Source organism: Nostoc sp. FACHB-892 (genome assembly GCF_014698795.1).
In the GTDB taxonomy this organism is placed as follows: domain Bacteria; phylum Cyanobacteriota; class Cyanobacteriia; order Cyanobacteriales; family Nostocaceae; genus Nostoc.
The window spans coordinates 57672-115342 of the sequence record NZ_JACJTR010000003.1; the positions used below are offsets into that span (position 1 = coordinate 57672).

Annotated in this window: 54 protein-coding genes and 1 pseudogene (2 of these 55 cut by a window edge); 32 read left to right on the forward strand and 23 right to left on the reverse strand. The window is 40.7% G+C overall.

Translation table 11 applies throughout. The annotated features are described in order from the left end of the window. The 4 genes from H6G96_RS05080 to H6G96_RS05095 all read right to left on the reverse strand — a co-directional run. Positions 1–137 carry the 5' end (the start) of a type II toxin-antitoxin system VapC family toxin gene (locus H6G96_RS05080; RefSeq protein WP_242063174.1) on the reverse strand. It extends 259 nt beyond the left edge of the window, so 137 of the gene's 396 nt are visible here — the first part of the coding sequence; the start codon lies at positions 135–137; its stop codon lies beyond the left edge, outside the window. After that, the gene (locus H6G96_RS05085) at positions 134–334 is read right to left on the reverse strand and encodes a hypothetical protein (RefSeq protein ID WP_190910429.1); all 201 of its coding nucleotides are present in this window, start codon (positions 332–334) and stop codon (positions 134–136) included. The genes H6G96_RS05080 and H6G96_RS05085 overlap by 4 nt, the downstream gene beginning before the upstream one ends. Before the next feature lie 144 nt (positions 335–478). Beyond that, a complete protein-coding gene (locus H6G96_RS05090) occupies positions 479–1759 on the reverse strand; it encodes a VWA domain-containing protein (RefSeq protein WP_190910430.1) in 1281 nt (426 codons plus the stop codon). Between the two features lie 12 nt (positions 1760–1771). Then, positions 1772–3028 carry a VWA domain-containing protein gene (locus tag H6G96_RS05095; RefSeq protein WP_190910431.1) on the reverse strand — a complete coding sequence of 419 codons (1257 nt, stop codon included), beginning with the start codon at positions 3026–3028 and terminating at the stop codon, positions 1772–1774. A gap of 238 nt (positions 3029–3266) precedes the next feature. Here H6G96_RS05095 and H6G96_RS05100 point away from each other — a divergent pair, with 238 nt between their 5' ends. The 3 genes from H6G96_RS05100 to H6G96_RS05110 all read left to right on the forward strand — a co-directional run bounded on the left by H6G96_RS05100 (position 3267) and on the right by H6G96_RS05110 (position 5534). Further along, entirely contained in the window at positions 3267–3929 is a 663-nt protein-coding gene (locus H6G96_RS05100) for an ATP-dependent Clp protease proteolytic subunit (protein ID WP_190910432.1), read from the forward strand. 125 nt (positions 3930–4054) lie between these two features. Next, positions 4055–4666, forward strand: coding sequence for an ATP-dependent Clp protease proteolytic subunit (locus H6G96_RS05105; protein ID WP_190910433.1), 612 nt, complete (start codon positions 4055–4057; stop codon positions 4664–4666). Positions 4667–4907: 241 nt separating this feature from the next. Continuing rightward, entirely contained in the window at positions 4908–5534 is a 627-nt protein-coding gene (locus tag H6G96_RS05110; RefSeq protein WP_190910434.1) for a J domain-containing protein, read from the forward strand. 138 nt (positions 5535–5672) lie between these two features. Here the strand turns inward: H6G96_RS05110 and H6G96_RS05115 are convergent, their stop codons facing one another. Then, positions 5673–6872 (reverse strand): PLP-dependent aminotransferase family protein, encoded by a 1200-nt coding sequence (locus H6G96_RS05115; RefSeq protein WP_190910435.1) that lies wholly within the window; start codon positions 6870–6872, stop codon positions 5673–5675. 225 nt (positions 6873–7097) lie between these two features. Between H6G96_RS05115 and H6G96_RS05120 the strand changes: the two genes are divergently transcribed. The 3 genes from H6G96_RS05120 to H6G96_RS05130 all read left to right on the forward strand — a co-directional run bounded on the left by H6G96_RS05120 (position 7098) and on the right by H6G96_RS05130 (position 11633). Beyond that, a complete protein-coding gene (locus H6G96_RS05120; protein ID WP_347242181.1) occupies positions 7098–8003 on the forward strand; it encodes a basic amino acid ABC transporter substrate-binding protein in 906 nt (301 codons plus the stop codon). A 181-nt stretch (positions 8004–8184) separates the two neighbouring features. Then, complete coding sequence (locus tag H6G96_RS05125) at positions 8185–10170, forward strand: serine/threonine phosphatase (RefSeq protein ID WP_190910436.1); 1986 nt, start codon at positions 8185–8187, stop codon at positions 10168–10170. A 188-nt stretch (positions 10171–10358) separates the two neighbouring features. Beyond that, positions 10359–11633, forward strand: coding sequence for a protein kinase (locus H6G96_RS05130; protein ID WP_190910723.1), 1275 nt, complete (start codon positions 10359–10361; stop codon positions 11631–11633). A 224-nt stretch (positions 11634–11857) separates the two neighbouring features. Here the strand turns inward: H6G96_RS05130 and H6G96_RS05135 are convergent, their stop codons facing one another. Next, positions 11858–12076 carry a DUF4327 family protein gene (locus H6G96_RS05135; RefSeq protein ID WP_012407469.1) on the reverse strand — a complete coding sequence of 73 codons (219 nt, stop codon included), beginning with the start codon at positions 12074–12076 and terminating at the stop codon, positions 11858–11860. 749 nt (positions 12077–12825) lie between these two features. Beyond that, positions 12826–14085 (reverse strand): RNA-guided endonuclease TnpB family protein, encoded by a 1260-nt coding sequence (locus H6G96_RS05140; RefSeq protein WP_190910437.1) that lies wholly within the window; start codon positions 14083–14085, stop codon positions 12826–12828. 36 nt (positions 14086–14121) lie between these two features. Between H6G96_RS05140 and H6G96_RS05145 the strand changes: the two genes are divergently transcribed. The 10 genes from H6G96_RS05145 (at position 14122) to H6G96_RS05190 (ending at position 23998) form a co-directional block, all read left to right on the forward strand. Next, entirely contained in the window at positions 14122–14262 is a 141-nt protein-coding gene (locus H6G96_RS05145; protein WP_190910438.1) for a ribbon-helix-helix protein, CopG family, read from the forward strand. 279 nt (positions 14263–14541) lie between these two features. Beyond that, the gene (locus H6G96_RS05150; RefSeq protein WP_190910439.1) at positions 14542–14931 is read left to right on the forward strand and encodes a tetratricopeptide repeat protein; all 390 of its coding nucleotides are present in this window, start codon (positions 14542–14544) and stop codon (positions 14929–14931) included. A 146-nt stretch (positions 14932–15077) separates the two neighbouring features. Next, positions 15078–16058, forward strand: a complete 981-nt coding sequence (locus H6G96_RS05155; protein ID WP_190910440.1) for a hypothetical protein — start codon at positions 15078–15080, stop codon at positions 16056–16058. A gap of 13 nt (positions 16059–16071) precedes the next feature. Further along, positions 16072–16815, forward strand: coding sequence for a methyltransferase domain-containing protein (locus H6G96_RS05160; RefSeq protein WP_190910441.1), 744 nt, complete (start codon positions 16072–16074; stop codon positions 16813–16815). Further along, positions 16815–18230 (forward strand): FAD/NAD(P)-binding protein, encoded by a 1416-nt coding sequence (locus tag H6G96_RS05165; protein WP_190910442.1) that lies wholly within the window; start codon positions 16815–16817, stop codon positions 18228–18230. The genes H6G96_RS05160 and H6G96_RS05165 overlap by 1 nt, the downstream gene beginning before the upstream one ends. A gap of 3 nt (positions 18231–18233) precedes the next feature. After that, positions 18234–18971 (forward strand): class I SAM-dependent methyltransferase, encoded by a 738-nt coding sequence (locus H6G96_RS05170; RefSeq protein WP_190910443.1) that lies wholly within the window; start codon positions 18234–18236, stop codon positions 18969–18971. Between the two features lie 286 nt (positions 18972–19257). Next, the gene (locus tag H6G96_RS05175; RefSeq protein ID WP_190910444.1) at positions 19258–19689 is read left to right on the forward strand and encodes an FdtA/QdtA family cupin domain-containing protein; all 432 of its coding nucleotides are present in this window, start codon (positions 19258–19260) and stop codon (positions 19687–19689) included. 248 nt (positions 19690–19937) lie between these two features. Beyond that, complete coding sequence (locus H6G96_RS05180) at positions 19938–23177, forward strand: glycosyltransferase (RefSeq protein ID WP_190910445.1); 3240 nt, start codon at positions 19938–19940, stop codon at positions 23175–23177. Positions 23178–23300: 123 nt separating this feature from the next. After that, the gene (locus H6G96_RS05185) at positions 23301–23672 is read left to right on the forward strand and encodes a type II toxin-antitoxin system RelE/ParE family toxin (protein ID WP_190910446.1); all 372 of its coding nucleotides are present in this window, start codon (positions 23301–23303) and stop codon (positions 23670–23672) included. Then, positions 23672–23998, forward strand: coding sequence for an XRE family transcriptional regulator (locus H6G96_RS05190; protein ID WP_190910447.1), 327 nt, complete (start codon positions 23672–23674; stop codon positions 23996–23998). Before H6G96_RS05185 ends, H6G96_RS05190 begins: the two co-directional genes overlap by 1 nt. 206 nt (positions 23999–24204) lie before the next feature. On the opposite strand, the gene H6G96_RS05195 is transcribed toward H6G96_RS05190, so the two are convergent. The 3 genes and pseudogenes from H6G96_RS05195 to H6G96_RS05205 form a co-directional block, all read right to left on the reverse strand. After that, the gene (locus H6G96_RS05195; protein WP_242063175.1) at positions 24205–26397 is read right to left on the reverse strand and encodes a hypothetical protein; all 2193 of its coding nucleotides are present in this window, start codon (positions 26395–26397) and stop codon (positions 24205–24207) included. Between the two features lie 188 nt (positions 26398–26585). Further along, positions 26586–27107, reverse strand: coding sequence for a type IV pilin-like G/H family protein (locus H6G96_RS05200; protein WP_190910448.1), 522 nt, complete (start codon positions 27105–27107; stop codon positions 26586–26588). Between the two features lie 187 nt (positions 27108–27294). Further along, a pseudogene (locus tag H6G96_RS05205) lies at positions 27295–27879 on the reverse strand (Uma2 family endonuclease). 110 nt (positions 27880–27989) lie between these two features. Between H6G96_RS05205 and H6G96_RS05210 the strand changes: the two are divergent. Beyond that, on the forward strand, positions 27990–28787 hold the full coding sequence (locus tag H6G96_RS05210; RefSeq protein ID WP_190910449.1) for an Rpn family recombination-promoting nuclease/putative transposase: 798 nt from the start codon (positions 27990–27992) through the stop codon (positions 28785–28787). A 154-nt stretch (positions 28788–28941) separates the two neighbouring features. Beyond that, positions 28942–30312 (forward strand): thioredoxin-disulfide reductase, encoded by a 1371-nt coding sequence (trxB, locus tag H6G96_RS05215; RefSeq protein ID WP_190910450.1) that lies wholly within the window; start codon positions 28942–28944, stop codon positions 30310–30312. A 63-nt stretch (positions 30313–30375) separates the two neighbouring features. On the opposite strand, the gene H6G96_RS05220 is transcribed toward trxB, so the two are convergent. Both H6G96_RS05220 and H6G96_RS05225 read right to left on the reverse strand, forming a co-directional pair. Beyond that, positions 30376–30789, reverse strand: a complete 414-nt coding sequence (locus H6G96_RS05220; RefSeq protein WP_190910451.1) for a putative toxin-antitoxin system toxin component, PIN family — start codon at positions 30787–30789, stop codon at positions 30376–30378. Next, a complete protein-coding gene (locus H6G96_RS05225; protein WP_190910452.1) occupies positions 30786–31025 on the reverse strand; it encodes a hypothetical protein in 240 nt (79 codons plus the stop codon). Before H6G96_RS05225 ends, H6G96_RS05220 begins: the two co-directional genes overlap by 4 nt. 227 nt (positions 31026–31252) lie before the next feature. On the opposite strand from H6G96_RS05225, the gene H6G96_RS05230 reads away from it, so the two are divergent. The 4 genes from H6G96_RS05230 to H6G96_RS05245 all read left to right on the forward strand — a co-directional run bounded on the left by H6G96_RS05230 (position 31253) and on the right by H6G96_RS05245 (position 34093). Further along, positions 31253–32149, forward strand: coding sequence for an ABC transporter permease (locus H6G96_RS05230; RefSeq protein WP_190910453.1), 897 nt, complete (start codon positions 31253–31255; stop codon positions 32147–32149). 84 nt (positions 32150–32233) lie between these two features. Beyond that, on the forward strand, positions 32234–32443 hold the full coding sequence (locus H6G96_RS05235) for a hypothetical protein (RefSeq protein ID WP_190910454.1): 210 nt from the start codon (positions 32234–32236) through the stop codon (positions 32441–32443). Positions 32444–32542: 99 nt separating this feature from the next. Then, complete coding sequence (locus tag H6G96_RS05240) at positions 32543–33445, forward strand: ROK family protein (RefSeq protein ID WP_190910455.1); 903 nt, start codon at positions 32543–32545, stop codon at positions 33443–33445. Between the two features lie 144 nt (positions 33446–33589). Then, positions 33590–34093: a type I restriction endonuclease subunit R gene (locus H6G96_RS05245; protein ID WP_347242182.1), complete on the forward strand. Its 504-nt coding sequence runs from the start codon at positions 33590–33592 to the stop codon at positions 34091–34093. A gap of 9 nt (positions 34094–34102) precedes the next feature. Here the strand turns inward: H6G96_RS05245 and H6G96_RS05250 are convergent, their stop codons facing one another. After that, complete coding sequence (locus H6G96_RS05250) at positions 34103–34525, reverse strand: hypothetical protein (RefSeq protein ID WP_190910456.1); 423 nt, start codon at positions 34523–34525, stop codon at positions 34103–34105. 139 nt (positions 34526–34664) lie between these two features. Continuing rightward, complete coding sequence (locus H6G96_RS05255; protein ID WP_190910457.1) at positions 34665–36299, reverse strand: CTP synthase; 1635 nt, start codon at positions 36297–36299, stop codon at positions 34665–34667. Between the two features lie 86 nt (positions 36300–36385). Here H6G96_RS05255 and H6G96_RS05260 point away from each other — a divergent pair, with 86 nt between their 5' ends. Then, the gene (locus H6G96_RS05260) at positions 36386–38215 is read left to right on the forward strand and encodes an N-acetylmuramoyl-L-alanine amidase (protein WP_190910458.1); all 1830 of its coding nucleotides are present in this window, start codon (positions 36386–36388) and stop codon (positions 38213–38215) included. Positions 38216–38389: 174 nt separating this feature from the next. Here H6G96_RS05260 and H6G96_RS05265 read toward each other — a convergent pair whose 3' ends face one another. After that, entirely contained in the window at positions 38390–38548 is a 159-nt protein-coding gene (locus H6G96_RS05265; protein WP_190910459.1) for a hypothetical protein, read from the reverse strand. Next, positions 38542–38760 carry a hypothetical protein gene (locus H6G96_RS05270; RefSeq protein ID WP_190910460.1) on the reverse strand — a complete coding sequence of 73 codons (219 nt, stop codon included), beginning with the start codon at positions 38758–38760 and terminating at the stop codon, positions 38542–38544. The genes H6G96_RS05265 and H6G96_RS05270 overlap by 7 nt, the downstream gene beginning before the upstream one ends. A gap of 128 nt (positions 38761–38888) precedes the next feature. Here H6G96_RS05270 and H6G96_RS05275 point away from each other — a divergent pair, with 128 nt between their 5' ends. Further along, positions 38889–39266, forward strand: a complete 378-nt coding sequence (locus tag H6G96_RS05275) for a hypothetical protein (RefSeq protein WP_190910461.1) — start codon at positions 38889–38891, stop codon at positions 39264–39266. Positions 39267–39364: 98 nt separating this feature from the next. On the opposite strand, the gene H6G96_RS05280 is transcribed toward H6G96_RS05275, so the two are convergent. Next, positions 39365–39961 carry a pentapeptide repeat-containing protein gene (locus tag H6G96_RS05280; RefSeq protein ID WP_190910462.1) on the reverse strand — a complete coding sequence of 199 codons (597 nt, stop codon included), beginning with the start codon at positions 39959–39961 and terminating at the stop codon, positions 39365–39367. 23 nt (positions 39962–39984) lie between these two features. Here H6G96_RS05280 and H6G96_RS05285 point away from each other — a divergent pair, with 23 nt between their 5' ends. Then, positions 39985–40521, forward strand: coding sequence for a YraN family protein (locus H6G96_RS05285; RefSeq protein WP_190910463.1), 537 nt, complete (start codon positions 39985–39987; stop codon positions 40519–40521). Positions 40522–40792: 271 nt separating this feature from the next. Here the strand turns inward: H6G96_RS05285 and H6G96_RS05290 are convergent, their stop codons facing one another. Beyond that, positions 40793–41182 carry a hypothetical protein gene (locus H6G96_RS05290; protein ID WP_069068139.1) on the reverse strand — a complete coding sequence of 130 codons (390 nt, stop codon included), beginning with the start codon at positions 41180–41182 and terminating at the stop codon, positions 40793–40795. Positions 41183–41427: 245 nt separating this feature from the next. Between H6G96_RS05290 and queA the strand changes: the two genes are divergently transcribed. Together queA and H6G96_RS05300 are read left to right on the forward strand one after the other, a co-directional pair. Continuing rightward, entirely contained in the window at positions 41428–42654 is a 1227-nt protein-coding gene (gene queA / locus H6G96_RS05295) for a tRNA preQ1(34) S-adenosylmethionine ribosyltransferase-isomerase QueA (RefSeq protein ID WP_190910725.1), read from the forward strand. A 96-nt stretch (positions 42655–42750) separates the two neighbouring features. Beyond that, positions 42751–43860 carry a tetratricopeptide repeat protein gene (locus H6G96_RS05300; RefSeq protein ID WP_190910464.1) on the forward strand — a complete coding sequence of 370 codons (1110 nt, stop codon included), beginning with the start codon at positions 42751–42753 and terminating at the stop codon, positions 43858–43860. 236 nt (positions 43861–44096) lie between these two features. Here H6G96_RS05300 and H6G96_RS05305 read toward each other — a convergent pair whose 3' ends face one another. After that, positions 44097–44792, reverse strand: coding sequence for a TrkA family potassium uptake protein (locus tag H6G96_RS05305; RefSeq protein WP_190910465.1), 696 nt, complete (start codon positions 44790–44792; stop codon positions 44097–44099). A 198-nt stretch (positions 44793–44990) separates the two neighbouring features. After that, positions 44991–46328, reverse strand: coding sequence for a TrkH family potassium uptake protein (locus H6G96_RS05310; RefSeq protein ID WP_190910466.1), 1338 nt, complete (start codon positions 46326–46328; stop codon positions 44991–44993). Positions 46329–46566: 238 nt separating this feature from the next. On the opposite strand from H6G96_RS05310, the gene H6G96_RS05315 reads away from it, so the two are divergent. Both H6G96_RS05315 and H6G96_RS05320 read left to right on the forward strand, forming a co-directional pair. Then, positions 46567–47409 carry a methyltransferase domain-containing protein gene (locus tag H6G96_RS05315; RefSeq protein ID WP_190910467.1) on the forward strand — a complete coding sequence of 281 codons (843 nt, stop codon included), beginning with the start codon at positions 46567–46569 and terminating at the stop codon, positions 47407–47409. 647 nt (positions 47410–48056) lie between these two features. Beyond that, positions 48057–48839: an ABC transporter ATP-binding protein gene (locus H6G96_RS05320; RefSeq protein WP_190910468.1), complete on the forward strand. Its 783-nt coding sequence runs from the start codon at positions 48057–48059 to the stop codon at positions 48837–48839. A 93-nt stretch (positions 48840–48932) separates the two neighbouring features. Here H6G96_RS05320 and H6G96_RS05325 read toward each other — a convergent pair whose 3' ends face one another. Beyond that, complete coding sequence (locus tag H6G96_RS05325; RefSeq protein WP_190910469.1) at positions 48933–49592, reverse strand: DUF1003 domain-containing protein; 660 nt, start codon at positions 49590–49592, stop codon at positions 48933–48935. Positions 49593–49860: 268 nt separating this feature from the next. Here H6G96_RS05325 and H6G96_RS05330 point away from each other — a divergent pair, with 268 nt between their 5' ends. Further along, the gene (locus H6G96_RS05330; RefSeq protein WP_190910470.1) at positions 49861–50700 is read left to right on the forward strand and encodes a GNAT family N-acetyltransferase; all 840 of its coding nucleotides are present in this window, start codon (positions 49861–49863) and stop codon (positions 50698–50700) included. A gap of 150 nt (positions 50701–50850) precedes the next feature. On the opposite strand, the gene H6G96_RS05335 is transcribed toward H6G96_RS05330, so the two are convergent. Then, positions 50851–51513 carry a GIY-YIG nuclease family protein gene (locus H6G96_RS05335; RefSeq protein WP_190910471.1) on the reverse strand — a complete coding sequence of 221 codons (663 nt, stop codon included), beginning with the start codon at positions 51511–51513 and terminating at the stop codon, positions 50851–50853. A gap of 122 nt (positions 51514–51635) precedes the next feature. Between H6G96_RS05335 and H6G96_RS05340 the strand changes: the two genes are divergently transcribed. Together H6G96_RS05340 and H6G96_RS05345 are read left to right on the forward strand one after the other, a co-directional pair. Next, positions 51636–52565 carry a sugar ABC transporter permease gene (locus H6G96_RS05340; protein WP_190910472.1) on the forward strand — a complete coding sequence of 310 codons (930 nt, stop codon included), beginning with the start codon at positions 51636–51638 and terminating at the stop codon, positions 52563–52565. Between the two features lie 44 nt (positions 52566–52609). Then, positions 52610–53401, forward strand: coding sequence for an Rpn family recombination-promoting nuclease/putative transposase (locus H6G96_RS05345; protein ID WP_190910473.1), 792 nt, complete (start codon positions 52610–52612; stop codon positions 53399–53401). Between the two features lie 21 nt (positions 53402–53422). Here H6G96_RS05345 and H6G96_RS05350 read toward each other — a convergent pair whose 3' ends face one another. Beyond that, positions 53423–57671: the 3' portion of a translocation/assembly module TamB gene (locus H6G96_RS05350; protein WP_190910474.1), read on the reverse strand. It continues 1664 nt past the right edge of the window; 4249 of the gene's 5913 nt are visible here — the last part of the coding sequence; the start codon falls outside the window, past its right edge; the stop codon is at positions 53423–53425.

Below are 57671 nucleotides of genomic sequence, written 5' to 3' on the forward strand. Positions count from 1 at the left end.
GCGATTTCCCAAGCAGAAGCACTGCTGACAATAATGCGATGATCTGGGTTGCGAATGATGTCTCGGCAGTCAGTGTGGAGTTTTGGGTCGTCAAAGAGCCACCACAGCAGAATATGGGTGTCGATGAGGTAGCTCATTCCCATTGCTGGAGTTCATCTTCTGGCAGTGGTTCAAAGAAAGCATCGCCGAGTTTTCCTTTCAATAAACCAGGGGTGCGGGGTTGTGTACGTTCTTGACTTAAACCTAGCCGAAAGTAGTGAATTAGGTCATAAATTTCTGCTAGTTTGTCTTCAGGAATATCTTGCAATTCTTGGACAATCTTCTGGATCAGCATAAGTCAAACTCTTCGCTGGTTGTTAATCAATAAGTTAAGAATATGCCACTACTTTGTTGCTCAATTGAGGAATAGAATATTTTTTATCGCTTTGCGCCTTGGCACGAAACTTTCATCCCGTCAATCAGCAACGCTGAATTTTTACTATTCTTGTAAAACAGTTTTTGATACAATCCTAGTTTTCTTAAGGTCTGCTTCGGAAAGTTCTTCGCCAGCTTGCAGGCGGGTAGCGGAGGTTTGCAACACTGTCGCTGCACCTTTATCTCCTATTTGTAAAGCGGTTTTAGCTGCTGTTTGTAGCATTGTAGCTGCACCAGTGCGATCGCCTTGTTGCAATTTCGCCTCGGCTAACTGGGTTTGGCGATATTTCGCTAATGCTAAAATAGACTGTTGTACCTGGGGATTAGACGCTGGTTGATATGCCCGCACTACATCTGCATACACCGACATCAAGGGCGAAAGCAAGCCTTGTTCGTTAACCAACGGGTCATCATAACGGATTTGCAGATGAGCGATCGCCTGTTTACCCTCTGGCAATTGTCCCAGATAAATGTTCGCCAAAACTACCCGTTCTACATCCTGCATCAAATCTCCCAAACGTACAGCAAAGCTACCATCAGCTTCGGGTTCCACTGGTAACTCGATTGTGTCTGGCGCAACTTGGGCAATGGGTTTAAGTTCTGCTAATCGCACATTGGGCACTAGAGATAACAGCAAATAGGCATTAGTTAGCCCAATAGACTGAATCCGTCCAAACAGTCGGCTAAATTGCTCCACAGCTTGTTCAGGGCGTTCAATATGAGTTAACGTCCCACCGCCAACATCGGCAATTTTTTCTAGCAAATCCTGATTCCAGTTATTGCCAAATCCGAAAGTGTTGATAGTTAGATTTAGCTTGACAGCCTTTTGCGCCAGTTTGAGACAGCGCTTGTTGTCATCTCGCCCGATATCCCACTTCCAAACCCGTAAACCGCTTTCACCATGCCCATCCGTCAGCAAAAACGCCTGGGAAACAGCGCCTCTTGTGCCCTTCATCAGTTCTGTAATTCCCAGTTCCAAACCTTCAGCGATCGCAGTACCGCCGCTAGCGCTGAGTTTGCTTTTTATTTGAGATTTGATGCTTTCGGGGTCTTCGATCGCTTGGTTAGGGATAATCACTTCCGCAGAACCGGAAAAAGCCACAACTGAGATGCGATCGCCTACTTTCAACCGATCTATTAATCCTTCCACTGCCTGGATCACCGTTTTAATTGGTTGTCCATGCATAGAACCACTTTTATCCAGAATCAAGCAGAGGTTAAGGGGCAGATTTTGGTCAAACTCATCAGCGATTGCAAAAATCGTCATTGCCAATTGACGTTGGCTACAAGTTTTAGCCACATCAACATTATTGTCATTTAACGCCGATAGCAATTTAACTTTCATCTAAACCTGAGTTTACTGGGGAGGGGTATCTTGCAAAACTGTTTTGGAGACAATTCTGGTTTTCTTGCGATCGCTTTCGGATAAATCTCCACCAGATTGTAGCTGGGTAGCAGAAGTTTGCAACACCGTTGCCGCCCCAGTATCTCCCATTTGCAGTGCAGTTTTAGCAGCCGTTTGTAACATTGTCGCCGCACCAGAGCGATCGCCCTGTTGCAATTTCGTTTCGGCTAGCTGGGTTTGGCGATACTTGGCTAATGCCAAAATAGACTGTTGCACCTGGGGATTCGGATCTGCTTGGTAGTTTTTCACTACATGGGCATAAACTGGGATATTTGGTGTAACTAAACCTATCTTGTTAGCGGCTGGATCATCGTAGCGGACTTGCACATTAGCGATCGCTTGTTCACCTGTTGGCAATTGTCCCAAATAAATATTAGCTAATATCACCCGTTCTGCATCTTTCATTAAATCTCCCAACCGCACAGCGAAACGTCCATCAGCTTCTTGTTGCAGTGGTAACTCAATTGTGTCTGGGGAAACTTGGGCTACAGGTTTGAGTTCCGCTAACCGGACATGGGGCATCAGGGATAATAGCAGATAAGCGTTAGTCAGTCCCACGGTTTGAATGCGGCTGAACAGGCGATTAAACTCATCCACTGCCTGATCGGGTTTTTGAATGTAAGATAAAGTACCTAAACCAGCATCAGCGATTTTTTCTAAAACATCTTGGTTCCAATTGTCACCAAATCCTAAAGTGTTCAAAGTCAAATTATAGCTAGCAGCCAATTGGGCGAATTTTAAACAGCGATTATTGTCACCGTGTTCATTTTCCCCATCAGTTAATAGGAAGGCTTGGGAAACAGTATCTTTTTTTCCCTTTGCCAACTCCTCAATCCCCAAGCGCAATCCTTCATCAATCGCAGTTCCACCATCGGCGGCTAGGCGGTTAATTTGATTTTTGATTTTTTCTGGATCTTCGACAGTTTGATTAGGTACTAAGACTTTGGCACGATGATCGAAAACTACAACACTAAGGCGATCGCCACGGTTGAGCCTATCTACCAGACGATTCGCGGCTTTTTTGACCGTTTCTAGCGATCGCCCATTCATAGAACCACTATGATCGAGAATCAAGCATAAATTTAGAGGCACATTCCGGTCTTGAGTCTCTGCGATCGCTGAAATCGAAATTCCCAACTGACGTTGACTATTCAGTTGATTCGCGTCCAAATTACCATCATTCAAGGCAGGCTGCAAACTAACCTTCATAACTCAAAGTCCTTATTCAGGATATACATATTAATAAATAACTTTAAAGCACCACTTTAGCTCTACGGAAAACCTATCCAACACAAATACATGAATATAATCAGAATATCTTAGAAGCCAAACATTGGCAGATGTGAAGCTGCCTGAAGCATTAGGGAGAAATCCGCACCTTGAGGAGAGCTATCATCGCGCTAGGATGTATTACAGTTAACGGCATAGTTTCAGGCGATCAGTTGCTATGGACATTTCCCCAATTAAGGCTGTTCAAGCCCCATATTACGGCGATAACTTTTACCGGACACCGCCGCCAGATTTACCTTCCCTCTTATTGAAGGAGCGAATTGTCTATCTGGGGATGCCACTGGTGCCTGCTGTCACAGAATTAATCGTGGCCGAGTTGCTGTTTTTGCAGTCCGACGACCCAGAAAAACCGATTAAAATCTATATCAACTCTACCGGCACTTCCGGTTACAGTGGCGAACCCATTGGCTTTGAAACCGAAGCCTTCGCCATCTACGACACAATGAGATATATCAAGCCTCCTATCCACACCATCTGCGTCGGTTCTGCGATGGGTATGGCAGCAATGCTCCTGAGTGCAGGTACAAAAGGTTGCCGCGCTAGTTTACCTCACTCCTCGATTATCCTGCATCAGCCTAAGAGCTACGCCCAAGGACAAGCAACGGATATTCAAATTCGTGCTAGGGAAGTTTTGGTAAACAAAGGGGCCTTAGTTGATATCTTGCATCGCACTACTGGACAGCCTCCAGAAAAAATTACTAAAGATATGGATCGGCTGTTATATATGACACCCTATGAAGCAAAGGAATACGGGCTTATTGACCGAGTTTTTGAGAAAGAAGAACTCGCAAATCCTCCACTTCCTGCCAGTGTCCTTTAATTTAGTTATGAGTTATGAGTTATGAGTTCTTGAAAACTTCTCACTCCTAACTTCCAACTCCTAACTTTCAACTCCTCACTCCTAACTCTCCCACCGTCCGCAAATTATTAAAAACGGAGTAAATTATGCCTATAGGCGTTCCTAAAGTTCCTTACCGGATGCCCGGAGGACAATATACAGATTGGATTAGCATCTACGATCGCCTTTACCGGGAACGGATTATATTCTTGGGGCGAGATGTTGATGATGAAATTGCCAATCAAATTATCGCTGTGATGCTGTATCTGGACTCAGATGATCCAGGTAAAGATATTTATTTATACATTAATTCCCCCGGTGGAATGGTCACTTCTGGCATGGCTATTTTTGACACCATGCAACATATCAAATCAGATGTAGTGACTATTTGCGTCGGTTTAGCGGCTTCAATGGGGTCTTTCCTGTTGGCTGCTGGCACCAAAGGCAAACGGCTAGCATTGCCTCACTCACGGATTATGATTCACCAGCCTTCAGGTGGCACTCGTGGGCAAGCAAGCGATATCGAGATTGAAGCTAGAGAGATTCTGCGGATTCGTCACCAACTCAATGGCATTTATGCCGATAAAACCGGTCAGACCATAGAAAAGATTGAAAAAGATATGGATCGTGACTTTTTCATGTCTGCCGAAGAAGCAAAACAATACGGTTTAATTGACCGTGTGATTGAAGAACGAACCTCTATAGTAGCAGGGGAGTAGGGAGTAGGGAGTAGGGAGTAGGGGGGATGAGGGAGATGAGGAAGCAGGGGGAGCAGGGGAAGAATTATAACTCCTAAGTCCCCATTCCCGATTCCCGATTCCCCATTCCCCACTCCCTTCCCTAAAGAAATTGTCAACATTGAACTTTAAAATATCAAATTAGCCCTTATTATTAATAGTTCAGGCTGAAAGCTCATAGCTAATAGCCTCTAGCTGGATATTCGATAGCTCATAGCTCAAGATGGATCTTGGAGATTGCTACCGTTTACTAGGTTTAAGATCGGGAGCCTCTTTTGCTGACATCAAATCGTCTTATCGGCGATTAGCACAGCAATATCATCCCGATATCAACCCAGATGACAACAAAGCCAAAGATAAGTTTATTGCGTTAACAGAGGCGTACAAACTCCTGCTGACAGTGGTACTGCCAGAGGAAACTGCCGTACATTCAAGTCAGGTGTCAACATCTGGTGGGCGTGATCACGCTAGGGCAACGCATAGGCAGAAAACACCAGTAACAACGGTGACAAGCCAAGAACCAGGAAAAGCAAGGCCGCCTAATCTGTTGGAAATAGAAGAACGGCTGAAGTGGAAGACTTATGAGCAATTGCAGCGATTTTTGCAAGAAAGACGATTTCCGCAAGCGATCGCCCTGGCGGAAGCTTTAGCAGATCGTTTGTCAACAGATGCAGAAGTCCGTCAATGGCTAGCGATCGCTTATCAAATTTGGGGACGGGCGTTAATTTCTGAAAAGCAACTGCTCAAAGCCAGAATTTATCTCAAAAAAGCTCTGAAAACAGACCCCCATAATAAAAGTCTCTGGTACGAAGTGCAGCGAGATTTCCAACGATTAGAACAAATTTTTTAAAGTTTACAAAATTTAAAATTTCGTTTCCAGGTCAAAGAAGCAAATGCTTTTGTTGCGGTTCTGCTGCTTAGACGCTATGCGAGAGCCTCCCAAAGAGCATTCCCAGTCTGAGACTGGGAACGAATTACGAATTACGAATTACCGCAATTCGTGCAAAACTGCTCCTAATGTAGCGATTCCCTCAACAATCTTCTGTGTTGGTTGAAAGCTAAAAGCTAACCTGAAGGCATCATCCCCCTGTCCATTGGCGTAGCAGCGAGTCCCTGGTAGAAAACTGATGCCGTGTTCATTGGCAGCCATAAGGAGGGCTTTGGCGCTGATATCTGGTGGCAATTTACACCAAACAAAGAAGCCGCCATCGGGACGCAGAGCAACTACATCACTGGGAAACTCTAAGGCGATCGCTTCTAACAACAAATTACACTTATGTTTGTAGCAGGCAATTAACTCCTGAATATGATTCTCTAATTTGCCTGTGGCACAATAACGAGCGACTACATGGCTAACAAATGGCCCCACAGGCCCCTCACTTTTGAACATTGCCAGCCGTTCAATAATCGCTGGATCGCCACAAGCCCAGCCTAGCCGGATACCAGGCGCAATAATTTTCGAGAAGGTACTCACATATAAAACCCACCCCTCTTGGTCGAGAGTTGCCAGGGGGGGCATAGTTTCTCCTTGAAAGCGTAAATCGCTATAAGCATCGTCTTCCACCACCAGAACGCCATACTCAGCCGCTAATGCTACCAGTTTTTGGCGGCGAAATAACGGCATAGTAACGCCTGTGGGATTATGAAAGGTGGGAATAGTATAAATAAATCGGGGTCGAATACCCTGTTTTTTTAAATCCTTTAATGTCACTTCTAAAGCATCTACATCCATCCCCAACTCATCCACAGGAATAGTAATTATGCGTGCGCCAGCGTGGACAAATCTAGCAACTACTCCTAAAAAGGTTGGCCCTTCCACAATTACTACATCACCAGGTTCCACAAACACATCTGGTAGCAAGCCGAGAATCTGACCAGAACCATAGCCAATGATCAGGCGATCGCGATCGGCAGTGATTCCTTTAGCCTGCAAACGGAGGATAATTTGCTCATACAGTTGAGCTGAAGGTGGGCCGTAATTGAGGGCGATCGGAGCCTCTTCTGCCAGCACAATGGCACTTGCAGCAGCCAAGTCAGCATGAGGAAATAGAATTGGGTCAGCTAGACCATAGGCAAAGCTGACAGTGACGATTTTGCTTAACTCTGTACCGTAGGTTGGTGGTGCGAGGTTTTTTGCTCGTTCGGCGAACAAATCAGTAATTCGGTAAGTAGGGGTGGTAGAAACCATAAATAATTCAAAATTGGGAGTCAGAATACGGAATACACAAGAAGACAATTGGCGAAATGTCAGATCAAAAGCTTTCTTTGATCTAAACTTTTCACTAGAGTGGGGTCTTAAACTTTCGCTAGTCGCCTAGAATTCATGGTGGATTCTGGTGCTGACCGATGTATTCTTTTTTATAACATCATGACAATTATCGTGAATATTGACTGATAGAACGGGATTACTACAGTGAAATTAATTAACTTCAAGTGGCAGCAGCTAATTCTAAGCTTAGGCTCTTTGCTACTGATTATTGCCTGTAAAAGTTTCTATCCCACCAATAATCTAGATGCTATACCTCTTAGGGTGGCGACAGATCCCACCTTTGTCCCTTTTGAAATCCAAAGGGCTAGCGGTAACTTGGAAGGTTTTGATATTGATTTGATGAATGCGATCGCTAAAGTAGCAGGTTTTGCAGTCCAGTTTGAAAGTCTTCCCTTTGATGGCATGATCTCGACCTTGCAAGCTAAAAGAGTCGATGCAGCAATTAGCGGAATCACCATTACTGCTGAACGCTTGAAAACAATTGCTTTTTCACGACCTTATTTTAAAGCCGGACTAGCGATCGCTGTCCGCGAAGATAACCAAAATATTAAAGACTTCAATAGTCTCAAAGGTAAAAAAATTGCTGTACAAATTGGTTCAACTGGGGCAAATTTTGCCAAAACCATCCCCAACGCCAAAATTAGTACTTTTAATTCTGGGCCAGAATTTTTCCAAGACTTGCTCAACGGCAATGTTGATGCTGTGGTTAGTGATGCTTTCGCAACTTTATATGCGATTAAAAATGGCAAACTCAAAGGTATCAAAGTTGTTGCCGATCTGCTCACTGAAGAATACTACGGGATTGCTACACCTAAAGACTCACCCCATTTGGATGCAATTAACAAAGGTATAGCGACTTTGTTATCCAATGGCACTTACAAGCAAATTTATCAAAAATGGTTTCATGCTGAACCTCCGCAATTGCCAGACTCTTGGCATGGGACAAGAGGACTTGGGGACAAGGAGAATTGGGGACAAGGGGAAAGAGTTCTTTCAAGTTCTCACCTCTTGTCCTCTTGTCCCCCTGTCTCCTCTACTCCCTATTTATAAGGAATTGGATACCAATATATTAAATATTTATCTAATATACGTCACAATTAATACTGCCACCAAAATTCATTGATAAACTACAATCTCTTATAAGTCTACTGTAGTCAGGGACAGCCAATTGTGGCACCTTGGATCTTAGTGGCTAGAAGCACCTTGGAACGGGAATAAAGGAACTTCCACTATGCTGATTTGCCCTCAGTGTAAATTTGAAAACCCCAATAGCAACAAATTTTGCCAAAGCTGTGGCACATCCCTGACTCACAAGGTTTGTCCTGAATGCAGTACTGATGATGTACCTGTGAATGCACTACGTTGTCATAACTGTGGCACGGAATGTGGAACAGTGTTTTGGGCAATTATTTCTAAGGAAACGAATGGGGAAACTTTGGGAGTAGGGGGAGATGAGGGAGATGAGGGAGATAAGGGAGTAATATCTTCCTTTCCTCTATCTCCTAGTTCTCAGATTGCATTAGGCTCCTATTTAGACTCCCAAGAACGTTATCAATTATTAGATCCACTACCCGCCCAAACGGAAACTGCCACCATTACTGATGTAGGTGTGAGAGTTCTAGACTGTCAGCCGTATCAAATATCACCCATTGAGGCAATACTAGCAAGTCAGCAATCAGATTTGCTAACGTCATCAGTGGAAGCAAGTGGAATTCCTGACTTTGCTAAAGTTTATATTGCCTTAGAATCCCAAGGTCATCGGGGGATACCGCCGATTCACGATACATGGCAGCAGGGAGATATGCAGGTTGTCATCATCGAGAATCGCTCACATTGGCAGCCTTTACTCGAACTGTGGCAAGAAGAAAGGACAAGTTCATTAAAAATTTTACACTGGTGTTATGAAATGACCCAACTTTGGGCATTATTGGAACCAGTAAATTGTCGTCAAAGCCTGTTAGATTTGGCAAATTTGCGATTGGATGAAGACCAAACGCTGGCGCTACAAAGATTATATGTGGAACCATCGAATTTTCAACCTGTCACCGAGTCGCCAGAAGATGCCCAAGCCCAAACATCTGCTATTCCAGAGGAACCGTTAACCATCCAAGCTTTGGGGCGGGTTTGGCAAGCGCTATTTAGGCAATCTCAACGAACTCAATTTGGCTCTGTAGTGCAGATGTTGGGGGATTTAGAGGTAGGTAAAATACAGACGATCGCACAGTTGCGATCGTGCTTGGAGGAAATCTCTATTGAATTGGAAGCACTAGGAACCGCAACTTCGCCCCCAATAAAGGAGAATAATACTGCTGTGCCCACTACTATCGTGCAATCAGATGAGCCAGAAGATATGATCAGCAAAACTGATGATATGCCAACTGTTGTACTGGCGATGCAGTTAAGTAGCTTAGAAGATGCAGGACGCACAGATGTGGGGCGTCAGCGTCATCATAACGAAGACTACTTTGGTATTGAAACCAAAATTCAGAAGTTGGAGTTCCCTAAAAGTCGAGTTGTGCAAGGACATGGTTTGTATATTCTCTGTGACGGTATGGGTGGACACGCTGGTGGCGAGATCGCCAGTGAGTTAGCAGTCAACACCCTACGGCAATACTTTCAAGAACATTGGATTACCAACCAACTGCCAACAGAAGATAGCATTCGTGAGGCAGTGTATTTAGCGAATGAGGCGATTTATAAGCTAAATCAACAAGATGCCCGTTCTGGAGTGGGGCGCATGGGTACAACTTTGGTAATGCTCTTAATTGAAGATACTCAAGCAGCAGTTGCTCATGTGGGAGATAGCCGTCTCTATCGGTTAACGCGCAAGCAGGGGCTAGAACAAGTCACAGTAGATCACGAAGTTGGGCAACGGGAAATTAACCGAGGTGTGGAAGCAAGCATAGCTTACGCCCGCCCGGATGCCTACCAACTCACCCAAGCTTTGGGCCCTCGTGACGAAAACTCGATTAATCCCGATGTAGGCTTTTTCGATATCAATGAAGATACTCTTTTGTTGTTGGCATCAGACGGTCTATCAGATAATGATTTACTAGAAACCCATTGGCAGACTCACTTAGAACCGTTACTTAGTTCTGGCGCTAACTTAGAACGGGGTGTTACTGAGTTAATTGATTTGGCGAACCAACACAATGGTCATGACAACATTACTGGTATACTTATTCGGGCAAAAGTGCGCCCAAATTTAGAAAGTTAGAAAAATGGGGAGTGGGGAATGGGGGAAATGAGGGAGATGAGGGGGATGTAGCTTTAGCTTCCCGCAGGGTGGGAGATGAGGAAGAAAGAACCAATGCCCAAAGCCCAATGCCCAATGCCCCATTCCCCATGCCTAATGCCCAATACCCAATACCCAGTCTCCAGTCCCCTTACCTTATAGGTTGTATCGTGGTTAGTCTGACCCTGTTAGAACCGCAACAGAAAACGCCCCTCCACCAGTGGTGCTTTGAGAACTCTTCCATAATTCGCATTGGTCGAGCAGCAGATAATCACGTTGTTTTAACTGATAGTTTAGTTTCGCGGCATCATCTAGAACTGAGACAAGTAGATTCTGCTGATAATGGCGGTGGTTGGCGGCTGATTAGTCAGGGTACTAACGGGACTTTCCTTAACGGTGTCCTGGTGATTCAAAGTCCGTTACCAGATAATTCCCTTTTGCAACTGGCACAGGGAGGCCCAATACTGCAATTCCGAATTCAGGAGGTAACAGTACTGGAAATTAGTGTGCGATCGCAGCAACAAATCCAAGTTCCAGAAGAAAACGCGGTTGCAACACTCCACTCAGCCCAAGGTAGATCCACTTGCACCCATGAAGGCAATTCCCCAAACAATCTATTCTGCATCCACTGCGGCCAACCTCTCTCAGTGCAACAGAAAATTCGCCATTATCAGGTGTTGCAAACTCTTGGACAAGGAGGTATGGGTACTACTTATCTGGCTTGGGATGCGGCTGGCTTGATTGCGGGTATGCCACAACTGCTGGTGTTGAAGCAAATGAATGCTGATATGGTAAGAATTGCCAAAGCTCAAGAATTATTTGAGCGTGAGGCGCATACTCTCAAATCTCTTAACCATCCGGGAATTCCCAAGTATTACGACTTCTTTGTAGAAGACGGAAAAAAATACTTGGCAATGGAACTAATCCACGGACAAGATTTAGAGAAACGTGTCTATACTACTGGGCCAGTTACGCCAAACCAAGCGATCGCTTGGATGATGCAAACCTGCGATATTTTAGAATATCTTCATAGCCAAGAGCCTCCACTGATTCACCGCGATATTAAACCCGCTAACCTGATGGTGCGAAGTTCTGTAAATCGCATAGTAGTGCTAGATTTCGGCGCAGTTAAAGAAATTGGCACTGTCCCCGGTACTCGGATTGGTGCAGAAGGTTATTGCGCTCCTGAACAAGAACGAGGACAACCTTTGACTCAATCTGATTTGTATGCAATTGGGCCAACGCTGATTTTTTTGCTCACAGGCGAAAACCCGTTCAAGTATTACCGCCAAAGGGGGCGAAACTTCAGGTTTGATGTGGCAAAAGTTCCCACGATTAGTTCCCAATTAAGAGATGTGATTGATCGCGTTACAGAACCATTGCCACGCGATCGCTATCAAACGGCCAAGGAATTAGCTGCGGCGTTAGCTGGTTGCCAAGTTTAGGGGGTAGAGAGTTAGGAGTTAGGAGTTAGGAGTTAAAATTTTTCCCCTGCTTCCTCATCCCCCTCATCTCCCTCATCTCATGTCCGCCAACTTACCCATAATAAAAGAACCCCACCCCCAACCCCTCCCCGCAGGCGGGGAGGGGAGACAAAGCGTAGCTTTGACGGGGTGGGGTTCCGGGTATTATGCTTAATTGTGCGGACATCATATCATTCTCCTATTCCCTACTCTTCATCCCAAGTTTCTACAGCTAGCAATTCACTAACTGGGTCTTGCATACTAAAGCCAAAGTCAAGCAGTTCCTGTTTCCAGTGCTGCCATTCATTACCGTAGAGCAAAGCGATTTTCCAGATGCTATCGCTTGGCTTGATAATATTCGATTCTATGAGTGATTGCACATTACGCTGCAATTTCACCATTGGGTGAATCACTTGCTGAGTCATAACCTCGATTGAATTCAGATTTTGTTGGTAAATACTTGATTAAAACTGCTTCCCATTCTGCAATTGTTGCTGGATCGTAGAGTGGTGTAATTTTTGGTAAAGCTAGTCTTAACTTTTTAACTATACCATAACAAACTCTACTAAATTACTGGTAAATCCAGTTTTGTACGGTAATTACCACCACAAAACTCCAATTTTACCAAGCAGTCCTTAAACTTTTTGCAGAAGCTGGGCAGAGGTAGAGGGGGAAGAGGTGAAAGAGTAAGGGATGCTTTTGTTTCCCCTTTTCTTTTTACTCTTAACTTTTACCCTTTCTCCACTAGAGTGCAACAGTACCTTTTGTCATAGATATATTGTAGACACCGAGCGGAATAATTAGCCGTTTGGGAAGTTGCACTAAGAAGTCTGACTAAGGACGAGTGGGAAAATTCTATTTGTTTTAATCACAAAAAATATGTGTGCTTGTTGAAGAACGCATAGAATATGGGCTTGTTTGAAAGTTTTTGAATTACAGAGAGATTCGCAATTGAGTAGAAATGTCTACTGTTATTAATCTATTTAAACGTTATTTACAATATCGCAAACATCTAGCATTAGGCATAATCATCGCAAATCTTTATATAATTTTAACCTTCTCCTTAAAAAAGTAAGACCTGGAGGCTTGCTCTGTTTAGGTGCAGGAGAGGATTTTGCTTTGAAGTATAGGAGCGATGCCTACGGCGGTAAACTACGCGTGACAACTCTCACCGCTAACTGCAAGCAGTGTAGCGGGAGCATCTCAGATTCACATAAGAGACTTGCTGCTTCACAGGCTGACTGCTGTCTAAGCCTCCACAGCCAGGAATCGGTAGTCCAATCGACCCACGCTTTAAAAGATTTAATGCGCTGTTCCAATCACGGTCAATGACCAATCCACAAGAACAACTATGAACACGGATTGCAAGGGTTTTCTCAACCCTCTCACCACAACTCGAACAATTGATACTAGTTCCTCTGGGGTCAACTCCAAGCGTCAGCTTGCCGCGTCTTACCGCTACTGCTTGCATAATTTGAAGGAATGCACCCCACGCAACATCTAGTATCGATTTAGCTAATCGTGTCCTAGCTAAACCTCTAATATTTAAGTTTTCAAAAACAATTAAGTCATAAGAGTTAACCAACCAATGAGCAACTTGATAATGAAACTCTTTCCTTTGTCTTGCAACGTGCAAATGAGTAAGTGCAACCTTCTTAGCCTGTTTTTGGTAGTTTTTAGACCCATGTTTTTTACGTGCAAGCTTGCGCTGCTGACGGGCTAATTTAGATTGTGCCTTGCGATAATATTGCGGAACTTCAATACTTTGTCCATCAGCAGTAGTTAAAAACTTTTCTAACCCTACATCTATGCCAGTGGTAGTTTTAACCTCATCAATCGGCAACAATTCAGGTACAGTTTTATCCTCAAGAGAAAAGCTGACATACCATCCATCAGCTTTGCTTAAAATTGTTGCTTGCTTAATTTCAAATCCGTCAGGGATCGGACGGTGTAAGATGACCTCAATCTCACCAATTTTGGAAAGCTTGAGGGTATTACCTGTTAAATGTGCGCCTGCTTTGGGTGAATTAACACGCGGAAAAGTGAACGAGGAAATATCACCACGCTTTTTGAATCGTGGCTTGCCTCCTCTCTTACCTTTCTTATCAGGTATTAGCCATCGTTTCCACGCCTTGTCCAACCGCATCAGGTTTTGTTGTTGGCAGTCGACGTAAATGTTTTTGTAGTCGGGGAATAACTCTTTAGTTTGTTTAAGGTTTGACGCTTGTGTATAGTAATCAGGTTTATCTGGTATCTCACCAATTGGTTCACATACTAAACTGCATCGGTCAATTTGTGACCTTGTACGTCTTAACCAATCCAACCTCTCGCCTAGTGCGTAGTTCCAATGACGACGCAGCAACTCGCCCCAAGTCTCAAGAATGACAACTTGTTCGGAAGTAGGGTTGAGTTTGAACTGATAAGTTAGTAGCATATAACTATTGTACAGCATTAATCCGTACTTTTGTATATGACTACTCGCATAGATATTAGGCTTCCAGAGCAAGAGTTAGAAATATTAAGAACTTATTGCCAAGAGCAAGATAGAACTCAAACAGAGGTAATCCGTGAATTCATTCGTAGTCTTAAAAAGAAAATCAAAAACCAATAATTTGGTAAAAACAAGGGCATCTAACCCTTGTTTTTACCCCTCCTATCCCCCTCACCGCCAATTGGAGACCAATGTGGCGGGAGTACCCCGGAGGTCTAGATGGCAAAATTCTCAGTACAGCATAAGCTCTCCATAAAGTTCTCTCGTCCTCAGAGTCAGCCTTTAAAGTTTGTGTAAAAAATTTCCAGTTTAAGATGTTAGTTTCTATTGGGCAGATGGGTAACCTCATAACGGGAGGGTTGCTGATACCTAAGCATTTATAGCAGCAATAATTGATACATGGCTGGTTCAGGGGAAGAATACCTAATCGCCCGCAAAAAGCAGATTGGGCGGCGACAAAAGATTTTAACGATAGTGTCGATGTTCTCGTTTTTTAGTTCTACGGTATTTGCAGTCATTCCAGCAATACAACAGGCTAGTCAACCTAAGCCAGCAATTGCGTCTCCTTCTGCTGAGTCAGTGTTACAGCAACAGGCGCGGGGTTATGAACTGGTTTTGCAACGAGAACCAGAAAACCAACTTGCTTTAGAGAAACTGTCTTTGCTGCGGTTGCAATTGAAAGATGCTAAAGGTGCGATGGAACTTTTGGAGAAGTTGGTGAAGTTGCACCCCGAACGGCAAGATTATAAAACTGTTTTGGTACATGCAAAGAAGAAAACGGAGGAGTAACAGCTTTCCTTCTTCTCAAGTATTTATCGTCGTGAAAGGCTATTAACTAAGAGTAGCTAAAAAAACAAGTTGACACAGCCTTAGAGGGTTGAGTATGCACCAAAAACGGCTACAGAAAGTTATTCATATTTTAATCATAAAAAATAATGAGCAGACACTTTATTTTACCTATAGATGATAAATATGAAATTAAGGTAAATTACTTTATCGAGAGCGTAGCAAATCATATCTTCAATACTTCTGATTTTTTTTATATCCATCAAACTGATCGGGCTTTCTATTTTCAATTATGTAAAAAAAATTCTGAGATTGTATTGGGTACAATACATTTTACAGAAATTGCCTCTGATTTATTCAAAAGTCCAGCAAAAGGAACATTTGGAGGATTTGTAATTCAAGAAAATATCGAGTTCAATATTTATGAGCAGTTTATTATAACTATTAATAATTATTTATGGCGTATAGGTGCTAAAAAAGTAGAAGTTATAATGCCACCTATGTGTCATAATACATCTTTGTTTTCTCTCACGTATAATATTATGATAAGGCTGGGTTATGCAGTCACAAATCATGAGCTTAATTATGATTTAGTTGTGGATGATAGATGCTTTTCGGCAAAAATTAATCATGGCAATAGAAAAAGGTTGAATAAATGTTTAAGAGAGGGACTTACAGCCAAAGAACTTGATTATTCAGTTTACGATCAAGCTTATTCTATTATCTTAGAAAATAGGATAAGGCGAGGATTCATATTTTCAATGAACTATGAACAAATTTTGAAAATGGTTTATACGTTTCCCGAAAAAATAAAATTTTTTGGTGTATTTAATAAAGATGTAATTGTATGTAGCAGTATATGTGTGGTAATTAATCCTTTCATACTTTATGTTTATGCTTGGGGTGATATAGATAATATGCAAAATTATAGCCCAATAACACTTCTAGCTAATTATATATATGAATATGCTCAGAAAAAAGCTTTTCAACTCATTGATCTTGGTACATCAACAGTTTTAGGAGAACCCAATATTGGCTTGATGCAATTCAAAAAAAATTTAGGATGTCAAGAGTCTCTAAAATTATCTTTCTCAAAAGATTCTAAAATAATGATTACAGAGAATCAATAAACTTATAAAATTTATGGAAATTCGAGATTTTAAAAAGTACTACGAAGATTATCTTAGTCTCCCTTTTGAAGAAATTCAAATCTCTTATAGAAGAAAGAAAGTACTGGAATATTTGGGGCCATCTAAGTCTCAAAAAATATGCGAAATTGGTTGCGGTTTAGATCCTTTATTTAACTATATAAACAGTTTTGAAAGTATACACATTGTTGAACCGATATTGGAATTTTATGAAAATGCTTGTGGGATGGCTAAGAGTAAAAGTAATATCACAATACATTTAGGCAAATTAGAAGAGAACATTGCTTCTCTTTCCAAAGAAAAATTTGATTATATTGTCATGAGTAGTCTTTTACATGAAGTTGGAAATCCAGAAAATTTATTAAGGGCTGTTAATAAAATAAGTTGTGATAATACTGTAATCCATATTAATGTTCCAAACGCAAAATCATTTCACCGCATATTAGCTTACGAAATGGGTTTAATAAGTAATCTTTTTGAAAAATCTGCTACCCAAAATAAAATGCAACAATTTAAAACTTTTGATTTGGAAAGTTTAAAATCTTTCGTAATTAGTCATGGCTTTTCTGTAATTGAATCTGGATCTTACTTTGTTAAGCCTTTTACTCATGAGCAAATGCAAAAAATGTATGCTCAGAATATTCTTACAAAAGAAATTTTGAATGGGTTATATCTGATGGTTAAATATATGCCAGAAATGGGTTCTGAGATTTTTGTTAACGTTAAGGCAAATAAATAATGGAAAGACAAGCTACAATCATAGGAAATAATATTTCTAGTCTAGTAGCTGCAATTGCCTTAGCAGATCAAGATTGGAAAGTAAAGATAATAAACTCGTTATCTAGTTGGGGCGGGCATTTTGGTGGTTTAACATTTCACAATGAACCTTTTGATTGTGGCATGACGTTTTTTGAATTCGATTCGTTTCATCAGGAGCAATCTAACGAGGTTTTGAATTATAATCCCAATTTACGAAATGATTCTGGAAGATTTACTTCTTTAATAAAAAATTATGTAAGTGATTTAATAACAACAAAAGTAGTTCCTCAACCTAAAATGTTTTTTAATGGGGAAATATTTGGTGATTTGATGATTTCTAATAACCTAAGTGTTTTTCAAAAGCTTAGTATTGGAATTAGAGAAGCTATTCAAAAAGAACTTTTAGAAATAACAATAAATCCTAACACTTCACTTCATGCTAAGAATAAACTTAAAAATAATTTATTCTTTACTAATAACTTTAACGCAATATCGTTGGCAAATCAGGGCAAAACTTTTCACAATCTTTTTATTGAATCTTTTTGTAAAAAAGTCATATATAAAAATACTGCGGATTTTTTAGGAATTTATCATAGAGGTGTATGGCTACCACTTTACTACCCTGAGACTATTTTATCTCAGTTTGAAATAGCGCCACAAATTTTAAAATCTACAGAATTTTATTATCCATATGAGGGATATGCAGGTACTTTTGTTAATGCTTTATTAATGAAAGCTAAGGATAATACTAGAATTCATATTGAAAATACAACTATAAAATCTCTCATTTTTAATGGTTGTTATCAATTACAGTTAGCTAACGATCATTTTGTTGAGACTAATAATCTTGTGTGGGGCTTAGAACTATTTCCACTTATCAAACTTATTCAAGGAAATCAGCAGCTATTAAATTATGATAAAGCATCTATAAGCATTTGTTTTGTAGGAATTTTAAGTAATGTTATAAATAGGCAATTTAGCACCTTATTTATTTTGGATAAAGAATTTATTTCTTATAGAGTAACTAATCAAAATATATGTTCGCAAAGCGGATCGCTTATCACTAAAATAGTGGTAGAATTTAATACTGATTTTGCAATATCAATAGGAGTTATAGATGAAGCACAAATCAAAACTAGAGTAGAATCTGAATTAATTAAATTACATATTATAGAATCAAATACTGATATTCAGTATTTTTATTGCAAGCACTGGAAACATTCTTTAATGATTCCCAGCCAAAATAGTTATGAGTGCTTCAATACCGAGAAATCTATGGTATTAAGAGAATTTCCAGATATTAAAGTTCTCGGAAATGGTTCTGGTTTTATGTCGTCATCTTTAAATGATCAAATAATCCAGGGCTTACAGGTTGCTAAACAAATGGAGATTTAAAAAATGGGAATATCAAAAGAAGAACTAAATAAAATTGCTTTAGATTACCACATGAATGAAAAAATTCCAGACAAATATATAGAAGATTTGGGACAGATATATACTATTGAATGGGTTAAAAAACACCTTCAGGGAAAAACACAAATTCTCGAATTAGGATATGGTGAAGGTATTTTTACGAATGCTTTAGTACATGATAATTATAACGTGACCTTAGTTGAGGGATCTTCTGTTCTAATAAATAAAGCAAAAGAAAAATTTGGTCAAAAAGTTGATTATGTTCATTGCTTATTTGAAGACTACGTGCCAGTCAGAAAATTCGATGCAATTTTAGCACTGCACGTTTTAGAACATATTGATCAACCTAGAGTTTTATTAAAGCAAATGAAACAATGGATTAACGATGATGGTGTAGTAATAACTATTGTACCCAATAAAAATTCTATTCATAGGAAACTGGCTGTAATCATGGGTTTACAACCCGCATTAGATACTTTAAGTCAAAGAGACTTATTGGTGGGACATCAGAGAGTATATTCTCTGGAAACGCTTGAAGCAGATATAAAAGCTACCGATTATCATGTGGTAGATTCAACAGGTTTTTTTCTGAAAGTTCTACCAAATTCTATGATGCTTGAATATTCTCAAGATTTATTGAGGGCATTAAATGAAGTATCAAATTGTATTCCCAAAGATTTATTAGCCAATATTGGCGTAGCAGCACAAATTCAAAAGAAATAATTAGCAACATCATGAATATATCTAGATGTAAGATTATTGAGCTTCCCAAAATTCAGGACTCTCGCAGAAACTTAACTTTTGTTGAAACTGATAAACATATCTCATCTCATTAAGCATCTTCAGCAGTGATTAATATTGAAGCAGCACGTTATTTCGGCTGTCTAATTTTGGTAGTCGCTTATGGTATCCGAACCAAAACTTATCTTGCTTCATTGTCTCTAGATTTTATTGGTTCTAATCTAAGAGATATCAATTTAAAAAGTTTTTTAATTATTAACCTAGCATCATGAGTATTGAACAATGCCGTATTATTCATCTACCAAAGGTACAAGATCCGCGAGGTAATTTAACATTTATAGAAGGTAACAAGCATATTCCTTTTGATCTCAAGAGAGTTTATTATCTCTACGATGTTCCTGGAGGAGCAGAGAGAGGGGGACACGCTCATAAACAATTACAACAGCTAATCATTGCTATGTCTGGTAGTTTTGATGTGGTTTTAGATGATGGACATGGCAAATGGCGTTTTCCTCTAAATCGCTCTTATTACGGTCTTTATATCAGTTCTATGGTTTGGCGAGAACTAGATAATTTCTCATCGGGTTCTGTTTGTATGGTTTTAGCATCCACCTACTACGAAGAATCTGACTACTATCGTGATTATGATGAATTTATAAAAGCTGTAAGGATCATAGACAATGGAAGTTCCATTTCTTGATTTAAAATCTCTTTATTTGGAATTAAAATGAAAATGCAATTAAGGCTTTAATTAACTATCCTAATGTAATGCGCCTCATTTATCAGATGTTTATGCAGAATAGTTAGGAATCAATTGGCAAATCAATAGTTATCAAATTACATGAATGATATCTAAGCAAATACTTAGCTTCCAACTTACCTTTATTTGCATAAACCAGAAAGAATGCAAAAAGTTTTTGAAATTTTACTTACTAAAGGTATTCAAATATGACATTATCTAATCCTTTAATTAGCGTAACTATGATTACCTATAACCATGAAAAGTATATAGGTGAAGCTGTAGAAAGTATTCTCAATCAAACGTATACTAATTTTGAATTAATTATTGTTAATGATGGCTCTAATGATAAAACTGATGAAATTATAAGAAAATTTCGAGATGAGCGGATAACTTATATTCATCAAGAGAATCAAGGTACAAGTAGTGCAATGAATCGAGCTATATTAGATTCTAGAGGAAAGTATATCGCTTTTATGTCTGGAGATGATATTAGTTATCCTCATAGATTAGAAACAGAATATAATTATTTAGTTACATCTCAAAAGAAAATTGTTTTTTCATGGGTAGATTTTATCGATGAAAACAGTCAGATAATAACTGATAGTCATTTTGCAGAAAACTTATTTAATCATCCTAATAGAACTAGGGCTGAAATACTAAGACATTTCTTTTTTCATGGTAACTATATTAATGCTGTAACTGGTTTGATATATAGAGAATTACTTTTAGACGCTGGACTATTTAACATAGCCGCTATTCAGATACAAGATTTTGAAATGTGGCTTAAATTAATTAAAACGCATGAAATACATATTCTACCTGATCAGCTAATTAAATATAGGATTAGAGATATAGGAAAAAACTTGAGTAGTCCATCTAACTTTATTCGCGCTCATTTTGAAGTTCAACAAGTATATAGGAGGATGTTTAATAATGTTCCAAAAGACCTTTTTAAAGCTGCTTTTTCAGATAAAATTAGAAAATCTAATTTTAGTGATGGGATCGAGTATGAATTAGAAAAAGCATTTTTATATTTACAACACAATTCTACTTTAGTCCAGATTATTGGTTGTGAAAAGTTGTTTGATTTGCTGCAAGATATAAATATTCTTTCTTGGTCAATATCAGAATATAACTTTACTTTAATCAATTTCTATCAACTGACAAATCAAATAGATTTTCTTAACAAAAAAATACTCAGCATAGTTCCTAATAACTTTTTGTTAAAAGAAAAACAGTTAGAAGATGCAAATTTTGCATTAATAGAGGCAAATTACGAAACAAAACAAAATGCAGAATTGCATCAGTTACGAAAACAAATAGCAGAAGAATGCCTGAATATTTCAGATGAGCAGATAACAGATATGTATCTGGGTTTGCTAGGTAAAACACATAAGATGTTAGTGAATAGTAGTATCAAATATGAAAGTTTGACTGATGAAGAACAGATTTTTGTTAATAATATCATTAAAATTATATCTCAAGGTTTTGATCAGCCAAAAGCAATTCAGCATTTACTAGCAGCTATGCTGTATCGTCGTGCTGACCAGTTACCTTTACAGCATGACCTCTCTCGCATACCCCGTTGGTTACTTAAGGACTATTTACAATTCCTATTTTCTTCCCCAGTCCACTTTCAAGAACCGGGTGATGCAGATAATTATTATTACTATATGCAGGGGTGGATTAATTACTTACACACATCGATATTAAAAAATTCTGATTCTCAGTTGTGGAATGAAATAGTTAATAGCTTTGCTTCAATTGCTAATTTTATTCCCCTATATTTTAATGAGCATAATCTTAAAGATATCTATGTTAAACGTGGAGAGATTATAGAGTTTCTGCTGAAGCTTAAGGGTTATGAGGTAGATTACGAGTTTGCTGATAGACCTACAACTAGAAAAAAAATTCGGTTGGGTGTCCTGGCTGCATATTTTATACCTGGATCTGAAACATTTGCTTACCTTCCTGTTTATGAATATATCAGTAGAGACTTTGAAGTAATTTTATACTCTCTTAATCAAACTGGTCATCAACTAGAGCAATATTGCCAAAGCTGTGCAAACTCTTTTAAACTACTACCACAAGATTTAACAGAACAGGTAAATATTATTCGTGCTGATAATATCGATATATTGTTCATTGCTACGAATGTGACGATAGTAATGAATCAAATCTACGTCTTATCAATGCATAGGTTAGCTAGAATACAAGTCACAAGTGGCGGATCTGTGGTAACAACAGGAATACGGCATATTGATTATTACATCTCTGGCACACTAACCGATCCATCGGCAACGGCAGAGCAGCAATATCAAGAAAAGTTGGTGAAACTAGAAGGAACTGCTCATTGCTTTAGTTATGGTAATGAAGAAGGCAAGGTAATTGTAAAAAGTGAGCGACAAAGTTTAGGTATTGCTGACGATGCTATTATTTTCATCTCTGCCGCTAACTACTTCAAAATTATCCCTGAACTGATTGATACGTGGGCAAAAATTATTCTTGGTGTATCAAAATCTGTTTTAGTACTTCTGCCATTTGGGCCAAATTGGTCAACCGTTTATCCTAAAAAAGCTTTTGTGAATCACTTGAATAAAGTATTTTCAAAGCATGGAATAACAGCAGACCGATTAATAGTCTTAGATCCTCAGCCCGTACCAAATAGACAAGATGTTAAAGCATACTTCACTATTGCCGATGTTTATCTAGATTCTTTTCCCTTTGCTGGAACAACTTCTTTGATAGAACCACTACAAGTTAATCTACCAGTAATTGCTAGGCAGGGAACTACCTTTCGCTCTGCAATGGGATCTGCAATGGTTCAAGCATTAGATGTACCTGGTTTAGTTGCGGATAGTGAAGAGTCTTACATACAATTAGCGATCGCACTCGGAACTGATCCTGAATTACGCCAACAAAAGAGCGCCCAAATCAAAGAAAAAATGCAAGCTAATCCTAGCTTTCTGGATAGCCGCTCTTACTCAGCTAAAATAGGCAACCTCTTCCAAGAACTATTTAGTAAATATCTTGCAGATACTCTGAGTCAAAATTTCCGCTTAGGAAATATCAACCTAATTATTTTCCCAGATTGGTCACAGCCAGAAGACTTACTATATCAAGATTTAGCAAGTGCCATTTCTACCCTCACTACTCACCCAGATAAAAGTCATATAACTCTTCTCATAGATACTCAAAATATTTCTGATGAGGAAGCCGATATGCTCTTATCTTCTTTGACCATGAATTTGCTCATGGAAGAGGATGTAGATATAACTGAGGGGCCAGAAATTTCTTTGCTAGGTAAGTTGAGTGATGCACAATGGAAAACTCTTTTGCCTAGAATTAATACTCGAATTGCTTTAACAACAGATAATCAATCTGCGATCGCACAAGCAAAAGCAGAAACTCTTTCATTCTGCAATCTAGATAGCTTAAGTTTGTAGTCAGCACTTTAGCGCTTAAATTTCTAATTTACCCAATCTTGTCCCTCCCAACTCACCTCAGAGGTAACTTGAGAGACATTTCATGCTATGGTCTGACTTGTTTTATAGTAAATTTCATATAAAATGGATGATGACGAGGATATTATAGAAATTCCTTTACGACCTCTGGTTTGGATGGGAGACTCTCTCAAAAATATCCGTTCATTTCCTGAAGAAGTGCGTGCATCAGTAGGCTATGCGTTGCAATTGGTGCAAGCAGGAGAAACACCAATGGATGCCAAGCCTTTTAAAGGGGTTGGAAGTGGCGTGTATGAAATTGTCAAACGCTACGATACGGATACTTACAGAGCAGTCTATGCAGTAAAGATTGGAGAGAAAATCTATGTCCTGCACGCTTTTCAGAAGAAATCAAAGCAGGGAATTAAAACCCCACAGGCAGATATTGACCTGATTAAACAACGCTATAAAGATGCAGTGGCAAGGGAAAAACAATAATGACACAGGAACCCGTTTTTGAAGAAAGCAGTGGCAACGTATTCACTGACCTCGGTTTATCGAATGCTTCAGAACTTTTTACGCGAGGCAAGATAGGGATTGAGGTACTCCGCCTCCTCTCTCAACGCAACTTGAAACAGCGCGAAATTAGCGAACTTCTTGGCATTCCTCAACCAGAGGTATCTCATTTGATGAAAGGAGAGTTTCAACGGTTCAGCGAAGGCAAACTCCTCATTTTCCTCAAGCGACTCGATACGGAAATCACCTTGCATCTTCGCCCTCGTCATGCATCGGGCCAATCTGCTGAAACTGTGATATCGCTATAGGGCAAAATCCGCCTACGCGCGTTAAAAATTTTGCTTTTTCCTTAGTTCACGGAGGTGGACTTTGCTTGTGTAGTGGTAAATTACATATCGCTTCTCATTTGGATGCAATACGCTCTAACCTCTATTTTAAAAGGAAAGAGGCTTTGAATCTTACTCCCCTTCCCTTGCAGGGAAGGGGCTGGGGGTTAGGTCTGTATTCTATATAATTAAGAACCGCTATAGTTCTGCCACATCTGTTGATAGGCATTCTCCATTTCACGGGCAAATTTCTTACCATTCCACAGAGGTGATGTTTGCCTTGATTGTCGCAGTTTCCAAGCAATTTGCTGCCTTAATGCAGCATCTTTACCCAAGCGCACACCCCACTCTACATACTCTTCATCACTCCAAGCTATACCTTCAGTTACACCTACATTCATCATCATTGTGTAGCTGTTACGCGCTGCAAATTGTTCTCCGACTCTGGTTACTAATGGTATACCCATCCATAAAGTTTCTAGGGTTGTGGTTGCACCATTGTATGGATAGGTATCTAAGACAACATCAGCAATTGCTAAATTGGCACGATGTTCCATGTCTGTAGGTGCAGAAGGTAGAAACCTTAAGCATTCTAAATCAACCCCTTCTGCTTCAGCAATTGGGGCAATAAAGTCTTGTAAATCTTGATGATTACTTCGATGACTTTTGAGAAGAAAATAACTATTAGGAACTTGTTTAATAATTTGCATCTGTAACCGGATGTTATGGGGATTACGTTTTAATCCGGTTTGAGAGCTAAAATAAATAATTCCATCATTAGAAATATCTAAAGATTCTCTGCTGATAGTAGGTGTTCCTACACTAAAGCCATCTATACCAATATAATTTTGAGGGAGACGCCAAATTTTTTCAGTATAGTAATCTTGTGCTGATTCTGGCAATACATAGTTATCAGCAATAAAGTAATCAACTGTTGAGAAACCAGTTGCATCATAACCTAACCAACTAACTTGAATGGGTGCAGGCTTAAGGGCTAAAATAGCGCAATTACCATAAGAAGTCAAACTATCTAAATCCACTAAAATATCTATTTCATCTTGGTTAATTTTATCTGCCATTGCCACCATAGAAAAACATTCTTGATGAAAACGATCACTAAATTCGTTTTTATAAGCTTGTTGTTGTGGATCGTAAATATTCTCCTTTAAAGAATATAAATAAATATCAAATTGTTGACGATTATGATATTTTAATAACCACCAAGCTAAGAAACCCACAGAATGAGTACGAAAACATTCTGATAAATAGCCTATTCTTAAAGGACGCTCTTTTAGAGAAGGACGAGTTGAGTTAAAACGTTGTTTATAAGTGTTGATATTTTCAGGAAAACTTTTCTGTACCACTTGTTGGCATAAAGCAGCTAATCCATTACGAATTAATCTATTTTCAGATGGATTATCTTCCATATATAGTAAAAAAGAACCAACGGGTAACATTCGCACTAAAGTTTCGTTGTCTGATTTACTAATTACAAGGTTAGATAAACATGATTTATGTTTTTGATAAGCCCGAACTGATTCTTCCCAACTTTCACAAGAAGTTAAGAATGCTTCTAGTAAATAGTGACTACCAATAATTTGTTCAATTGGTTCTTGAGCCAGGGTCAAATATTTTTTTACCCAATCAATAGATTTTTTAATATAATCTAGTCCTAATCTTTGTAGAGGAGGAATTATTTTGATAATACAATCTAAATTATTAGGTTCTAAACGAAGAGCAAATTCAGCAAAATAAATTGACATATAATAATTAGAACAACGATAATAGGCATCAGCTTTTCCTATTAGTAATGGAATAATAGTTTCAGAGTTTTCTAAATGAGGTACAAGTGTTTCAACCAATTGATTAACAAAGGGAGGAGTATTAACTGGATCAGGATAAACTAACTTTTCAAGCACTGTAGTTAATAAATTTTCATCAAAAATAGGAACTTCTGTTAGTTGAGAGATAATTTCAATAAGTTGATTAATATTGTTTTCCAGAGCATGAATGTTTAAATCAATGTCTAGCTCGATTATTTTTAAAATATTGTTAATATCATCAGGAAAAAATTCTTTGATGTGTTGACGAACTACCCAAGCTAATTGATAGTTAGAATTTGCTTCTTGTTGTTGAGCAGCATTTAATAAAATTTCAGTTAATTGTTGCAGCCATTGTTCTGATTCTTCTTCAAATTCTAGAAAAGGAGCCATCCATGTAATTTGCGCTTCTTCCTCTCTGCCCTCTAATAAAAAGGCTAATCCTAAATACCAATAATTAGAAACTTCTCTGGTATTTTCAACAATATTTTGTTCATATTGTTGAATACTTAACAATTTTTGAGTTGAAGAAATTTTATTATCTAAATTAATAGTCATCATTAATACCCTTGACCAAGTTTTATAATTTATTACCAAAGAGACGAAACCTGATTTAAAATAAGCTTAAAAATAAAAAGCAATGTAGGGATTAACGGCTGTTAACCCCTACAAGGTTTGAGAAAATGAGATAAAAAAATACCAGATGTATTGCAATCCATCTAGCATTTTCAAAAACAAAGAATTAAACTTTATTTCATCGCCTCCATCGTACCTGCTCCACAAGACGCACTGGTGGCACTTAAGGCAGGAGCGACAAGGGCATTAGTAGCTTGTACTCCCGTTGTCTGACAAGCAACAGCAGCGGTTTGTCCACTTGTGAGAATGGTGACACCACCATTAAAGCCTCTGAGAGAAGTGGGATCTTTAGCTGTTGCTGTTACACTAGTAGTGTTGACATCCGCAGCGGAGATAGTGTAGTTATAGTTAGGCGTCGAAGTAGGAATACCAATTTGCAGTACGTCAATACTGCCAGCAAACGATGTATTTTCTATTCGGTAAGACTGTTGCGCTCTGTTAACTGAACCAACGTAGGTTTTAGCTTCAGATTGTTTAGCTTTTGCTGCTTGGTTGAGGAAAGAAGGTAGAGCGATCGCAGATAAAATACCGATGATAATAATTACTACTAGTAATTCAATGAGTGTAAAACCTTCATTTTCGTTCTTCTTGTTGAGGATGTGTTGAAGAAATTTAGCTTTTAGTTCGGTTTTCATAAGTGTTTACCCTGGGGTAGGAGGTGGTTGTGTGTTCTAGATATAACTTACCCTCCTGCGATCAGTTTCCTATCACCTCCAGAAAAAAAGTTTTGGGAGATGCGGTTACACAATCCAAAATCCTTGCATTCAAAAGCCCCAAGTGTATACCAGGGGCTAGATTCTCAATTTTGTTTGTGAGAGTGCTTTATTCAAATTCAGGTGGCCACAGTTCTGATATCGCCATTTCCCAACCTGGTAGCAAGTCCGGTAATGTAAGTGTGTCTCCATTTTCCAACACCACTGGAGCTTGGTTTAATCGGTAAACCGTTACTGTTAATTTATCAGGGTCAATTAGTATGCCGACTACAGACCCAAGTTGCAAAAATAGCTGAATCTTCTCTTCAAGCGTTTTAATTCTGTCGCTTTTAGATTTAACCTCAACCATCAAGTCTGGAACCAACTCTACAAAGTCGCGCTTGGTCTTCTTCAGCCGATCCGCCCGAACAAAAGACACGTCAGGCGATGCCTACGGCGGTAAACTACGCACATTTCTTTTTTCTAAGTCGTCCTCTTCTATATTCGGTAAGATAAACCCTGCACCAGAACCAGTTACACGCCCTAGCTTGTGCGACATGACCCAGATATTTAAGAAGGTACTCAACCGAGCGCCAATTTCCTCTGACTCGTAATCTGATGGCGCTGAAACTATGATTTTTCCCTCTACCAGTTCCATCTGCCATTCTGGATGCTCAGTGTGTAACTGCTCTAAATCGGTGATGGTGAGGAACATAATACGCCAAATAACGCTTTAATCTCTATCATACGTACCTCAACCCCCGAAAGATACAATGTATTGTATTCAAAGGAAAACGGTTCTATAGTTCGCCATTATTAGCATCAATGAAAACAGATGTAATTTTTTATGAACTTATCAAGGAACTACCCCAGATATTTTTTGAACTTATTGATAAACCTGATACTAATCCTAATATCTACACATTTATTGCACCTGAAGTTAAGCAACAATCATTTCGTTTAGATGGTTTATTTGCTACTATCAAGGGATTTGAAAATGAACCTATACACTTTTTAGGTTTGCAATTCTACAAAGATGAAGAATTTTACGAACGACTTTTTGGGGAAATTTTTGTTTACTTTCGTCAATATAAACCAGCAAACTCAGACTGGTACGCAATTGTTATTTACGACAAACGTATCCATGAAACCCTACCTCATCCACGCTATCAGGCTTTAGTACAACAATATCTACGCTGCATTTATCTAAATGAACTTTCTACCAGGGCTGAAGATTCCTTGAGCATAGGTATTGCCAAACTATTTGTAGAAGTACCTACAAAAGCTCCTTCCTTAGCCCAACAGCTCATCATTCAGGCACGAGAAGACTCCCTGGATGAAAACCTTCAAAAGAAAGTGATAGCATTTATCCAAGCGATTGTATTTTATAAGTTTCCCAATCTTACCTTAGAGGAAATTGAAGCCATGCTTGATTTAGATGCATTCAAAAATACTCGATTGTACGAGAGTATCGTGGCAAAGACTAAGCCGAAAACTGAACTAGAAACAAAATTGAAATTAGTACCCAAATGTATTGAGAAAGGTATGAGCATTCAAGAAATAGCAGAATTGCTAGAACTAGATACTGAAATTATCAGAAAATACCTCCAAGAAGAGTCCTAACAGTTAAGACAATGTTTGGCAAGTGTTAAGCGCATAGTACCGTAGGCATTTGGCGTAAGCGTAGCCCGTCGCAGACATCGCTTACCATCTGGCGTAGTCAATCACAGTTTGTTATGCTATATTAAGCGTAGTCGTTATGAGTTCATATATTTTCATGGCTAACACAACAACAGAAAACTTGGTAATTATCGGTTCTGGCCCAGCAGGGTACACAGCAGCTATTTATGCCGGACGCGCTAACCTGAAACCCGTTGTATTTGAAGGTTTCCAAGCCGGGGGTTTACCGGGTGGACAACTAATGACAACGACGGAAGTTGAGAACTTTCCAGGGTTTCCCCAAGGGATTACCGGGCCGGAACTGATGGATCAGATGAAGGCTCAGGCAGAGCGCTGGGGGGCTGAACTATATACTGAAGATGTTATATCAGTTGATTTGAGTCAGCGTCCATTTACAGTGCGATCGCAAGAGAGGGAAATAAAAACCAACAGCATCGTTATTGCTACGGGTGCAACTGCAAAACGTTTGGGTTTACCCAATGAACATGAATTTTGGAGTCGGGGTATCTCCGCTTGTGCAATTTGCGATGGTGCGACACCAATTTTCCACGGTGCAGAATTGGCTGTAATTGGTGCTGGCGACTCGGCGGCGGAAGAGTCAATTTACCTCACCAAATACGGTTCTAAGGTAAATATGTTGGTACGTACCGATAAAATGCGGGCTTCTAAAGCTATGCAAGACCGCGTTTTGAGTAACCCGAAAATCCAAGTGCATTGGAACACAGAAGCCGTGGATATCTTCGGTAACGGTCACATGGAAGGGGTGAAAGTCCGTAATACTAAAACTGGTGAAGAGAGCAAACTGCACGCTAAGGGTTTATTCTACGCCGTTGGTCACAGTCCCAACACCTCTTTATTCAAGGGGCAATTAGAACTGGATGAGGTAGGTTACGTTGTCACTAAGCCCGGTTCTGTAGAAACCAGTGTAGAAGGCGTTTTTGCAGCTGGCGACGTACAAGATCATGAATTTCGGCAAGCAATTACGGCTGCGGGTACTGGCTGTATGGCGGCGATGTTGGCAGAACGTTGGTTGTCATCCACTGGCTTGATTCAAGAATTCCATCAACAACCAGAAATAGCAGACAATGAATTAGAACATCAGCCAGCTAAAAAAACTGAAGCCGAGGAAGAAGCTGGATTTAAATTGGATGCGACGCGCCATGAGGGAGGTTATGCTTTACGGAAATTGTTCCATGAAAGCGATCGCTTACTCCTTGTTAAATACGTCTCTCCTGGTTGTGGCCCTTGTCATACCTTGAAGCCAATTTTAAATAAAGTGGTGGATGAATTTGACAGCAAAATTCACTTTGTGGAAATTGACATCGACAAAGACCGAGATATTGCTGAAAATGCTGGTGTAACAGGAACACCAACGGTTCAATTGTTCAAAGATAAAGAACTGGTGAAGGAAGTTAAAGGTGTGAAGCAAAAGAGCGAATACCGCCAGTTGATTGAAAGTAATCTGTAAGAGAATGGGGAGTGGGGAATGGGGAATAGTAAAAAATCATTGGCAGTTACTAATTCTTAATACTCACCCCCCGACATCGCAAACTAATTTGTTAAATAAGGATACAGAAATAATCGTTGTATTGACCAAAGTTTGTGCCTGATTAAAATCAGAATCACCCGTAATCAAGAAATCTGCTTCTGCTGCCATAGCACAAGCTAAAAACTTTGCATCTTTTCTATCTCTGGGAAAATCAACTTCAAAATTGACATTAATTAGCGTTAGGAATGTATCGATAATTTCAAACCATTCACCTCTTATCTCATCTGTCAACTTAAACTTGCTTCGGCTTAAAACTTCTTTATATTCCACAATGATTTCTTCAGAAACTATCCATTGCCAATCTGGATTATCAAAAATAAACTGAATAACATCTCTTGGTACTCTACCCTTAAGGACAGCAGAAACTAAAACATTCGTGTCAATAACAACTTTCATTCCCCGCGTTTGTAAGCTTCAATTTCTGCTGATATTTCTGCTTCCGTAATATCTTGTACTCCCGGTAGCGACTGTGTTTTATCAAATAAATCTCTCAGCTTTTTACTAATTTCTGCTCTTGGATTATCCTCAGCTAAGATAATTATTTCTACTCTTTGTCCTACCTGAAAAGGTAAATCAGATAATATTACTTGACTTGGATCTGTAATGGTGATGTATTTTTTGTAAGCGTTCATAAGTCCTCCATTAACTTGGTCTGTCTCTACTTTTGATAATTAAATTTTGTGGTGACAACGGCTGGTAATTTATTTTTAGCAAAAATAAGGCATAATCTCACCTCTAACTCAGTCTAGCTCTGTATCCACCGCGAAACAGTTAGACTTTTAGTCAGGATGTTTACGCAATCCCCTATCTGATATGTAAAATAGTCAGCGTATCAAGCTTTGATCCAGGCGATCGCTTTATGGCCATTACAAAACGGCGACTACCGACATTTTTACAGTTTGGCAAAAGTCTCAATCTTTCCCAAAAACTCATGCTCATCGGGTTAGCCATTACCCTATTTTTCATCCTCTTAGCATTCTTCGCTCCCGTATTCCAGGCTTGGGGATGGCTGCAAAACCCCAAAGATTTTCTCTCTAATCCAATTCACGAGCCACCTTCAGCTAAACATTGGTTTGGTACTAGTCGCCTGGGCTATGATGTGTTTTCCCGCACGCTGTTCGGCGCTCAAGCTGCTTTGCAGGTGGTGATTTTGGCAACAGCGTTGAGTATGGTTATTGGTGTGCCTTTGGGGATGCTGAGTGGTTATCTCGGCGGTAAATTGGATAAAGTATTGCTGTTTATTATGGATAGCATTTACACTCTACCGGGACTACTGCTATCTGTGACACTGGCGTTTGTGGTGGGGCGTGGGATATTAAATGCAGCGATCGCTATTAGCATTGCCTACATCCCCCAATATTACCGCGTTGTCCGCAACCACACTGTAAGCGTGAAAACTGAAGTGTTCATCGAAGCGGCTCAAGCAATGGGCGCTTCTACTTGGGTTGTGCTTTCTCGTTATCTATTTTTCAACGTCATTCAAAGCGTACCCGTCTTATTTACACTTAACGCTGCTGATGCAATTTTGGTGTTGGGCGGTTTGGGTTTTTTGGGGCTAGGACTTCCCGAAGAAGTGCCAGAATGGGGACATGATTTAAAACAAGCCTTAGAAGCTCTACCCACTGGCATTTGGTGGACTACACTTTTCCCTGGTTTAACCATGACATTCATGGTTGTAGGGTTATCACTACTTGGTGAAGGGTTAAATGAATTTGTCAATCCCCGTTTACGAAGAGAAAATAGAATCCGAAAGTAGTCATTGGTCATTAGTCATTAGTTTTGGACAAAGGACAAAGGACAAATGACAATTGACAAATAAACAATAGAGAGATTTGTATGTATGAAAGATAATCTAACGTTAATTGCTGCCGCTACTGGCGGATTTATCCTTTCTGTTGCCCTTGCTGGCATTTTAAGAGGTGCGCCAGTTACAGGTTGGCACGAGCAATCGAGTTTCCGCAGCACGAATTTTGCTAATTTACAGAAATCGGAATTGAAAGCCGCGCGTCTTCTCCCAACCAAAGACGCTGCGCTAACAGATCGGGGATGAAAACTACTCGCACCCAATAATAATAGGGAATAGGGAATAGCTGTTCACCAATGCCCAATGCCCCATGCCCCATGCCCAATGACAAATGACAAATGACAAATGACAAATGACAAAATTCAAGTAATTGGTATAGATGTGGGGGGAACAGCAATTAAGCTGGGGCGTTTTGCAGCTGATGGTACTTGTCTGCAATCCTTAACTGTGGCGGCTCCCCAACCGACAACACCAGAGGCCGTGCTGGCGGTGATCGTAGATGCGATCGCTCAAATTGATCCAGATAATCAAACTGTTGCTATTGGTGTTGGGACTCCTGGCCCATCCGATGCAGCAGGACGCATTGCTAAAATCGCCATTAACTTACCTGGATGGGTCGATGTTCCTTTGGCAGACTGGTTAGAAACTAAAACTGGCAAACCTACTGCGATCGCTAACGATGCCAACTGCGCTGGTTTGGGAGAAGCTTGGCTAGGAGCCGGTCGCCACTTTCAAAATCTGATTCTGCTAACTTTAGGTACTGGGGTTGGTGGCGCAATTATCCTAAATGGCAAACTATTTGTTGGACATCAAGGAGCCGCCGGAGAATTAGGTTTAATTTCATTAAATCCTGATGGCCCAATTTGTAATAGTGGCAATCAAGGCTCTTTAGAACAATATGCTTGTGCTACTGCAATTCGCCGTCGCACTCTCAAGGAACCCGTCGAATTGGGTTTTCTGGCACAACAAGGAGATCCCGCAGCATTGACTTTCTGGCAAGAATATGGCACGTATTTGGGGATTGGTTTGACGAGTTTGATTTATGTACTCACACCGCAAGCGATCGTGATTGGTGGCGGCATAAGTGGCAGCTTTGAATTTTTCTTCCCAGCAGTGAAGGCAGAAATTGAGAAGCGAGTTCAGCCTCTATCACGGGTGGGTTTACAAATATTGCCTGCCGAGTTAGGTAATTTTGCAGGGATAGTAGGTGCAGCAAAGTTGGCATTGCAACACTATTCAAGGTTTTAAATTATGGTTCAAACAATCCCAGCTAGAGACATCAGTCTTTACGAATTAGAAGAAAAATTTGGTTTGCAACTTGCCACAGACACCAACTTCTTTACAGAGTGGACATAAAATTTACCAATTCTGACTGATGTTGAAAAGCAAGCGATGTCTACGACGGGCTACGCCTACGCGCGAGTAAAAAGCAACTATTTAAACTTGAATAAGCACCGTCTAATGTCAGAAGAGGCGGTAAAGATGGTAGTGCTGTCTACTTTACTCGATTTAGCTGGGTTTTATCAACTTCCTTTTGAGATTGAAACCGAGACTTCTGTTGAGATTTGTGCTGAAGATGAGAGCTTTATAGTTAAAGGAAACATTGATGTTCTTGTCATTCAAAAACGTTTTTGGGTACTTGTCATTGAATCTAAAAGCAGTAAATTTGATGTGATGACAGCCCTACCTCAAGCACTAGCTTATATGCTTGATCGTCCAAATCCTCTACAACCGACTTTTGGTTTACTAATCAACGGCAGGGAATTTGTTTTTGTCAAATTGATTCAACAAGAACATCCTTGGTATGCACGTTCTTATGCGCTATCAATTGAACGTGATTCAGAACTCCACCAAGTACTCAGTATATTGAAGCGCCTTGGAAAATTAATCGCGTAATTCGTAATACTAAGACAAAGAATATCCTGTTGCCTTATGAACGTATTTCACAACTTTTTCATAAGATTCAGGATTACTCACAGGGTTGATGATGATGGGGATAGTGCCATCTGGCAACCAAAAAGTTATCCTGCCGTTCGGTTCATGGCAAAAGGAACTGATGCAGTTGAGATTAATTACATATTCATTTTTTTCGTAAAGGATTTTCACCCAATGGGCATGATCTAATTCCAACCCAGTCACAAATTCTAAATAATCGAGGATTTTTTGATAATCTTCCAAGTTACTGTGCGGGTTAATCACTATCGGAATGGCACTATCGGGTAACCAAAAAGTAACCCTACCGTTTAGTTCATAACAAAAAGCGTGGACACGTTCAAAGTTCACTACATATTCTTTCCTCTCGTAAAGGATTTTCACCCAGTACGCCACAACATCTCCTCAAGTCCGAAATTTACGAATGATGCACCCTGTATGTCCAAATCTACTGAAGCCTTAAGTTAATGTTGCTATGCACCAATTCAAAATCTAAAAAATTAATTTTGAATTACGAATTACGAATTACGAATTGTTATGACACCTCCAATGGTGTTGGTGTACCTATCGAAAGAGAAAGAGCGATCGCTGCTTGGATAAACCCTTTAAATAAAGGATGAGGGCTACTGGGGCGCGATTGAAATTCTGGATGAAATTGGCAAGCAAGAAAGAATGGGTGCTTGGGTAATTCCACAATTTCAACTAAGCGTCCATCGGGAGAAGTCCCACTGATCACATAGCCAGACTTTAATAATAAATCGCGGTAAGCATTGTTAAACTCATACCGATGTCGATGTCGTTCATAAATTACATCTTCTTGATAAAGCTTGAAAGCCAATGTATCATGAAGAACACGGCAAGGATATAGCCCCAAGCGCATTGTACCCCCTAAATCGACAACTTCCTGCTGTCCTGGCAATAAATTAATTACCGGATCAGTTGTATGAGCGTCAAATTCAGCACTATTAGCACCTGTTAATCCTCCTACGTGCCGGGCCCATTCAATCACAGAGCATTGCATTCCCAGGCATAAACCCAAAAAGGGAATTTGGCGATCGCGGGCATATTTAATCGCGGCAATTTTGCCATCCACCCCCCGAACACCGAAACCTCCTGGCACAACTATGCCATCAACACCTTTAAGATAAGTTTCGGGCAGTTCAGTTTCCAAATCTTCTGAGTTCACCCAACGCAGGCGCAGTTTGCCATAAGTGGAGATTGCAGCATGGTTTAGTGCTTCCACTACAGATAGGTAGGCATCACTTAACTGCACATATTTACCGACAATGGCAATTTCTAACTCGTGCTTGGGAGTATGTAACCGTTGTACCAAGGTTTGCCACTGCGTCAAATCTGGTTTGCGTTGCTCCATTTGCAGCAAGTTCAGTACTTGTTCTGCCATTCCTTCCCGTTCTAGATTCAGGGGTACTTCATAGATACTTTTGGCATCTTGGGAGGTGATGACGCATTCTTCGGGCACATCACAAAATCCCGATAATTTCTGCTTTAATCCCTTGGGTAATGGGCGATCGCTGCGACAAACTAAAATATCTGGTTGAATGCCAATGGATCTCAGTTCTTTAACTGAATGCTGTGTTGGCTTAGTTTTCATCTCACCCGCAGAGGCAATCCACGGTACCAGAGTTACGTGCATATACAGCACATTCTGCCGTCCCACCTCTTTGCGGAACTGGCGAATTGCTTCCAAAAACGGCAGTGATTCAATATCTCCCACCGTACCGCCGATTTCTGTAATTACTACAGATGGGTTTGTACTTTTAGCAACTCGCAGAATCCGCTCTTTTATTTCATTAGTAATATGAGGAATAACCTGTACAGTGCCGCCATTGTAGTCTCCGCGCCGCTCTTTATTGATAACTGCCTGGTAAATCGAGCCAGTAGTTACACAATTCAAACGCGACATTGAGGTATCGGTGAAGCGCTCGTAATGCCCCAAGTCCAAATCTGTTTCCGCACCATCCTGGGTAACGAATACTTCCCCATGCTGAAAAGGACTCATTGTGCCGGGATCAATATTAATATAAGGGTCGAGTTTGAGAATCGACACAGAATATTCGCGCGACTTGAGCAAACGCCCTAGACTTGCTGCTACAATGCCCTTACCTATACTGGAAACTACGCCCCCAGTTACAAAAATAAACTTAGTCATAGTAGTTTGAATTTCTAACAACTTCTAAAAATACATCCCGTCATTGTGCCACAGTTGTTGTGGTGTAATCTTCTGTGATTGAGCTTGTGAAAAACCTTTTAGGATTAGTAATATTCGGCTGTATTCTCACATCCTCCGTAGCATTGGCAGAGCCATCTCTTATAGTCGTTTTTCCCCAAACAAACTACCAGACGAGTGCCCAAAAAATCTTTTTTCTGGGGACTGCACCACCAAATGGTCAGGTTTTGATCAATAGTAAGCCAATTAACCGCAGCAAAGCTGGTCATTTTTCCCCTAGTTTCCCCTTGCAGTTGGGGGAGAATCTTTTTACTGTGCGTCACCAAAATCAAGAACTCCAGATTAAGGTGACAAGGCTTAACACTAGCCCTGAGCTACCACAGGGGCTAGCCTTTGCTAAAAATTCCCTGACTCCCGCAGCTGACATTGCCAGACTACCGGGAGAAATAATTTGTTTTAGCGCGATCGCACCCCCTAAAGCTAATGTCTCTGTCAAGTTAGCTAATCAAACTATTGCCCTTTCACCGCAACCCCAACAGGCACAACTACCAAGTAATTTGGCAGCTTTGACAGGGCAAAATCAGCCTCATGCCCAGTCTAGCGTAGGAAAGTATGAGGGTTGCATGACACTGCAACAACCTGATCCTGCTTTTTCATCCCTAATTTACGGTAACAACATCATTTCTGGTGCTGTTGTCCCAGACTCAAGTAAAGAGGTAGATTTGGGACAACCTCAGTTTCAACTGACGCTCAATGGCAAGACGATAACTCAACCAGGGACTGGTAAAATTCAGATCCTTTCAAGAGCACAGTTGCCAGTTTCTGAGGTTACAGTAGAGTCAGGCGTTGCTCGTACTGGACCAAGCACCGATTATTCTCGACTTACACCACTGCCTAAAGGCACACGTGCAACAGTAACAGGTAGGGAAGGTGAATGGTTCCGCCTAGACTATGGTGCTTGGATTAATAGTCAGGAAACCCGCATTCTACCTGGTGCAATTCCGCCACAGACAATAATTCGCAGTGTCGGATATCGTCAACTCTCTGATGCGACAGAGATAGTTTTCCCCTTACAAGTTCCTGTACCTGTGAGCGTGCAACAAAGTGAGCAAGCTCTCGCTCTCACTCTCTACAATACCACTGCCCAAACGGACATTATTCGCCTGGATGATGACCCCCTAATTTCTCGCCTAGATTGGCAACAGGAGACACCAGAACAAGTAAAATACACCTTTAACCTCAAAAAAGCTCAACAATGGGGATATAAGCTAAGATACGACGGTACAACCCTGGTTTTGGCTTTGCGTCATCCGCCGAAAATTGGGAACACAAGACGCAAGCCTTTAGTTAATTTCAAGATTGTACTTGATCCAGGGCATGGAGGTAAAGAATCTGGTGCCAGTGGCCCAACTGGATATTTAGAAAAAGATGTAAATTTGGTGGTATCCAAGTTGTTGCGAGATGAGTTGCTGAAGCTAGGAGCAACGGTGATAATGACGCGAGAAGATGATAAGGAAGTTTCGCTAGTAGAGCGTCAAGCAATTATCAACCAAGAAGAACCTGCGATCGCTCTTTCCATACATCACAATTCTCTACCCGATAATGGCGATGCCGAAAAGACCAAGGGATTCGGCACTTTTTGGTATCATCCCCAAGCCCACAATCTCGCAATATTTCTACAGAATTATGTAGTAAAAAACCTCGGCAAACCTTATTATGGTGTGTTTTGGAACAACCTAGCGCTGACACGTCCAGCTGCTGCGCCATCGGTGTTGCTGGAATTAGGTTTTATGAGCAATCCCGATGAATTTGAGCAGATAGTGAACCCAGAAGAACAGAAAAAAATGGCAAATGCGATCGCTCAGGGAATCACTGAGTGGTTTAGGAGTGTGAGATAAATTTTTTTGCTTCTACCAATTTTGTATGAAGTTGCATAGAATCAAAAAACTAAAAACTATACTTAGCAACCATTCCAGCTTCCTATAGTTTCATGCAGCTTCACAATAATTTGGTATTAGGAGTAAAACACTCTTTATAATGCTTCTCTTTAACATCATGAGAAAGTTTAATTTTCAGATGTTTAAAGCATCCGTTGTAGATTTTTTGATTAATTCTTGCGCTTGAGCCAAAAACTCTAAATTTTTATGGTGTTCATAAATCAGTTCATTTTCAATTGCTTGTAATCTTTCTAATTCTGGTTGAGTTAAAGATTCATAATAGATTTTCACCACCTGTTTATGATCATCGAGGATTTTGAAAAACTCGTAAACGCTTCTTGTGCAGAAATTTCACCCCGAACTACGCGTAGCCCGTTGGTTAGTAACGAAAATAGTACTGTCGTCGCTATACCAATCGCAGCTCCCAGAGGCACGGCTTTAACTGCACCTGTTAGATTATCAAAATGCCATTTAGCATCTAGTCTTATTTGCTCCTGCGAAGTCATGAGTTTATCGCCACGGGCTAAATTATCTTTGGCGTTTTCTGCTCCGTCTTAATTTCAGTACTTATACGCTGCTAGAACCACTTTGATTGCGGGTAGAAATATATGAAATCTTGATATTTTTAAAGTGTATGTATTTTAAGATAAGCAGCATAGTGGGAGCGATCGCTATTTTATTGAGCAGTGGCAGTGCGATCGCTCAAGATGTAGAAAGATATATTACTGTGGGGCACGATAAATTAGGAAACAGCGTAGCTCTAGACACGAAAACTATTAAGGGCACAACATACAAGCTTTACGGAATGTACGGAGATGGCATCTTCGAGACTACCTTTGATGCATCTTGTACAGAATCGCGGATTTTTCGCAATCGCATTGCGATTTACGGGCCGGAAGGACAGCTACTTGAAGAAGATAAGGAAAAAGGAGAAATACCTTTTGTAGCAAGTTCTTCACCAGGCAAAGGAATGAAAATTGTTTGTCAAAAGATTGGTGTCCGTGGTTGGTAGGTGTTCAATATTTTCTAAGTAGGGAATGGGGAGCAGGGGGAGCAAGAGTGGAATAACCAATGCCCAATGCCCAATTCCCAATTCCCATCTAGAAAATACTAAGGACAAAATAACGTGTCACGCGTATCTCGTCCTGTAATGGGATTAGTTCCCTTGGCAAGTTTGCACAATTTTTTTTGCTCATCGGAACGCAGTAGCGTATCGGTAAAATCTGCCCCGTCAATGATTGCACCATCAAATCTGGCGTTAGCAGCGAAAGCACCCTCCAACAGTGCATTTGTCAAATTTGCTCTAACTAAACGAGCTGAGTCTAAAGTGGCATTTCTCAAGTCAGCTCCCTCCAAATTCACAGACTCTAAATTTGCTGCAAAGAAACTTACACCCTGCAAATTAGCGTGGCTGAAGTTGCTCTGGCGAAGATTAGCTTTGGTAAAGCTGGAATCTGTTAAATCACGTCCTGAAAAATCAGCGTCAACCAAAATTTCTTTATTATATTCAAGTGCCAAAGCTGTGGGAGCAAAACCGACCATTGCCGTGATGCCAACTATTCCCCAAAGGAATAAGCTGAGTATGCTTGCCCAAATCTTATGGTCTGTTTTACACTTGCGCTTCAACTCAGTACGAAATGAGTTTCGCTTAGAGCCTGTTATGCGTAGGCGTAGCCCGCCGCAGGCATCGCTTAACCTAAAATTCATAAAATTCATAATATTTTTAATCAATGGCTAACCTTCCTCCATCTCATTATCCAGAAATTGGCTCTTTAGGAGAAGACCTAGTAGCCCAATGGTTGCAATCTACAGGTTGGATAATTCTCCATCGTCGCTTTTCTAGTCGCTGGGGAGAAATCGATATTATTGCTGAATATCATGGAGTAACTGGGAAAGAGCAGGGGAGCAGGGGAGAATACCCCACTCCCCACTCCCCATTCCCCACTCCCCAGTCATTATTGGCATTTGTTGAAGTCAAAACCCGCAGTTCAGGTAGTTGGGATACAGGGGGAAGAAGCGCAATCACCCCACAAAAGCAAGTCAAAATCTCGCGGACAGCTGGAATGTTTTTAGCTCAGTACCCTGAAAAGGCAGATTATTCTTGCCGATTTGATGTTGCTATTGTCTACTGCCAAAGGATATCTAAAAATCTGACTGGTGTTATAGCAACCCAGGAAGCTCTTGCAACTTCATCAGCAGCCGGATATAAGTTTAAGCTGCAAGAATATATTCTTGCAGCTTTCGACTCTTCAGTTGATAATAGTTAATTGGTAATGCTTGAAGAATTCAGAGGTCAGAATGGGCTAAACGCCCAGCTAACAGCAGTCAGAATCAATTAGTTGGGATTCAAACCCACCACTAAATTGTTCGCCCTTGGCGTTCCCGCAGGGTGGAACACTAAAAAAAGTATATTTAGCGGGGGTGTTAAACCCCTTTATCTGTCAGTCGTACAAAATTCATGGATTTATTTTGACTTCTGACTCCTAACTACTGAATTCTTTCTTGATAATTTTGTAGTGGCGTTACAATCCAATAGAGTCACGCTAAAGTTTCTGGACAATAACCTAAGCCCCGGACAAACTGCTGCCGGAATGCCTCGATTTCGTCTCTCTCTGGACTACCATGAGAGACGATCGCAACCTGATAGCGACGCATCACGTCTACAGGACACTGTCCTGCTTCCAAACTCCAAAGTGCCATTTGCACCCTCATTGGCGGCTCGTAGCTAATTCCCAATTCATTTAGAAAAGCGCGGAAGTCGCCATCTTCTTGGGGTGAGACTTGACCTCTGAGTTTGATCCTAACCACCCAGCCATCAATTTGATGAATTACGGTGACGAAAGAAACTGGTGTCTGGGGTCTAGCGTGCAGATGTTGAACGACCCTCAGGGTTAGACTGGCATTTGCCAGATAGTACAAGTATTCCATGTTTGTTGGTGCTTGGGATCAAAGCCAATCCTACATATATATATTCGTCAATAAGTGCCTGTTCCCGGTAGGGTAAAAGCCCCCGTTTTTAGATAGGGAGGTTTACCCAATTTTTATGTTAATTTTTCCGTGTTACTTAATAGTAACAATCTTATAGCCTAGTGAGAAAATTGAGCGAAGATGCCTTAAAGTTCCTATAGAAGTGAAAGCTCAAACTAAATTGTTTAAAAGAGTATAAATACTAAATAAACCAAAAACTAGTACAAGCCAATTTGAAAGACACATCTCGCCCACAAGAAAAAAATTTTGAATTAGATTGCTCGGTAGCTGGCTATGACTACGAACTAGCTCCAGAACTCATTGCTCAAAACCCAGCAGTTCCTAGAGACAGCTCAAGGTTACTCGTGGTTAATTCTCCCACTACAGGTACTGAAACAGAACCCATACACCACATTTTCCATGATTTGCCCGCACTGCTGCGCTCTGGAGATTTGTTGGTTATGAACAATACAAGAGTCATTCCAGCGCGGCTTTATGGTCATAAATCTACTGGTGGTAAAATCCAGGTGTTGCTGTTGGAAGAACGGCAGTATAACTGTTGGTTAGCTTTAGTTAAGCCAGGAAAAAGCTTCAAACAGGGGACAAAGATTATTTTTGAACCGAGGCAAGCGGGGACTGGTGGTTGGGGATTAGGGATTGGGGATTGGGAAGATTCTTCTCTAGTCCCTAGTCCCCAGTCCCCAGTCCCCAGTCGCCAACTCACGGCTACGGTTCTAGAAACAGACGCAGCAACCGGGGGGCGTTTGTTGCAATTTGATGTGCCAGAGGGAAAGCCTTTGGTGCAACTGTTAGAGGTATTTGGTGAAGTGCCGTTACCACCATACATCACTACCTCGTCAGCTGCTGATGAGCAGTATCAGACAGTTTATGCAAAACAACCAGGAGCGATCGCAGCTCCGACGGCAGGATTACACTTTACCCCAGGATTGTTACAAAAGTTGCGCGATCGCAATATCAATCAAGCTTTTATAACGCTACACGTTGGTGTTGGGACATTTCGCCCTGTAGAAGTGGAGGATGTTACTACCCATCAGATGCATGAAGAGTGGATTGAAGTACCCGCCGCTACAGTAGAGCAAATCCGCGCCACTAAAGCAGCTGGCGGTCGAATTATTGCTGTGGGAACAACGGCAGTCAGGGCCTTAGAAGGGGCGGCTCAATCTGGGAATTTACAACCATTTTGCGGGAAAACAGACTTGTTTATTTATCCCGGCTACCAATGGCGGGTGGTGGATGGTTTAATTACGAATTTTCACCTGCCGCGTTCCAGTTTGTTGATGCTGGTAAGTGCGCTAATTGGCAGACAACGATTATTGAATATATACAACGAAGCGATTGCTTTTGGATATCGCTTTTATTCATTCGGTGATGCAATGCTAATTTTACCTGAAGGTGTAGGAGTTAGGAGTTAGGAGTTAGAAGTTAAAAGTTGGAAATTTGGAATTTTTTCTTTCACGATGGGTACTCTGACTTATGAGGAGCTAAAAATAAGTATAGGTCTGCGATTCATGTCAGAAAAATCCCTATTCTCTCAGTGGTTACATTTATTTTGCCGGGTGACACTCAGTGGCTGTTCTACGTTTTTGGTCTTGGCTGCACCGACAATTACTAATTTTCCAGTTAGCAAACTGCTAGCAGAAACCGCAATTTCTCAGGATCTCGAAGCAGCTAGCTTTTTCCAGCAAGGAGTCACGCGCTATAACCGTAAAGACTTACAGGGTGCGGAATATGCATTTCGTCAAGCGTTGCAACGAGATCCTAGCCTGGAAGCAGCACGAAATTATCTAGGTAATATATTTGTGGAGCAAAATCGCCTGGATGTAGCTTTACAAGAATATGCAGAGGTGATTAAAACTAATCCCAATTCTAGTGAAGCTTATTACAATTTGGGGTTAGTGCTGCATCGACAAGGAGAAAAAGACGCAGCGATTACAGCTTATCGCCAGAGCCTTGTGATAGATGCCACAAGGGTAGCAGCATTGTATAATTTGGGTTTGGCGCTCTATGAACAAGGACAGCTTGAGGATGCGATCGCAGCATACCAGCAAGCAATTAATTTAGATAGCAGCAACGCCAAGGCTTATTTTAACTTGGCGATCGCCTTGCAACAACAAGGTCAAATAGAGCCTGCGATCGTCACTTATCGCCAAGCCTTGCAGCTAGATCCTAAAAATGCCATAGCCTATAATAATATGGCAAATTTGCTAGCAATTCAAGGTCAAGCTTCTGAGGCTATTTCTGTTTATCGGCAAGCTATTCGCCTAAATCCTAAAAACGCATCAGTTTACCATAACTTGGGAATAACTTTATATAATCAGGGCGAGCTCAAGAAAGCTGGTCGAGTATTGAAACGTGCCCATAACGAATATCGTGAGCAAGGGAACATTGAACAAGCTGAAAAGATTGAGCAGCTAATGCAGCAAATTGCCCAGAAAATTGGGCAACAGCAGTCTCAAGCTAGTCAAACAGCTACTCCTTCTCAGAGTTCAGCCACTACAAGTAATTTAGTAGAAAAACTTAAGCGACAAACGCCAAATCAACCAGAAACTTCAGCCGACCCTGACAATGTGCCTTTCTCAGTTGAATTCCAGCCTACTTTAACAAGTCCCGGACAATAAAAAACTCAGAGTTAGAAATAAAAGAAGAAGCCATCCGCCAGTAGTCAGAATTCAGCATCAATTCTGGCGACTGGCGCTTTTATTTTCCTTGATAGTTAATAAGCTGATGCGCGTTTAAACTATATAAACACTTTTGATGTGGTTAACTGCTGACTGATGACTGTTAACCGTCAACAGTCATCAGTCATCAGGTAAATGTACAAATTAAATGCGTAACAGCTTAACTTTTAACTTTTTTAAATCGGCAAACGATTGATATCTTTATTGCAGCCAATAACTACCATTGCTGAACCACGTTCTAAACGCTTAGTGGGGTCAGGATTAATTATAAATTTACCATCCTGGCTCACCGCTAGCAAATTTAAACCGTAGCGGTTACGAAGTTGAAGCTCAGTGATTGTTTTGTCGTGAAATTCATCAGGCACAATCAACTCTACAATACTGTTATCTGGGTCTAGATCAAACCGATCTAATATTGCTGGTTTGGTAAGTGTACGTGCTAAGGCACAGCCCGCTTCATACTCAGGAAAAACAACATGATCTGCTCCGACTCGCCGCAACAGTTTACGGTGAACTTCACTAGAAGCTTTGGCAACGACATGGGGTACACCAGCCTCTTTCACATTTAGGGTAGTTATGATGCTTTCTTGAACGTAGTTGCCAATCGCTACAATTACAGTATCAAATTCAAAAATTCCAGCTTCTTTGAGTGCGGCTGGTTCTGTAGAGTCTAGTTGCAAAGCATGACCAACTATTCCCTCAGTTAATGCTTCTGAAACTCGTTTTTCATCAATATCTGTTGCCAGCACTTGATAACCAAAATTGTGCAATGTGGAACAAACAGACCTACCAAAACGACCCAAACCAATTACAGCAAATTGGTGGTTATCTTTACGTAAACTGCGAAAAAAACTTAATGATGACAGATTCACCGTTGTTATCCTTATTATGGCTCCCTGTATTTAGGGCAAAAAACGCTCATACAGCTTGAATTAAAAATTTTATTTTTTGCCTTCCAATGTATATTTTATCAGTTTAGTTGTTAGTCATTAGTCATTGGTCATTAGTTATTCTCCCCCCGCCTCCCCTGCTTCCTCATCCCGTACTCCCTACTCCCTACTCCCTACTCTCTATCCCACGAGTAAATTTTCTTCAGGATAGTGAATTCTGGTGGGGCGGGGGTCTCCTAGTATAGCGGACATCAGTAGTAAAATACCTACTCTTCCAACATACATCGTGACAATTAAGATGAGCTTTGCTGTTGTAGAAATACTTGCTGTAATGCCTGTAGAAAGCCCTACAGTGGCGAAGGCTGATACCACTTCAAACAAAATTTTAATAAAATCTAATGTTGGATCTGTGAGGCTGATTAAAATCGTAGCTAAAATCACGGCCGCTACTGAACCCACTAACACACCCACAGCTTTCAAAATTAAAGATATTGCTATTTTGCGATCATACAATAAAACTTCTTCTTTCCCCTGAAGTATAGCTTTAGTGCAACTGGTCAAGACCCTCAAGGTTGTTGTTTTCATGCCTCCTCCTGTACCACCTGGACTTGCACCAAGAAACATTAGCGCGATCGTAATAAATAGACCAGCAGTGGTCATTTTGCCAATATCGATGGTGTTAAAACCAGCAGTTCTAGGAGTAACGGATTGGAACCACGCTACTAATATTTGGTCGCGTAAATTTAAAGAACCAAATGTTTCTGGGTTTCTGATTTCTATACAGAAAAAAGCAACAAATCCTATTAATAATAATATAACAGTTGTACTGGTTGCAACTTTAAAGTCTAGAGAAAATCTTTGCATTCTAATAGATTGTTTTAAAATGTGATCGCGCAACCAAAAGTACATTTCCAAAATTACTTGATACCCAATTCCCCCAAAGATAATTAGTATTGTAATGGTGAAGACTACTAAGAAGGATGACTGATAACCAATTAAGTTATCTTTAAATAAACTAAAACCAGCATTATTCCAAGAATTGATACTATGAAAAATTGCTAACCAAAGTCCTTTACTCCATCCATACTCAGGAACAAAAGCTGGTAGCAGTAAAAATATACCTGTAATTTCAAAAATTAAAGTGGTGGCAATAATTGAACGGATTACTTGGGCGCTACCACTCATCCCCGGTCGGTCTAAAGCTTGTTGAATGGCTATTTTTTGCCGCATATCAAACCTACGACCAATGAGCAAAATTAGAAATGTAGTAGTTGTCATGTAGCCCAAACCGCCAATCTGAACTAATAGCGCAATAAATAACTGACCCCAAAAGGAAAAATAAGTACCAGGATCAACTACTGATAAACCTGTGACACAAACTGCGGATGTGGAGGTGAATAATGCCACAATCAGGTCATTCCAAGTACCATTACTAGTCGAGAAAGGCATCATCAACAGGATAGTACCTACAGTGATGACAGCTAGAAATCCCAAACATATTGTGCGAGCAACAGTCATAATTAATTGAAAATTTCAAATTAAAAAACTCAATCATGTTAGGCATCCCGGAAACATCGGGTATGCCTAGGAGAGCAAAAGCAGCTTATTAAGGGAAAATCAGTAAATTTCTCTAGAGAAGAGAAACCAGAGTTTATTATCCCTGCAAACCAAAAGACCCTGTTTTAATTAAAAACACACATGGTAGCCTAATGTGTATGTTTTTTTAATTGGGCTTTGTCTTAACACAGCTTTTTTCATGAGTGCAACACTTTACCAGCAAATCCAGCAATTTTACGACGCTTCCTCTGGTCTGTGGGAACAGATTTGGGGCGAACACATGCACCACGGCTATTACGGTGCTGATGGTACCCAGACAAAAGACCGCCGTCAGGCTCAAATTGATTTAATCGAAGAACTGCTGAATTGGGCAGGGGTACAAGCAGCTGACAATATCTTAGATGTGGGTTGTGGTATTGGTGGCAGTTCTTTATACCTAGCGCAAAAGTTTAATGCTAAGGCTACAGGGATTACATTGAGTCCTGTACAAGCCGCCAGAGCAACGGAACGCGCAATGGAAGCTAATTTGAGTCTGAGAACACAGTTCCAAGTCGCAAATGCTCAAGCAATGCCCTTTGCTGACGATTCTTTTGACTTGGTTTGGTCGCTCGAAAGTGGCGAACATATGCCAGATAAAACCAAGTTTCTCCAGGAATGCTACCGGGTGTTGAAGCCTGGTGGCAAGTTAATTATGGTGACTTGGTGTCATCGACCAACTGATGAATCCCCACTAACGCCTGATGAAGAAAAGCATTTGCAGGATATTTATCGGGTGTATTGTTTACCTTATGTGATTTCTTTGCCAGAGTACGAAGCGATCGCACGTCAACTACCATTAAACAATATCCGCACTGCTGATTGGTCGCAGGCTGTCGCCCCCTTTTGGAATGTAGTCATTGATTCCGCATTCACTCCCCAAGCGTTTTGGGGCTTACTAAATGCTGGTTGGACTACCATCCAAGGGGCATTATCTCTGGGATTAATGCGTCGCGGTTATCAGCGTGGGTTAATTCGGTTTGGCTTATTGTGCGGCAATAAGTAAAAACGCACGGTTGCCCTACTTCCTTAAGGGACTTCCAACTAAAAAATAATCAATCGTTTTGGAAGGCAGGGGAAGCTGGCGTTGCAGAAGAGGCAGGGGGAGAAAAAATTAGAAGCAGTTTAATGCCAATTGCTTTCTCATTGTGATATTTGAGTAAGCAAAAAGGCATATTGCTTTCTCAAAACCCTTGATTACTTTGTCATTTCGGTAGATTCAGCAAGCAAAAAGGCATATTGCTTTCTCAAAATGCTTGATTACTGTCTCATTTCGGTAGATTTAGCAAGCAAAAAGACATATTGCTTTCTCAAAATGCTTGATTGCTTTCTCATTTCGGTAGATTTAGCAAGCAAAAAGGCATATTGCTTTCTCAAAATGCTTGATTGCTTTCTCATTTCGGTAGATTTAGCAAGCAAAAAGGCATATTGCTTTCTCAAAATGCTTGATTGCTTTCTCATCTCGGTAGATCACGCACTCATTTTAGTATTTTCCGCAAGTAAACAGCACTTTGTTTCTAATTTGAGTAATTTACGCAGTAGCGATCGCTGATATTTTAATTCCTTTAAGCGTTAAAGACTTAGAATTAGTTTGGTATACTCGCTAAAATTACATTCTAATAAAATTAAATTTCTCATTTTTGAATTTCTGAAATGCCACTCGAACTGCAAAACCTCACAGGCGGTTACACCTTAGTACCAATTGTTCAAAATATTAACCTGACTCTGCAAACAGGAGAATGGTTGAGTTTAGTTGGTGCTAATGGCTCAGGTAAATCTACTTTACTCAAATTGCTGAGTCGTATTCTTTCCCCACAGCAAGGAATAGTGCTACTTGATGGCAAAGCAATTCACTCTCAACCCCCAAATGTAGTTGCACAGAAACTGGCATTATTACCGCAACAACAAACGGTTCCGGTTGGCTTAACAGTGCGACAATTAGTAAGCTTAGGACGCACGCCACATCAACCTTGGTGGCAATGGGAATTAAATGCCGAAGATTGGGGCAAAGTGGAAGCTGCAATTGAAAAGACACAGCTAGAAAAATTTAGCGATCGCTTAGTCGAACAACTCTCAGGTGGTGAAAGACAACGGGCTTTTTTAGCTCTGGCACTAGCCCAAGAGCCAAAAATTTTACTATTAGATGAACCTACAACTTTTTTAGATATTAACTATCAACTGCAACTATTGGAACTACTTAAAGAACTAAATCAGCAGCAGGGATTAACTATTATCACAGTTTTACACGAATTGAATTTAGCAGCACGGTATAGCTCTCGTATTGCATTATTAAAACAGGGTCATCTTTGGGAAGTTGGTACGCCTGAACAAGTTATGACACCAAATGCGATCGCTCAAGTATTTGGTGTGGAATCTGTGATTATTCACACACCTGTGGGTTTACAAGTTTGTGCTATTTCTGCTGTGTCATTATAACTCGATTACTTTTCTGACTAGAGTTTGACACTTTTTATTACTTCTGTAAAATTTTGCCAAATATACCCTTACAAATGCCTTAGTTAGGAATATTTATCGGCGAACTAACTTATCAATAACTTTGTTATTGTCCATAACTGGTTGGTCAGCATTGAAAGCTTTGTTAACAATAACTCGCTTAGGTGATTGAGCGCCATTTTGGACGTACAGTCCTGGCAATACACTCACTTTGCTTTCTTTACCTTCAGGCACTAGACTTACTTTAAGCTCATGGAGAACTTGCTGTTGTTCTTTGATAATTTGGGTCAGTTCGTTTAGTTTTTGAGTGTGTAAATCATCCAATTTTTGATGCAGCAGTTCGATATTTTGTCCAGCTTTCAAATTCACCTGATGATCAATTTCGGCATTTCTCCGATCAGTATCAGACTGGCGGTTTTGGCTCATCAAGACAACTGGCGCTGTATAGGCTGAGGCAAATGAAAACACTAAATTGAGCATCATGAACGGTGATTCATCCCAGTGGGGAACCCCAGGCGTTGCGTTTATACCAACCCAGCCAGCTAAAACAACGCTTTGCCCAATCAGAAATCCCCAAGAACCCACTTTCATGGCTAATTTATCAGCAATGCGTTGTCCGCGAGTCAGTGGTTCAGTGGAAATGTTTTGGGCTGCTGGTTGTATCTCCACAATTTGAGGTTTTTGAACTACTTTTACATCAACATTGTTGGATGATACTTTTTTGAATGGATTCATGTTGCACCTCTTGGCGTTATTTCTGTCTGTGTTTACCCTGATAACTTTTAATGTACGATGGTTAAACGATAGAAGCAAATATTATAACTTTGCAAAACGATAAACAAAAGTGATGATAAGCAAAAAACTATCTTCAGATATTTAGGTGTAGAGGCAGCGATCGCACTCCAGCTTGATGTAGTAGTGATAGATGATTGGAAGCTACACAATAATATATAGAAGGTTCTAGATAGCACAACTCTTTACTTGGTTCGTAGTTAGGCAAATCATGCAACTACATAAATTCGACAACATTCAGGAATTTTGGGACTGTACTCAGGCTTACTTACTTCAGCATCAGGTAGAAAATAATCTTTTGCTTAGTATCTTGCATACCTTGTTGCATAACCCAGAACGTTATGTAGGTAAGCCTTATTTAGCAATTGTCCAAACAAATGGTGAGATTCTGGCTGTTGCCATCCGCACCCCACCCCAAAAATTGATCCTATCCAAAGCCCAGAATATGGATACTTTGCGATTGATTGCTCAAGATTTGCGTCAAGAGCAACTCCCAGGAATCATGGGACTGGCTAAAGAGGTAGAAATATTCTCGCAAACTTGGCAAACACTGACAGGGCAATTCTATCAACGGTCGGTGGTAATGAAAATTTACCAATTAACGGCAATGCAAAGAGTCTCAACAGCCAGAGGATATCTCAGACTGGCAACTGAAAGCGATCGCTCTCTTTTGGTCGAGTGGCTTTCTGCATTTTTGTCTGAGATAGATGAGGCGGTGAGAGAAGATGTCGAACACCAGGTAGATAATTGGTTGAAACAGCAGAATACTTATTTTTGGGTTGATAGCACTCCAGTTTCAATTGCCTCTAGTAAACAAGTGTTACCTACAATTGGTCGGATCAATTTAGCTTATACACCACCAGAGTATCGTCGCAAAGGATATGCTACTGCCTGTGTCGCAGCGTTAAGCCAAAAACTGCTAGACCAAGGATGCCGCCATTGTTTCCTCATGGCAGATTTAGCCAATCCCACAGCCAATCATATTTATCAAGCGATTGGGTATCGCCCCCTAAGCGATTGGCACGAATACTCATTCACCTCAAACGAGTAAGCATAATAAAGCGATCGCTTCAATTAAATTACTTTCTATGGCAGAATATGTAAACTGCGATCGCACCTCCATCTCCTAAAACACCAGGGTAAGCGCATTTCATAATAGGGTATCCAAGTGGGGAAATAACGAGAGGACTGAACACTCATCCTAAGACTTGGTTTCTTGTGTTTGTGCGTCGATAATTACACTCCAGTCATCATTTGTTACAGCAGCTTCAAGTTGACGCTGACGTTCGGCTATACTCGCATCTATTGTTTCTGACTCTTTAGAGAGGGTTGTGTCAGCCATTGCTTTCCGCAGTTTTAGCTTTTTCTCCTCGTAGGCTTGACGTTCCGCCTCTGACATTACCGCCTTTGCAGCTTCGCCTACCGTGCTAGCCCACATTTCGCAATCAGTTGCATTACCAGGTGGTGTGCTTTCGAGTTCTGCTATCCACGCATCTCGCAAATCTTCCATTTCTTGACGCTTGGGAAACTTGAATGCTTGCACCCGCACAAAAGCACACTTTTGCTGACCATTTTGGGTGATATGACTGTTTAGGGAAAGCAACACATTCCGAGAATAGCCGATGTACTGCGTATAGCGTTCTGCGTCTAATACTGAATAAACACCTGCGATTTTAGCGTTTTGAGCAGCTGTACTCCAAGTCTCAAAGTCAATGATTTCAGTACCATCGTTTGCCAGTTCTGGGGTTATACTCACCTCAGTGGCGGTGTGTTCGTCGTCGGAACTATACAAAAATTCATGTAGCCCACGGTGGTTTATGGGGACATTTTGATGTTCAATTGGCGGGTTGTGCTGAGTTTCCATTGTCCTTTATCTCTGAGTTATTACAGCAGATTGCAAATATATGCCTTTAGAATATTGAAGCTTAAATTGACTCACATCCCCAAATTCTTGCTGACAAAGCGAAAACAACTATTAGACCTTATATGAATCAATTGACACCTAAAAATTGGATATTCATCAAACAGCGACTTACCCCCTATTTATTTTTACTACCAGCCCTAGTTCTTTTGGCGTTAACAGTCTTTTTGCCTGCGCTGCAAGCGTTTTACCTCAGCTTTACTAGCTATGAAGATATAGTCCAGCCGCCACAATGGATAGGTTTCGCCAACTTCCTTAAACTTTGGAAGGATGCAGTTTTTTGGAAAACTTTGGAAAACACTTTTTTATATCTTGTGGGTGTAGTCCCAATTTTAGTAATTGCTCCCCTAGTGCTGGCAATTTTAGTAAATCAGAAACTGCGGGGGATGAATTGGTTTAGATCGGCATACTACGCCCCAGTAGTAATTTCAATGGTGGTTGCGGGAATAGCTTGGAAATGGCTGTATGCAGAAAACGGATTACTCAATCAGTTCCTGAAAGCTTTGGGTCTTTTTCCAGAAGGTATTCCTTGGCTAACTAGCCCAGCAAAAATTTTTGGCATTGTACCAATTTCTCTTGCCAGCGTCATGGCTGTCACCGTGTGGAAGGGACTAGGCTACTATATGGTGATTTATTTAGCGGGGTTGCAATCAATTCCTGCTGATGTTTACGAAGCTGCTGCGATCGATGGCTCTGATGGTATCAGCAAACATTGGGATATTACCATACCTTTGATGAAGCCATATTTAGCACTAGTGGCTGTGATTTCGGCTATTTCTGCCACCAAAGTGTTTGAAGAAGTCTACATTATGACGCAAGGGGGGCCACTCAGTAGCTCGAAAACGATTGTTTATTATCTATATGAGCAAGCTTTTGGTAACTTGGAAATTAGCTATGCTTGTACAATTGGTTTAGTGCTATTTTTGATAATTTTAGGATTATCAATTTTGCGGTTAGTTATCAATCAAGAGGGAGGAGATAATATCACCATTTAATATTTAATTATAAATATACTCAAATATTTCAACATCCAGAGTGCATGAAAACAGACACGATTTTTTACACTTTATTTCAAACTCTCCCAGGTGTCTTGTTTGAACTTTTGGAACAATCTGAATCCCTGGCGTTGCACTACCAATTTACCTCGGTAGAAATAAAAGAATTAGCACGTCGTATCGATGGTTTATTCCTACCCAAACCTGACTTTCCAGAAGACATAATCTATTTTGTTGAGGTACAGTTTCAGCGCGATGACGATATTTACTGGAGAATAATAACAGAAGCTTTCCTGTATATAAATCAATATAAACCTCAACGTCGCTGGCAAGCAGTATTGCTTTTTCCTCAACGCAGTCTCGATCCAGGAGTACCATTCATCTATCAAACATCATTAAATCAACTGCAAATTCGGATAATTTATTTAGACGAGTTAGATGATGTAAGATCATCTTCGGTTGGGCTAGGCGTGATTAAGTTAGTCGTTGCAACAGAAGATAAAGCCGTACAGCAAGCGAAAAATTTGATAAATCAAGTACAGCAAACGGATGAAGCTAACCGTAGTAATCTCTTAGAATTAGTAGAGAGAATGCTTATCTATAAATTTGTAAACAAAACTCAGCAGGAGTTAGAAGCGATGTTTGGATTAACCGATTGGAGACAAACTAAATTTTACCAGGAAGTAAAAGAAGAAACAAAGTTGGAGACTATACCTCGTTTGCTTAAGTTTGGTTTAAGTATAGAGCAAATCTCCCAAGCATTAGAATTAGATGTTAACCAGGTACGACAAGCTATTGAGAAGCAAGGAAAAGAGGGAACAGAAAGTAATTCGTAATTTCCAATTTAAGAGATTTATTTAAAACCGCGTTTGATACTCCACTACTGCACGACTATCATCAGCTAAATTAGTGGAAGCACGCACACGAAACTTATCGTTTATCCGGTAATTAACACCCCACTGGAATGGGTCATTTGTTGTCAAAATCTTGATGCTGGAAACCGATATTTTTGAAGAAATATCAACCCCAGCCTCTGCTGCTAATTCCAAAGTTGAACTACTCCTTCCAGCTTCGGGATTATCAGAAATAATAGTAGGAAATATTCGCAGTTCACTTAAGCCAAAGGTACTCCCAATCTGGTTAAAAGCTGACTGAAAATTGTTGAACACAGCCGAACCTGCGATGTTAATCAAACCCAAAGTACTGTCGCCACGTCCTTGGGTGTCTACAAATCCACCTCCTAAAAGAGCAACAATTTCGGTTTGACTACGTGACGGACTGCTTGTTAGTTCTAGATTTTCGTTCAGTTTGCTAGCAAGACCGTTGATAGTGGCTTCGACTCGAACACTCTCTAAAGCTGATAAACCTGTGGTATTTATCCGGCTGAAGTCATTACTTTGAGTTACGTCTAGTACCTTTGCATATAGCCGAATATCTAAGTTGGGGTCGCGGGGTTGAGAAGGGCTAAAAGTTGCAGTGTGTTGATAACCACGAGCAAGGTTAAATTGGGTAGTAAATAAATTCACCCCACCTTGTTCTAACCGAATAGTACCATCGGGTATTGGCTGATTGATTGAGCCGTTAACTATGAGATTACCAGTGGCGCGGAAGTTGAGAATAGGAGGACGGGTAATTTGGACGTTTTTACCGAGTTCTAAATCTAGATTATTAAATCTAGCGGTTGCATTTCCTATCCCATTCCCAATTTCAGCTTTACTCTGCTTATTATCTTTTGTGGGTGATACACCCAGACCACTATTTGCAGATGAAGTCGCGTCGGTAGATTCCGCCAGCAATACCTGACCATCAAATAAATTTACTTTACCGCCAATTACTGGGCTAAGGGCAGAACCAGTAATCTGTAAATTGCCGCTAGCACCTCCCAGGTAAAGTCCCTTCAGATTTAACGCTAATTGATCGAGATTAACAGTTAGGGGATTGTCGATAATCACGTTTTCATTGTTGAAAATGGGAATTCTTCCAGCAGCTTCTACCTTCCCACGGCTAAATCTACCTTGAAAATTTTCTACTGAGATGTTGTCAAAATTAAACAGTATTCTACCTGTGACATCTTCCAGCTTTCCTGGCAAAGCCTGGGCTGAAAAAATAGCATCATTAATGGTGGCAATTCCATTTACTTCGGGTTTTTGCAATGTTCCACTTACCTTAAGGTCTACTTCTCCTTTACCCTCCTCAAATACTACTTGATTATTCAATGCGTTTAACAGTGCCAATCCCTCGTTTTCTAACTTCATTTCTAAACTGATTTGTTCACTGTCTGGTGCCACGGAAGCAAAAGGTAATTTATAAGGGATGCTGCCAGTAATATCAACAGGTTTTGGCCCAGCAACTGCTACAGTACTACCAAAGTTTAAACGTCCGTTGGCATAGCTGAAACTTGCGATCGCTGACTCTATTTTGCTCTGATTTAATAATCCTTCTGTAATTTGCAATTCCCCTCTAGCTTGGGGATTAGCAATGCTGCCTGCCAAAGCTGCTGTACCGTTAAGATTACCTGTGATTCCAACTGGCAGTTTGACAAAATTATTCAGTACTTGTGCTGGCAAATTATTCACCCGCAACTGTCCAGATTGTTCATCACCGCCAACGTTACCTGTGAAGGCAATCAACGTGTTTTCAGATTCAAGCCGTAAAGGTCGCAAACTCAAAACACCGTTTTCAAAGTTACCTTCGGCAATCACTTTGTCGGCAGTATAAAAACGATTTCGTTCTTCTTTTTTACCCCAGGCAAAGTTTTGTCCATTCAAATTAAAATCCACTGATAATCCATTGGCTGTAGCTGTATTTACAGCCACTTCCCCGTTGAAAGTGCCTTTTAAGTCTGCCAAATCTGGTATGGGAGTGGAATTAAGTCGCTGTTCTTCCTGTTCTGCTACCAAAGCTTCAATTTCAGAAAACCGTTGGATTTGGGTTAATAAAGTTTGATTTTGCACTCCTTGAGGGGTGGTGGTTAGATCCTCTGCTGTGCCATAGATTTCTGCTGAACCACCTGGCAAATTTTGTAAATCAAATATCTGCGCTACAGTCAGAACATCTTGGATCTCTCCTTGGTTGACATTCAGTTTACCTTGTAGTTGAGGACCTTTAGGGCTTTGAGCAAAAGTACCGACAAGGGCGTAGCTACTTTTGCCTTTGACAAATTCGCTGCTGGTGAGTGTGCCTTTCTCACTGCCATAACGGAATTGAGCCGCTAAATGATCGCCTTTAAGCCGGCCAATTTGCGGATTAGCGATCGCTAAATTTCCCGTTGCTGCTAATGTCTGCTGATTAAACAGCAAATCCCCAGTTAACAACCCAGTGATCTTACCAGTACCCAGTCGAGTAACTGGTGGCGGAGTCAAATTCAATATTTGTAAGGGGAAATTTGCAAGTTTAAGCGCCCAATCATTCCCTTGCACATTGCCTATAGCTGATGCTTGCTGCCATTTTACTAAGAAGGATTTCGGGCGATTATTAGCATCTAAATTGAAAGCAAGGCGATCGCTATTACCCGCTAAGTTCAAATTTAACCCGCGTCCCTGTACTGAATCGATGTTTCCAGTTAACAACGGCTCAAAAGCAATATCTTGAACAACCAAGTCTCGTAAATTAATTTGCCCTACTACATTTGGCAAGGGCAACTTACCAGTGATTTGACCATTAAAATCTACTCTCCCCGCCACAGCAACCTGATTAGGAAGATTGATCGGTAACTGTTTTAAGTTGTAATTCTGCGCTTGAACGTTGAGATTTAGGGCAGTAATTTCCGGTATACCTGCTCTCTGAGCATTGGCTAATATATTACCAGCCACACTTAAACCGGGAGCAGTTGCTCGTTCAATGGTAAGTCTTTCACCACTCCAAGCGATCGCAGCCGTCAGGGGTTGCTCAAAACCAGGGATACCTTGGGATAATTGCACTTGTCCAGCAGCACGTACATCAGCTAATTTGGATGATCCAAACGTGCCAGCTAATTGCAACTGACCGCCAAACTGACCCCGCAATTGCTGATTTAACCGATTTAATTCCACACCGTCAGCATCAACTACAGCTTGATAGCGACCATTAGCTAATTGGATATTAGAGGCTGCGATCATTCCACCTGCAACATCCAGTCGCCCTTGACCACTAGCTTGAATCGTTTGCGGTTGGAAGGACTTAACAGAACCCGCTACGTTTGCTTGACCAGTTAACGTCCCTTGGAATTGCGGTGGTACTGCTGCTAACTGCTGCAACGGTACATTATTTGCTTGAACTTGCGCCTGGTATACACCATTACCCACTTGGATATTAGAGGCTGTGATCGTTCCACCTGCAACATCCACCCGTCCCTGACCACTAGCTTGGATAGTTTGCGGTTGGAAGGATTCAACAGAACCCGCCACGTTTGCTTGACCAGTTAACGTCCCTCGAAACTGCGGTGGTACTGCTGCCAACTGCTGCACAGGTACATTCTTAGCCTGAACTTGTGCCTGATACATACCATTGGCAAGTTGGATATTAGAGGCTGTAATAGTCCCACGCGCAACATTTATCTGCGCCTGACCGTTGGCTTGAATAGTTTGCAGCTTAAAAGAATCAACAGAACCCGCTACATTGAACTGACCAGTTAACGCTCCCTGAAACTGCTTTGGTAGTGTTGCCAACTGCTGCACAGGCACATTATTGGCTTTAACTTGCGCCTGATAAACACCATTAGCCACTTGAATATTAGAGGCTGTAACCGTACCACCGCCAACAGCAAGGCGACCTTCACCACTGCCACGGAGCGTTTTCAGGCTGAAATTATCTCTGTTGCCTGCGATTTGAAATGTACCCGCCAATGGGTTCTTTAAAGCTGGGGGAGACTGTTTCAATATTTGTCCCAACCGCACACCATTAGCTACAAGTTGAGCAGAGAAGCTTTGGTCTTGCAGTTGGATATTAGAAACTGCAACTGTACCGCCGCCAATTTCAACTCCTCCACCATCACTGCGAATCGTGGCAACTTCAAATGGTGCTGTGCTGCCTGAGAGAATAAGACGACCATTAAACTGTGCTTCCGCCAAAGAGACATTTTGCAGTTGACTTTTGTCTACAAAGGGTTCTAATTTTACCCCAGAGGCA

Bases quoted from the DNA above. Each gene is read 5' to 3' on its own strand.
- H6G96_RS05085 (WP_190910429.1), bottom strand. From the start codon at position 334: ATGCTGATCCAGAAGATTGTCCAAGAATTGCAAGATATTCCTGAAGAC.
- H6G96_RS05090 (WP_190910430.1), bottom strand. From the start codon at position 1,759: ATGAAAGTTAAATTGCTATCGGCGTTAAATGACAATAATGTTGATGTG.
- H6G96_RS05095 (WP_190910431.1), bottom strand. From the start codon at position 3,028: ATGAAGGTTAGTTTGCAGCCTGCCTTGAATGATGGTAATTTGGACGCG.
- H6G96_RS05100 (WP_190910432.1), top strand. From the start codon at position 3,267: ATGGACATTTCCCCAATTAAGGCTGTTCAAGCCCCATATTACGGCGAT.
- H6G96_RS05105 (WP_190910433.1), top strand. From the start codon at position 4,055: ATGCCTATAGGCGTTCCTAAAGTTCCTTACCGGATGCCCGGAGGACAA.
- H6G96_RS05110 (WP_190910434.1), top strand. From the start codon at position 4,908: ATGGATCTTGGAGATTGCTACCGTTTACTAGGTTTAAGATCGGGAGCC.
- H6G96_RS05115 (WP_190910435.1), bottom strand. From the start codon at position 6,872: ATGGTTTCTACCACCCCTACTTACCGAATTACTGATTTGTTCGCCGAA.
- H6G96_RS05125 (WP_190910436.1), top strand. From the start codon at position 8,185: ATGCTGATTTGCCCTCAGTGTAAATTTGAAAACCCCAATAGCAACAAA.
- H6G96_RS05135 (WP_012407469.1), bottom strand. From the start codon at position 12,076: ATGACTCAGCAAGTGATTCACCCAATGGTGAAATTGCAGCGTAATGTG.
- H6G96_RS05140 (WP_190910437.1), bottom strand. From the start codon at position 14,085: ATGCTACTAACTTATCAGTTCAAACTCAACCCTACTTCCGAACAAGTT.
- H6G96_RS05145 (WP_190910438.1), top strand. From the start codon at position 14,122: ATGACTACTCGCATAGATATTAGGCTTCCAGAGCAAGAGTTAGAAATA.
- H6G96_RS05150 (WP_190910439.1), top strand. From the start codon at position 14,542: ATGGCTGGTTCAGGGGAAGAATACCTAATCGCCCGCAAAAAGCAGATT.
- H6G96_RS05155 (WP_190910440.1), top strand. From the start codon at position 15,078: ATGAGCAGACACTTTATTTTACCTATAGATGATAAATATGAAATTAAG.
- H6G96_RS05160 (WP_190910441.1), top strand. From the start codon at position 16,072: ATGGAAATTCGAGATTTTAAAAAGTACTACGAAGATTATCTTAGTCTC.
- H6G96_RS05165 (WP_190910442.1), top strand. From the start codon at position 16,815: ATGGAAAGACAAGCTACAATCATAGGAAATAATATTTCTAGTCTAGTA.
- H6G96_RS05170 (WP_190910443.1), top strand. From the start codon at position 18,234: ATGGGAATATCAAAAGAAGAACTAAATAAAATTGCTTTAGATTACCAC.
- H6G96_RS05175 (WP_190910444.1), top strand. From the start codon at position 19,258: ATGAGTATTGAACAATGCCGTATTATTCATCTACCAAAGGTACAAGAT.
- H6G96_RS05180 (WP_190910445.1), top strand. From the start codon at position 19,938: ATGACATTATCTAATCCTTTAATTAGCGTAACTATGATTACCTATAAC.
- H6G96_RS05185 (WP_190910446.1), top strand. From the start codon at position 23,301: ATGGATGATGACGAGGATATTATAGAAATTCCTTTACGACCTCTGGTT.
- H6G96_RS05190 (WP_190910447.1), top strand. From the start codon at position 23,672: ATGACACAGGAACCCGTTTTTGAAGAAAGCAGTGGCAACGTATTCACT.
- H6G96_RS05195 (WP_242063175.1), bottom strand. From the start codon at position 26,397: ATGATGACTATTAATTTAGATAATAAAATTTCTTCAACTCAAAAATTG.
- H6G96_RS05200 (WP_190910448.1), bottom strand. From the start codon at position 27,107: ATGAAAACCGAACTAAAAGCTAAATTTCTTCAACACATCCTCAACAAG.
- H6G96_RS05210 (WP_190910449.1), top strand. From the start codon at position 27,990: ATGAAAACAGATGTAATTTTTTATGAACTTATCAAGGAACTACCCCAG.
- trxB (WP_190910450.1), top strand. From the start codon at position 28,942: ATGGCTAACACAACAACAGAAAACTTGGTAATTATCGGTTCTGGCCCA.
- H6G96_RS05220 (WP_190910451.1), bottom strand. From the start codon at position 30,789: ATGAAAGTTGTTATTGACACGAATGTTTTAGTTTCTGCTGTCCTTAAG.
- H6G96_RS05225 (WP_190910452.1), bottom strand. From the start codon at position 31,025: ATGAACGCTTACAAAAAATACATCACCATTACAGATCCAAGTCAAGTA.
- H6G96_RS05230 (WP_190910453.1), top strand. From the start codon at position 31,253: ATGGCCATTACAAAACGGCGACTACCGACATTTTTACAGTTTGGCAAA.
- H6G96_RS05235 (WP_190910454.1), top strand. From the start codon at position 32,234: ATGAAAGATAATCTAACGTTAATTGCTGCCGCTACTGGCGGATTTATC.
- H6G96_RS05240 (WP_190910455.1), top strand. From the start codon at position 32,543: ATGACAAATGACAAAATTCAAGTAATTGGTATAGATGTGGGGGGAACA.
- H6G96_RS05245 (WP_347242182.1), top strand. From the start codon at position 33,590: ATGTCTACGACGGGCTACGCCTACGCGCGAGTAAAAAGCAACTATTTA.
- H6G96_RS05255 (WP_190910457.1), bottom strand. From the start codon at position 36,299: ATGACTAAGTTTATTTTTGTAACTGGGGGCGTAGTTTCCAGTATAGGT.
- H6G96_RS05270 (WP_190910460.1), bottom strand. From the start codon at position 38,760: ATGACTTCGCAGGAGCAAATAAGACTAGATGCTAAATGGCATTTTGAT.
- H6G96_RS05275 (WP_190910461.1), top strand. From the start codon at position 38,889: ATGTATTTTAAGATAAGCAGCATAGTGGGAGCGATCGCTATTTTATTG.
- H6G96_RS05280 (WP_190910462.1), bottom strand. From the start codon at position 39,961: ATGAATTTTAGGTTAAGCGATGCCTGCGGCGGGCTACGCCTACGCATA.
- H6G96_RS05285 (WP_190910463.1), top strand. From the start codon at position 39,985: ATGGCTAACCTTCCTCCATCTCATTATCCAGAAATTGGCTCTTTAGGA.
- H6G96_RS05290 (WP_069068139.1), bottom strand. From the start codon at position 41,182: ATGGAATACTTGTACTATCTGGCAAATGCCAGTCTAACCCTGAGGGTC.
- H6G96_RS05300 (WP_190910464.1), top strand. From the start codon at position 42,751: ATGTCAGAAAAATCCCTATTCTCTCAGTGGTTACATTTATTTTGCCGG.
- H6G96_RS05310 (WP_190910466.1), bottom strand. From the start codon at position 46,328: ATGACTGTTGCTCGCACAATATGTTTGGGATTTCTAGCTGTCATCACT.
- H6G96_RS05315 (WP_190910467.1), top strand. From the start codon at position 46,567: ATGAGTGCAACACTTTACCAGCAAATCCAGCAATTTTACGACGCTTCC.
- H6G96_RS05320 (WP_190910468.1), top strand. From the start codon at position 48,057: ATGCCACTCGAACTGCAAAACCTCACAGGCGGTTACACCTTAGTACCA.
- H6G96_RS05325 (WP_190910469.1), bottom strand. From the start codon at position 49,592: ATGAATCCATTCAAAAAAGTATCATCCAACAATGTTGATGTAAAAGTA.
- H6G96_RS05330 (WP_190910470.1), top strand. From the start codon at position 49,861: ATGCAACTACATAAATTCGACAACATTCAGGAATTTTGGGACTGTACT.
- H6G96_RS05335 (WP_190910471.1), bottom strand. From the start codon at position 51,513: ATGGAAACTCAGCACAACCCGCCAATTGAACATCAAAATGTCCCCATA.
- H6G96_RS05340 (WP_190910472.1), top strand. From the start codon at position 51,636: ATGAATCAATTGACACCTAAAAATTGGATATTCATCAAACAGCGACTT.
- H6G96_RS05345 (WP_190910473.1), top strand. From the start codon at position 52,610: ATGAAAACAGACACGATTTTTTACACTTTATTTCAAACTCTCCCAGGT.